49 protein-coding genes and 7 pseudogenes (1 of these 56 cut by a window edge) are annotated in these 56,962 nt (G+C 70.2%); 25 read left to right on the forward strand and 31 right to left on the reverse strand.

All coding sequences use genetic code 11. From position 1 onward, the window contains the following. The 5 genes from ACFY2B_RS05115 to ACFY2B_RS05135 form a co-directional block, all read left to right on the forward strand. Positions 1 to 4,004, forward strand: partial view of a discoidin domain-containing protein gene (locus ACFY2B_RS05115; RefSeq protein ID WP_390761759.1) — the 3' portion only. Its footprint begins 91 nt before the window's first position; 4,004 of the gene's 4,095 nt are visible here — the last part of the coding sequence; the start codon falls outside the window, past its left edge; it ends in the stop codon at positions 4,002 to 4,004. A gap of 423 nt (positions 4,005 to 4,427) precedes the next feature. Next, the gene (locus tag ACFY2B_RS05120; RefSeq protein ID WP_390761760.1) at positions 4,428 to 4,973 is read left to right on the forward strand and encodes an amidase family protein; all 546 of its coding nucleotides are present in this window, start codon (positions 4,428 to 4,430) and stop codon (positions 4,971 to 4,973) included. Positions 4,974 to 5,159: 186 nt separating this feature from the next. Then, on the forward strand, positions 5,160 to 5,591 hold the full coding sequence (locus ACFY2B_RS05125; RefSeq protein ID WP_390761761.1) for an Ohr family peroxiredoxin: 432 nt from the start codon (positions 5,160 to 5,162) through the stop codon (positions 5,589 to 5,591). A 208-nt stretch (positions 5,592 to 5,799) separates the two neighbouring features. Beyond that, entirely contained in the window at positions 5,800 to 6,444 is a 645-nt protein-coding gene (locus tag ACFY2B_RS05130) for a TetR/AcrR family transcriptional regulator (RefSeq protein WP_390761762.1), read from the forward strand. Positions 6,445 to 6,836: 392 nt separating this feature from the next. Continuing rightward, complete coding sequence (locus ACFY2B_RS05135; protein ID WP_390761982.1) at positions 6,837 to 8,333, forward strand: S8 family serine peptidase; 1,497 nt, start codon at positions 6,837 to 6,839, stop codon at positions 8,331 to 8,333. A 306-nt stretch (positions 8,334 to 8,639) separates the two neighbouring features. Here the strand turns inward: ACFY2B_RS05135 and ACFY2B_RS05140 are convergent, their stop codons facing one another. The 3 genes from ACFY2B_RS05140 to ACFY2B_RS05150 all read right to left on the reverse strand — a co-directional run bounded on the left by ACFY2B_RS05140 (position 8,640) and on the right by ACFY2B_RS05150 (position 11,632). Beyond that, positions 8,640 to 10,082, reverse strand: coding sequence for a dihydrolipoyl dehydrogenase family protein (locus tag ACFY2B_RS05140; RefSeq protein ID WP_390761763.1), 1,443 nt, complete (start codon positions 10,080 to 10,082; stop codon positions 8,640 to 8,642). Positions 10,083 to 10,283: 201 nt separating this feature from the next. After that, the gene (locus tag ACFY2B_RS05145; protein WP_390761764.1) at positions 10,284 to 10,730 is read right to left on the reverse strand and encodes a VOC family protein; all 447 of its coding nucleotides are present in this window, start codon (positions 10,728 to 10,730) and stop codon (positions 10,284 to 10,286) included. Between the two features lie 50 nt (positions 10,731 to 10,780). Continuing rightward, a complete protein-coding gene (locus ACFY2B_RS05150) occupies positions 10,781 to 11,632 on the reverse strand; it encodes an alpha/beta fold hydrolase (RefSeq protein WP_390761765.1) in 852 nt (283 codons plus the stop codon). 605 nt (positions 11,633 to 12,237) lie between these two features. On the opposite strand from ACFY2B_RS05150, the gene ACFY2B_RS05155 reads away from it, so the two are divergent. Beyond that, on the forward strand, positions 12,238 to 13,206 hold the full coding sequence (locus tag ACFY2B_RS05155; protein ID WP_390761766.1) for an SGNH/GDSL hydrolase family protein: 969 nt from the start codon (positions 12,238 to 12,240) through the stop codon (positions 13,204 to 13,206). Between the two features lie 389 nt (positions 13,207 to 13,595). Here the strand turns inward: ACFY2B_RS05155 and ACFY2B_RS05160 are convergent, their stop codons facing one another. From ACFY2B_RS05160 to ACFY2B_RS05170, 3 genes are all read right to left on the reverse strand, one after another. Next, positions 13,596 to 14,561, reverse strand: coding sequence for an RNA polymerase sigma factor (locus ACFY2B_RS05160; RefSeq protein ID WP_390761767.1), 966 nt, complete (start codon positions 14,559 to 14,561; stop codon positions 13,596 to 13,598). Positions 14,562 to 14,736: 175 nt separating this feature from the next. Then, complete coding sequence (locus ACFY2B_RS05165; RefSeq protein ID WP_390761768.1) at positions 14,737 to 15,615, reverse strand: Bax inhibitor-1/YccA family protein; 879 nt, start codon at positions 15,613 to 15,615, stop codon at positions 14,737 to 14,739. 229 nt (positions 15,616 to 15,844) lie between these two features. Then, positions 15,845 to 16,714, reverse strand: a complete 870-nt coding sequence (locus ACFY2B_RS05170) for an alpha/beta hydrolase (protein ID WP_390761769.1) — start codon at positions 16,712 to 16,714, stop codon at positions 15,845 to 15,847. Positions 16,715 to 17,249: 535 nt separating this feature from the next. Here ACFY2B_RS05170 and ACFY2B_RS05175 point away from each other — a divergent pair. Further along, positions 17,250 to 18,311, forward strand: a complete 1,062-nt coding sequence (locus ACFY2B_RS05175; RefSeq protein ID WP_390761770.1) for an alpha/beta fold hydrolase — start codon at positions 17,250 to 17,252, stop codon at positions 18,309 to 18,311. Between the two features lie 186 nt (positions 18,312 to 18,497). Here ACFY2B_RS05175 and ACFY2B_RS05180 read toward each other — a convergent pair whose 3' ends face one another. Beyond that, positions 18,498 to 19,196 (reverse strand): SDR family NAD(P)-dependent oxidoreductase, encoded by a 699-nt coding sequence (locus ACFY2B_RS05180; protein WP_390761771.1) that lies wholly within the window; start codon positions 19,194 to 19,196, stop codon positions 18,498 to 18,500. Between the two features lie 105 nt (positions 19,197 to 19,301). Here ACFY2B_RS05180 and ACFY2B_RS05185 point away from each other — a divergent pair, with 105 nt between their 5' ends. From ACFY2B_RS05185 to ACFY2B_RS05210, 6 genes are all read left to right on the forward strand, one after another. Beyond that, positions 19,302 to 20,180: a helix-turn-helix transcriptional regulator gene (locus ACFY2B_RS05185; protein WP_390761772.1), complete on the forward strand. Its 879-nt coding sequence runs from the start codon at positions 19,302 to 19,304 to the stop codon at positions 20,178 to 20,180. Positions 20,181 to 20,402: 222 nt separating this feature from the next. Further along, on the forward strand, positions 20,403 to 20,618 hold the full coding sequence (locus ACFY2B_RS05190) for a hypothetical protein (protein WP_390761773.1): 216 nt from the start codon (positions 20,403 to 20,405) through the stop codon (positions 20,616 to 20,618). A 22-nt stretch (positions 20,619 to 20,640) separates the two neighbouring features. Beyond that, positions 20,641 to 21,207 carry a creatininase family protein gene (locus ACFY2B_RS05195; protein ID WP_390761774.1) on the forward strand — a complete coding sequence of 189 codons (567 nt, stop codon included), beginning with the start codon at positions 20,641 to 20,643 and terminating at the stop codon, positions 21,205 to 21,207. Between the two features lie 202 nt (positions 21,208 to 21,409). Further along, complete coding sequence (locus ACFY2B_RS05200; RefSeq protein WP_390761775.1) at positions 21,410 to 22,006, forward strand: TetR/AcrR family transcriptional regulator; 597 nt, start codon at positions 21,410 to 21,412, stop codon at positions 22,004 to 22,006. 579 nt (positions 22,007 to 22,585) lie between these two features. Next, the gene (locus ACFY2B_RS05205) at positions 22,586 to 23,815 is read left to right on the forward strand and encodes an epoxide hydrolase family protein (RefSeq protein ID WP_390761776.1); all 1,230 of its coding nucleotides are present in this window, start codon (positions 22,586 to 22,588) and stop codon (positions 23,813 to 23,815) included. Between the two features lie 120 nt (positions 23,816 to 23,935). Continuing rightward, positions 23,936 to 24,322, forward strand: a complete 387-nt coding sequence (locus tag ACFY2B_RS05210; RefSeq protein ID WP_390761777.1) for a nuclear transport factor 2 family protein — start codon at positions 23,936 to 23,938, stop codon at positions 24,320 to 24,322. A 294-nt stretch (positions 24,323 to 24,616) separates the two neighbouring features. Here ACFY2B_RS05210 and ACFY2B_RS05215 read toward each other — a convergent pair whose 3' ends face one another. After that, positions 24,617 to 25,120 (reverse strand): TetR-like C-terminal domain-containing protein, encoded by a 504-nt coding sequence (locus ACFY2B_RS05215; protein ID WP_390761778.1) that lies wholly within the window; start codon positions 25,118 to 25,120, stop codon positions 24,617 to 24,619. A gap of 13 nt (positions 25,121 to 25,133) precedes the next feature. Continuing rightward, a pseudogene (ilvC, locus tag ACFY2B_RS05220) lies at positions 25,134 to 25,676 on the reverse strand (ketol-acid reductoisomerase); the annotation flags it as partial. A gap of 536 nt (positions 25,677 to 26,212) precedes the next feature. Here ilvC and ACFY2B_RS05225 point away from each other — a divergent pair. Together ACFY2B_RS05225 and ACFY2B_RS05230 are read left to right on the forward strand one after the other, a co-directional pair. Next, entirely contained in the window at positions 26,213 to 27,235 is a 1,023-nt protein-coding gene (locus ACFY2B_RS05225) for a 2-hydroxyacid dehydrogenase (protein WP_390761779.1), read from the forward strand. Beyond that, positions 27,219 to 28,193 carry a hypothetical protein gene (locus ACFY2B_RS05230; RefSeq protein WP_390761780.1) on the forward strand — a complete coding sequence of 325 codons (975 nt, stop codon included), beginning with the start codon at positions 27,219 to 27,221 and terminating at the stop codon, positions 28,191 to 28,193. Before ACFY2B_RS05225 ends, ACFY2B_RS05230 begins: the two co-directional genes overlap by 17 nt. A gap of 78 nt (positions 28,194 to 28,271) precedes the next feature. Here the strand turns inward: ACFY2B_RS05230 and ACFY2B_RS05235 are convergent, their stop codons facing one another. After that, positions 28,272 to 28,820, reverse strand: a complete 549-nt coding sequence (locus ACFY2B_RS05235) for a CGNR zinc finger domain-containing protein (RefSeq protein ID WP_390761781.1) — start codon at positions 28,818 to 28,820, stop codon at positions 28,272 to 28,274. 181 nt (positions 28,821 to 29,001) lie between these two features. Here ACFY2B_RS05235 and ACFY2B_RS05240 point away from each other — a divergent pair, with 181 nt between their 5' ends. After that, entirely contained in the window at positions 29,002 to 29,427 is a 426-nt protein-coding gene (locus ACFY2B_RS05240; protein WP_390761782.1) for a hypothetical protein, read from the forward strand. 177 nt (positions 29,428 to 29,604) lie between these two features. Here ACFY2B_RS05240 and ACFY2B_RS05245 read toward each other — a convergent pair whose 3' ends face one another. From ACFY2B_RS05245 to ACFY2B_RS05275, 7 genes and pseudogenes are all read right to left on the reverse strand, one after another. Then, a complete protein-coding gene (locus tag ACFY2B_RS05245) occupies positions 29,605 to 30,258 on the reverse strand; it encodes a hypothetical protein (protein WP_390761783.1) in 654 nt (217 codons plus the stop codon). A 105-nt stretch (positions 30,259 to 30,363) separates the two neighbouring features. Next, a pseudogene (locus tag ACFY2B_RS05250) lies at positions 30,364 to 30,899 on the reverse strand (SigE family RNA polymerase sigma factor). Between the two features lie 306 nt (positions 30,900 to 31,205). After that, complete coding sequence (locus ACFY2B_RS05255) at positions 31,206 to 31,763, reverse strand: hypothetical protein (RefSeq protein WP_390761784.1); 558 nt, start codon at positions 31,761 to 31,763, stop codon at positions 31,206 to 31,208. A gap of 123 nt (positions 31,764 to 31,886) precedes the next feature. After that, on the reverse strand, positions 31,887 to 32,360 hold the full coding sequence (locus ACFY2B_RS05260; protein WP_390761785.1) for an SsgA family sporulation/cell division regulator: 474 nt from the start codon (positions 32,358 to 32,360) through the stop codon (positions 31,887 to 31,889). Positions 32,361 to 32,655: 295 nt separating this feature from the next. Then, positions 32,656 to 32,781 (reverse strand): hypothetical protein, encoded by a 126-nt coding sequence (locus ACFY2B_RS05265; protein WP_390761786.1) that lies wholly within the window; start codon positions 32,779 to 32,781, stop codon positions 32,656 to 32,658. Next, positions 32,778 to 33,695: a hypothetical protein gene (locus ACFY2B_RS05270; RefSeq protein ID WP_390761787.1), complete on the reverse strand. Its 918-nt coding sequence runs from the start codon at positions 33,693 to 33,695 to the stop codon at positions 32,778 to 32,780. The genes ACFY2B_RS05265 and ACFY2B_RS05270 overlap by 4 nt, the downstream gene beginning before the upstream one ends. A 440-nt stretch (positions 33,696 to 34,135) precedes the next feature. Further along, positions 34,136 to 34,432, reverse strand: coding sequence for a hypothetical protein (locus tag ACFY2B_RS05275; protein ID WP_390761788.1), 297 nt, complete (start codon positions 34,430 to 34,432; stop codon positions 34,136 to 34,138). Positions 34,433 to 34,663: 231 nt separating this feature from the next. Between ACFY2B_RS05275 and ACFY2B_RS05280 the strand changes: the two genes are divergently transcribed. Continuing rightward, the gene (locus ACFY2B_RS05280; RefSeq protein WP_390761789.1) at positions 34,664 to 35,026 is read left to right on the forward strand and encodes a hypothetical protein; all 363 of its coding nucleotides are present in this window, start codon (positions 34,664 to 34,666) and stop codon (positions 35,024 to 35,026) included. A 71-nt stretch (positions 35,027 to 35,097) separates the two neighbouring features. Here ACFY2B_RS05280 and ACFY2B_RS05285 read toward each other — a convergent pair. Then, a pseudogene (locus ACFY2B_RS05285) lies at positions 35,098 to 35,930 on the reverse strand (alpha/beta fold hydrolase); the annotation flags it as partial. A gap of 70 nt (positions 35,931 to 36,000) precedes the next feature. On the opposite strand from ACFY2B_RS05285, the gene ACFY2B_RS05290 reads away from it, so the two are divergent. Then, positions 36,001 to 36,693: a metal-dependent hydrolase gene (locus ACFY2B_RS05290; RefSeq protein ID WP_390761790.1), complete on the forward strand. Its 693-nt coding sequence runs from the start codon at positions 36,001 to 36,003 to the stop codon at positions 36,691 to 36,693. Next, entirely contained in the window at positions 36,690 to 37,262 is a 573-nt protein-coding gene (locus ACFY2B_RS05295; protein ID WP_390761791.1) for a helix-turn-helix domain-containing protein, read from the forward strand. Before ACFY2B_RS05290 ends, ACFY2B_RS05295 begins: the two co-directional genes overlap by 4 nt. A 313-nt stretch (positions 37,263 to 37,575) precedes the next feature. Here the strand turns inward: ACFY2B_RS05295 and ACFY2B_RS05300 are convergent, their stop codons facing one another. Further along, a complete protein-coding gene (locus ACFY2B_RS05300) occupies positions 37,576 to 37,896 on the reverse strand; it encodes a hypothetical protein (protein ID WP_390761792.1) in 321 nt (106 codons plus the stop codon). 208 nt (positions 37,897 to 38,104) lie between these two features. Between ACFY2B_RS05300 and ACFY2B_RS05305 the strand changes: the two genes are divergently transcribed. After that, positions 38,105 to 38,548: a GDSL-type esterase/lipase family protein gene (locus ACFY2B_RS05305; protein ID WP_390761983.1), complete on the forward strand. Its 444-nt coding sequence runs from the start codon at positions 38,105 to 38,107 to the stop codon at positions 38,546 to 38,548. Between the two features lie 114 nt (positions 38,549 to 38,662). Then, the gene (locus tag ACFY2B_RS05310; RefSeq protein WP_390761793.1) at positions 38,663 to 39,685 is read left to right on the forward strand and encodes a helix-turn-helix domain-containing protein; all 1,023 of its coding nucleotides are present in this window, start codon (positions 38,663 to 38,665) and stop codon (positions 39,683 to 39,685) included. Between the two features lie 27 nt (positions 39,686 to 39,712). Here ACFY2B_RS05310 and ACFY2B_RS05315 read toward each other — a convergent pair whose 3' ends face one another. The 8 genes and pseudogenes from ACFY2B_RS05315 to ACFY2B_RS05350 form a co-directional block, all read right to left on the reverse strand. Then, a complete protein-coding gene (locus tag ACFY2B_RS05315) occupies positions 39,713 to 40,345 on the reverse strand; it encodes a peptide deformylase (RefSeq protein ID WP_390761794.1) in 633 nt (210 codons plus the stop codon). An 828-nt stretch (positions 40,346 to 41,173) separates the two neighbouring features. After that, entirely contained in the window at positions 41,174 to 42,433 is a 1,260-nt protein-coding gene (locus ACFY2B_RS05320) for a ParB/RepB/Spo0J family partition protein (protein WP_390761795.1), read from the reverse strand. After that, complete coding sequence (locus ACFY2B_RS05325; RefSeq protein ID WP_390761796.1) at positions 42,430 to 43,695, reverse strand: ParA family protein; 1,266 nt, start codon at positions 43,693 to 43,695, stop codon at positions 42,430 to 42,432. Before ACFY2B_RS05325 ends, ACFY2B_RS05320 begins: the two co-directional genes overlap by 4 nt. A 703-nt stretch (positions 43,696 to 44,398) precedes the next feature. After that, positions 44,399 to 45,247 carry a hypothetical protein gene (locus tag ACFY2B_RS05330; protein ID WP_390761797.1) on the reverse strand — a complete coding sequence of 283 codons (849 nt, stop codon included), beginning with the start codon at positions 45,245 to 45,247 and terminating at the stop codon, positions 44,399 to 44,401. A 222-nt stretch (positions 45,248 to 45,469) separates the two neighbouring features. Continuing rightward, positions 45,470 to 46,941: pseudogene (locus tag ACFY2B_RS05335) on the reverse strand (IS3 family transposase). Between the two features lie 1,082 nt (positions 46,942 to 48,023). Then, complete coding sequence (locus ACFY2B_RS05340; protein ID WP_390761798.1) at positions 48,024 to 48,314, reverse strand: GNAT family N-acetyltransferase; 291 nt, start codon at positions 48,312 to 48,314, stop codon at positions 48,024 to 48,026. A gap of 84 nt (positions 48,315 to 48,398) precedes the next feature. Beyond that, positions 48,399 to 48,542: a hypothetical protein gene (locus tag ACFY2B_RS05345; protein WP_390761799.1), complete on the reverse strand. Its 144-nt coding sequence runs from the start codon at positions 48,540 to 48,542 to the stop codon at positions 48,399 to 48,401. A 25-nt stretch (positions 48,543 to 48,567) separates the two neighbouring features. Beyond that, positions 48,568 to 48,818: pseudogene (locus ACFY2B_RS05350) on the reverse strand (IS256 family transposase); the annotation flags it as partial. Here ACFY2B_RS05350 and ACFY2B_RS05355 point away from each other — a divergent pair. Then, a pseudogene (locus ACFY2B_RS05355) lies at positions 48,818 to 48,937 on the forward strand (IS256 family transposase); the annotation flags it as partial. The pseudogenes ACFY2B_RS05350 and ACFY2B_RS05355 sit on opposite strands and share 1 nt — an antisense overlap. Positions 48,938 to 49,338: 401 nt before the next feature. Here the strand turns inward: ACFY2B_RS05355 and ACFY2B_RS05360 are convergent. Beyond that, positions 49,339 to 49,605, reverse strand: a pseudogene (locus ACFY2B_RS05360) (hypothetical protein); the annotation flags it as partial. Positions 49,606 to 50,860: 1,255 nt separating this feature from the next. Between ACFY2B_RS05360 and ACFY2B_RS05365 the strand changes: the two are divergent. The 3 genes from ACFY2B_RS05365 to ACFY2B_RS05375 all read left to right on the forward strand — a co-directional run bounded on the left by ACFY2B_RS05365 (position 50,861) and on the right by ACFY2B_RS05375 (position 54,019). Further along, entirely contained in the window at positions 50,861 to 51,895 is a 1,035-nt protein-coding gene (locus ACFY2B_RS05365; protein ID WP_390761984.1) for a bifunctional DNA primase/polymerase, read from the forward strand. Continuing rightward, positions 51,892 to 53,451, forward strand: a complete 1,560-nt coding sequence (locus ACFY2B_RS05370) for a phage/plasmid primase, P4 family (protein ID WP_390761800.1) — start codon at positions 51,892 to 51,894, stop codon at positions 53,449 to 53,451. Before ACFY2B_RS05365 ends, ACFY2B_RS05370 begins: the two co-directional genes overlap by 4 nt. Positions 53,452 to 53,635: 184 nt before the next feature. Continuing rightward, positions 53,636 to 54,019 (forward strand): DUF6009 family protein, encoded by a 384-nt coding sequence (locus ACFY2B_RS05375; RefSeq protein WP_390761801.1) that lies wholly within the window; start codon positions 53,636 to 53,638, stop codon positions 54,017 to 54,019. Between the two features lie 504 nt (positions 54,020 to 54,523). Here the strand turns inward: ACFY2B_RS05375 and ACFY2B_RS05380 are convergent. The 3 genes from ACFY2B_RS05380 to ACFY2B_RS05390 form a co-directional block, all read right to left on the reverse strand. Then, complete coding sequence (locus ACFY2B_RS05380; RefSeq protein WP_390761985.1) at positions 54,524 to 55,465, reverse strand: alpha/beta fold hydrolase; 942 nt, start codon at positions 55,463 to 55,465, stop codon at positions 54,524 to 54,526. A gap of 435 nt (positions 55,466 to 55,900) precedes the next feature. Next, entirely contained in the window at positions 55,901 to 56,026 is a 126-nt protein-coding gene (locus ACFY2B_RS05385) for a hypothetical protein (protein ID WP_390761802.1), read from the reverse strand. A gap of 325 nt (positions 56,027 to 56,351) precedes the next feature. Further along, positions 56,352 to 56,855 carry a cupin domain-containing protein gene (locus ACFY2B_RS05390; RefSeq protein WP_390761803.1) on the reverse strand — a complete coding sequence of 168 codons (504 nt, stop codon included), beginning with the start codon at positions 56,853 to 56,855 and terminating at the stop codon, positions 56,352 to 56,354. Between the last annotated feature and the right edge of the window lie 107 nt (positions 56,856 to 56,962).

Genomic DNA, 56,962 nt, shown 5'->3' on the forward strand with positions numbered 1-56,962 from the left:
TGGTGTTCCCGGCGGCGGAGGCCGCCGCCGGGACCCGGCAGCCCGGAACCCCCGCACCCGCACCCGCACCGGGTGAGATCGCCGCCTTCCGCCCCGTGGAGGTCTCCTCGCAGGCGTACGCGCCCGCCGCGGCCGAGTTCGCGGTGGACGGGGTCCCGGCACAGGGGGTCCGCGGCACCGGCTGGCGGGCCGGGGACGGCGACCCGCAGTGGATATCGGTCGACCTCCAGTCGGACAGCCAGGTCAGCCGGGTCCGGCTGACGTTCGAGGCGGACGCGAGCGACCCGGTGTTCACGCCCCCGACGACCGGCAACCCGGCGCAGGGCACCACGGGCAAGGAGATCCTGTCGAGCTACGCGCGGGAGTTCGTCGTCGAGACGTCCCGGGACCGGAAGTCCTGGACGAGCGTGTACCGCACCACCGCCGGCACCGGCGGCGTCGTCGACATCCCGCTGGCCCGCCCGGTGACCGCCCGCTGGGTGCGGATGACGGCCCGCAAGCGCTCCAGCGCCAACCCGCTGGGCCTCAACGGCTTCGAGGTGTACGGCACGGTGGACGGACACCGGCCGGACGCCACCGGCTGGACGGACTGGGGCACCCGGCACACCACTCCCCCGAAGCTGGCCGTCGCCGCCGACGGCACGGTGCCGCTGGAGTCCGGCTGGGCGCTGACCATGGACGACTGGACCGACGCCACCGGCGGCGATCTGTCGAAGGCGGGCGTGGACACCAGCCGGTGGCTGCCCGCGACGGTCCCCGGCACCATCCTCGGCTCGCTCGTCGACCAGGGAAAGCTGCCCGACCCGGTCGCGGGCCTGAACAACCTGCACGTCCCCGAGGCGCTGTCCCGCCACTCCTGGTGGTACCGGCGGGACTTCGAGCTGCCGCGCGGCCTGCGCACCGGCGCCGGCCGGCATGTGTGGCTGGAGTTCGACGGGGTCAACCACCGGGCCGACATCTGGCTCGACGGCCGCGACGTGGGCAGCGTGACGTTCCCGTTCGCCCGCTTCGCCCACGACGTCACCGAGCACCTGGCCGGTGCGGCCGCGGACCGGCACGCCCTGGCCGTGCGGATCACGCCGATGCCGGTGCCCGGCAGCCCCGGCGACAAGGGTCCGGCGGGCGAGGCGTGGGTGGACGCGGGCGCCGACCAGATGAACCGCAACTCGCCCACGTATCTGGCCTCCTCGGGCTGGGACTGGATGCCGGCGGTCCGCGACCGCGGCGCGGGCATCTGGAACCATGTGCGGCTGCGGTCCACCGGGCACGTCGTGCTCGGCGACGCGCGGGTGGACACCGTGCTGCCGGGACTCCCCGACCTGTCGGTCGCCGAGCTGACGGTGACCGTCCCGGTCCGCAACGCCGACTCCGCCGACCACCGGACCGTCGTCTCCGCGTCGTTCGGCGACGTACGGGTCTCCCGGGCCGTCACCGTCCCCGCGGGTGAGACCGTCGAGGTGGTCTTCACCCCCGATGCCTACGGTGCGCTGCGCGTGCGCGATCCCGAGCTGTGGTGGCCCAACGGCCTGGGCGACGCCCGCCTGCACGAGCTGACCCTGGTCGCCGAGGCCGACGGCGCGGAGAGCGACCGGCGCACCACCCGCTTCGGCATCCGGCAGTTCGGCTACGAGTACGACATCCCGCTGCCCTTCACGGCCTCGGCCGACGCCTGCACCCAGTCCGTGGACGTGGGCGCGCAGCGGGCCCGTCACGTCCGGGTCAGGTGCCTGACCAGGGCGACCGGCTGGGGCAGTTCGCTGTGGACGCTGTCGGTCCGCGACAGCGCGCGGCCGGGCACCGACCTCGCCCTGCACGCGGCGGCCGAGGCGTCCAGCGCGGACGAGGACGGCCACGGCGCGGGCAACGTCACCGACGGCGACCCGGCCACCCGCTGGTCCTCGGCCTTCGAGGACGACCAGTGGATCCGGGTGGACCTCGGCTCCGAGCAGTCCTTCGACCGCGTCGACCTGGTGTGGGAGCAGGCGTACGCGCGGACCTTCGTGGTGCAGGTGTCCTCGGACGGGTCCACGTGGACGGACGTGAAGTCCGTGGACAACTCCGCGGTGCCGCTGCCGTTCAACAGCGGTGACGCGAGCCTGCGGGTGTCGGACTTCGACGCCGTGACCGCCCGCTTCGTACGGATCGAGTGCGGGGTGCGCAACACCAGCTGGGGCAACTCGCTGTGGTCCCTCGCCGTCATCGACAGCACCGAGGCGGGCACCGACCTCGCCCTGCACCGGGCGGCCACCGCCTCCAGCGAGGCGGACGGCCACCTGGCGGCGCACGCCACCGACGGCGACCCCGGCACCCGCTGGTCCTCCGCCTACGAGGACCACCAGTGGCTCCAGGTCGACCTCGGCGCCGCCCGGCGGTTCGACCGGGTGGCCGTCCTGTGGGAGCAGGCGTACCCGAAGACGTACACCGTCCGGGTCTCCGCCGACGGCGACACCTGGACCGACGTGACGACCGTGTCCAACACACCCGACCCGCTCAAGATCAGTGTCAACGGTGTCCGGGTGCTGGTGCGCGGCGGCAACTGGGGCTGGGACGAGTTGCTGCGCCGGATGCCCGCGGAGCGGATGGACACGGCGGTGCGCATGCACCGCGACATGAACTTCACGATGATCCGCAACTGGGTGGGCAGCTGCGACCGCGAGGAGTTCTTCGCGGCCTGCGACCGCTACGGCATCCTGGTGTGGAACGACTTCCCCAACGCCTGGGGCATGGACGTGCCGGACCACGACGCGTACAACGCGATCGCCCGGGACACCGTGCTGCGCTACCGCATCCATCCCTCGGTGGCGGTGTGGTGCGGCGCCAACGAGGGCAACCCGCCCGCGGCGATCGACCAGGGGATGCGGGAGGCCGTGCAGCGGCAGGCACCCGGCGTCCTCTACCAGAGCAACTCCGCGGGCGGCATCGCCACCGGCGGCGGGCCCTACGGCTGGGTGGAGCCGGAGCGGTACTTCGACCCGGCGACCTACGGCAGCAAGGACTTCGGCTTCCACACCGAGATCGGCATGCCGGTCGTCTCCACCGCGGAGAGCGTCCGCGGCATGACGGGTGACGAGCCGGAGTGGCCGATCCGCGGGGCCTGGTACTACCACGACTGGAGCGAGCACGGGAACCAGGCACCGCAGAACTACAAGGCGGCGATCGAGACCCGCCTCGGTGCCGCCCAGGACCTCGACGACTTCGCGCGCAAGGCGCAGTTCGTCAACTACGAGAACGCCCGTGCCATGTTCGAGGCGTGGAACGCCCACCTGTGGGAGGACGCCAGCGGTCTCATGCTGTGGATGTCCCACCCCGCCTGGCACAGCACGGTGTGGCAGACCTACGACTACGACTTCGACGTCAACGGCATGTACTACGGGGCGCGCTCCGGCTGCGAACCCCTGCACGTCCAGGCCGATCCGGTGAACTGGCAGGTCATCGCGGTCAATCACACGCGTACGGAGGTGACGGGCGCGCAGGTCACGGCCGAGGTGTACGACCTCTCGGGCCGCCGGGCGGCACCGTCGAGGAGCGCCCGGGTGGACGTCAGGTCCGCGGCCACCGCGGCGGCGTTCACCGCGGCGTTCACCGACGACCTGCCCGACCTGCACCTGCTGCGGCTGACGCTGCGGGACGGCCGGGGCGGGCTGCTGTCCCGCAACACCTACTGGCGCCACCGCACGCCGGAGGCGATGCGGGCGCTCGGTTCCGCCGGGCGGGCCGCGCTGTCGGTGTCCGCCGGCCGTGTCACCCGCACGGACGACGGCCGGCAGCTGACCGCGACCGTCCGCAACCGCGGGTCCGTGGTCGCCGCCATGGTGCGCCTCTCGCTGCTGGACGAGCACGGCGGCCGGGTCCTGCCGACGCTGTACGAGGACAACTACCTGTGGCTGCTGCCCGGCGAGAGCCGCACGGTCACCGTGTCCTGGCCCGACCGTGCCCTGCCCTCGGGGCGGCCCCTGCTGCGGGCGGAGGGGTACAACACGCGGGCGGTCACGGCGCGGGCCTGAGCCGGGCGGGCCGCGTACCGGAGCGGTCGCCTCGGGACAGAGGTGAACCCCGGCCGGTACGCGGCCCGTTGTGTGAGTGACAGCACCCTGCGGCGGACCCCCGTCGCTCCGGGTGCCGTCGTCCGAACGGTGCCCGGAAGCGGGCCGCGCCGCCCGCCGGAGCCGCAGGTCACCGTCAGGGCCGCACCGGCGCGGCCCGCGCCTCCTGCCGGCCGCCGCACACGTACCTGGCAGGCTTGCGTCGTGCCGTGCCGTGCCACGTCGCGTCGCCGGCCGCGCGGCCCGGCGGCCGGGCGGCCGGACGCGGGCCCGTCCGTGGGATGTGCGTCGCGGCCGTACCGCTCCCGACGACGAAGGAGACGCAGCCGTGGCACCAGGGGAGCGCGCGGCCGACCGGACGACCGGACGACCGCACAGGAAACGGTGCGCGCGGCGCTCGCTCGCGCCGCCGACGCCGGGGGCCTGAACGCGTTCATCACCCTCGACGGGGAACGGGCGCTCGAAGAGGCCGCCCGGCACGACGAATCGTCCGCCCGGCGGGACCGGACGGACGGCGGCGCCGGGCGCTGGTGCCTCGTCGTCAAGGACAACATCCACGTCGCGGGGCTGCCCAACACGGCGGGCACCCCGGCCCTCAAGGATTTCGCGCCGCACCTGGACGCGCCCGTGGTGCGGTCCCTGCGCGGCGCGGGCGCGATCGTGCTGGGGAAGACGCACATGCACGAGTTGGCGCTGGGAGCCACCTCCGGCAACCGGGCGTTCGGTGCCGTGGGCAATGCCACCGATCCGGGGCTGTTCGCCGGTGGCAGCAGCGGCAGCACCGCGGCGGCGGTGGCCGCCGGGATCGCCGGCGCCGGGCTCGGCACCGACACCTGCTGGCCGTGGCCGCCCGCGTCGACGCCCTGCTGCGTGCGGAGACCGATCGCGTCCCGGTCTGAGCCCCGCGCGCACCGGCGCGCGGGTACCTGACGGCCCGGACGGGAGCACGCCGGAAGGCGTCCCCGGCCGGGCCTTCTGTCTGCTCACACATATGCACCCTCTCCTGCCACTAACCATCTTGACAGGTGATGACACACATGGCCATACTCATCACCAGCCAAACCGGTGACGACGGATGTGGGCACCGGACACTCAGCACACGAGGAGACAACAGCCATGGCAGTCAGCTACACCGGTGTCGTCACGGTGACCGGCGAAGGACGCAACGGAGGCCGCGTCGAGTCCGGCGACGGGCAGTTGCAGACCACGCTCGCCATTCCCAAGGAGTTCGGCGGGGCGGGCGGCGCCACCAACCCGGAGCAACTCTTCGCCGCCGGCTGGGGCGCCTGCTTCCTCGGCGCCGTCCGCCGCGCCGCCGCCCAGCGCAGGATCACCCTCAAGAGCACCGCCATCACGGTCGAAGCGACCCTCACCCACGGCGACGACGGCGAGTTCGGCCTCAGCGCCGTCCTCAACCTCGAACTCGGCGGCGTCGACCAGCCCACTGCCGCCGCACTCGGCCACGCCGCCCACCAGCTCTGCCCCTACTCCAAGGCCACCCGCGGCAACATCCCCGTCACCATCAACGCCACCGCCGTCGCCGCCTGATCCTTGTCTCCCGGCTCACGCCCGGGCCACCGAGCGCCGCTGAGGAGGCTCCCAGGGGCCCGGGCGCACGGCCGGGGGACGCGGCATCCCCCAACCGGAGTATTACGGCGTAATAGCCGCGCTGCCCGGAACCCCCACGGAGACCGGCGCGGCCGCGGCGAACGAGCGGCATATATTGAGGGGCCAGTCGTCGCACGAAGAGGAAAGCATGCGCCCGCTCCCCGGTGGCCAGCGAAGACCGTACCGAGCCGGCCGACGCGCCGAGACGGCGGCGGAGACCAGGGCGGCGATCCTCGACGCCGCCCTGCGGCTGTTCGTGGAACACGGCTACGGGAAGGTCACCATCGGTGACATCGCGCAGGAGTCCGGGGTGGCCGTGCCCACGGTGTACGCGAGCACCGGCGGCAAGTCGACGATCCTGACGACCCTCATCGAGCGGGGTGTCGACGACCCGGTCGTCGAACGCACCCTCGCGGCGCTGCGCGCGACGACGGATCCCCGGGAGGCGATCAGCACCGTGGCACACGGGGTGCGACTCGACAACGAGAAGCACCTCGACATCGCCCTGGTGATCATCACGGCCGCCGAGGTGGACCGGGCGGCGGCGGAGACCCTCGCCCACATCGTCCGGGCCTACCGGCAGGCGCTCGGGGTCCTCGCCGAGCGGCTGGCGGAACTGGGGGCGTTGCGGCCGGACGTGGATCTCCCGCGCGCGACCGACATGCTCTGGTTCCTCCTCGGTTTCAGCTCCTGGCGGCTGTTCGTGGCGGAGCGCGGCTGGTCCTGGGACGCCACCGAGACCTGGCTGACGGAACAGGTGTCGGCGGCCCTGCTCGCCACACCCGCGACCTGACATCCCGCCGACCGGCCTCCGCCAACCGGCCTTCGCTGACCGGCACCCCGCGACCTGACATCTCGCTGCCCGGCACCCCGCGAGCTGACACCCACTGCCCGACACCCGCTGACGGGCACACGCTGACCGGCACCCGCGAACTGACCGCTGTCCGGCACCTGTTGTCCACCGTGGCGGCTCCTCGCGGCCGGTGGCCGGTGTGCGTCATGGCGCACCCCCGCCATCCCCGCATGTCACCGCGGTGGCCGGACCAGGGCACACAATGCTCGGCAAACCTGTGACCCAGCTGTTGATGGAGGTTTGCCTTGTCGCGTCCGCCATTTCGCAGACGTGTGCTGTCGGTCGTGTGCGCCACTGTCGCCCTGGCCGCCGTGTCACCCACCCCGGCCTCCATGGCCTCGTCCCCACCCGACCCCACGCTCGCGTCGGCCACCGTCCCGCCGACCGCCGCCCCGATCCCGACCGTCACCTTGGTGACCGGGGACAAGGTCGTCACCACCCGGGGCGCCGACGGCACACCGGGACGACTTGTCCAGGGGCCGGACGGCCGGTACACCGGCTTCGAGACACACCGGTCCGGCAAGGACACCTACGTCTACCCGGACAGCGCCCTGCCGTATGTGGCGGCCGGACTCCTGGACCGCGAACTCTTCAACGTCACCCGGCTGCTGGCGGACGGTTACGACGACGCGCACACCGACCGGCTGCCGCTGATCGTCACCTACACCGACGCGGCGGCCCGGGTCCGGAACCTGCCCGCGCCCCGGGGAGCGCGCAAGGTGCGGGCGCTGGACAGCATCCAGGGTGCCGCGCTGGGCGCGGACCGCTCGGACGCGTTCTGGACGTCGATCACGGCGACGTCCGGCGGTGCCGGCACGGCAGGCCGGGCGGCCGGTGAACGGCCCCGCCTCACCGGTGGCATAGCCAAGGTCTGGCTGGACGGCAAGGTGCAGGCGGACCTCGCCGAGAGCACCGCGCAGATCGGCGCGCCGCAGGTGTGGGCGTCGGGGAACACCGGCGAGGGCGTGGACGTCGCGGTCCTCGACACCGGCGTGGACGCGGACCACCCCGACCTCGCCGGACGCATCGCCACCGTCGAGGACTTCGTCCCCGGCGAGTCCGCCGTGGACGGCAACGGGCACGGCACCCACGTGGCCTCCACCATCGCCGGCACGGGTGCCGCCTCCGACGGCAAGGAGAAGGGCGTCGCCCCGGGAGCCCGGCTGCACATCGGCAAGGTGCTCTCCGACGACGGCGCCGGCCAGGACTCCTGGATCCTCGCCGGTATGGAGTGGGCGGCCCGCGACCAGCACGCGAAGATCATCAGCATGAGCCTGGGCGGCCAGCCCACGGACGGGACCGACCCGTTGAGCACCGCGGTGAACAACCTCAGCGAACAGACCGGTGCGCTGTTCACCATCGCCGCCGGCAACGCGGGTCCCGACGCCTACTCGGTGGGCGCGCCGGGCGTGGCGGACGAGGCGCTGACCGTCGGTGCCGTGGACGGATCCGACGCCCTCGCCGACTTCTCCAGCCGTGGTCCCCGGGCCGGTGACGGCGCCGTCAAGCCCGACCTCACCGCGCCGGGCGTGGCCATCCTGGCGGCCCGTTCGCACTACACCCAGGGCTCGGGCCCGTACCAGACGCTGAGCGGTACCTCGATGGCCGCCCCGCACGTCGCGGGCGCCGCCGCGCTGCTGGCCGCCGCACACCCCGGCTGGACGGCAAGGCAGTTGAAGAACGCCCTGGTCAGCACGGCCAAGGCGACCCCGGGTCGCAGCCCGTTCGAGGGCGGCACGGGGCGGGTCGACAGCGCCACGGCGACGGCCGCCACGGTGTTCGCCACCGGCAGCGTCGCCCGGCGGCGGTGTTCCACTGGGTCTGGGTGAGTGTGCCCCGCTCCAGTTCCTCGGTCCGCCGGACCATCTCCGGGTCCAGGTACAGGGCGTCGAGCAAGGTGCCCTCGGGCAGCCCCGCACGTTTCTCGAAGGCGAGCGCGGCCGGGAACAGGGGGGTGGTGAGCACACCGCCGAAATCGAGGACGAGGCCCTTGTGGTAGGTCATGGACAGACTCTAGATGGCCGTTTCCGGGTGGGGTGTGCTGGGATGACCGGCCGCACACCCGCGGATTGAGCGCTCTCGCCCGGCAGGTGGCAGCGGGATGGTGCCGGTGACAGAGCGCGAGGGCGGTGGGCTCACCCCCGGTAGGTCTCCAGCAGCCGCAGCCACACCTCGCTGATGGTGGGGAACGGTGGGACGGCGTGCCAGAGCCGGTCGATGGGGGCCTCGGTGGTGATGGCGATGGTCGCCGAGTGCAGGAGTTCGGCGACGCCGGGTCCGGCGAAGGTGGCGCCGACCACGCATCGCCGGTCGGGGTCGATGAGGACGCGGGCCGTGCCGCGGTAGCCGGGGTCGTACTGGACGGCACCGGCCACCTGGCCGATCTCGTAGTCGACGACGTCGACGTGGCGGCCGGTCCGCGCGGCCTCGGCGGTGGTGAGGCCGACCGCGGCGATCTCGGGGTCGGTGAAGACGACCTGCGGGACGGCCGCGGTGTCGGCGGTACTGGTGTGCGCGCTCCAGCGCCGGGTGTCGAGAGGGGTGCCGTGTGCGCGGGCGGCGATGACGGCGCCCGCGATGCGGGCCTGGTACTTGCCCTGGTGGGTGAAGAGTGCGCGGTTGTTCACGTCGCCGACCGCGTAGAGCCAGTCGCCCGGTACGGCGGTGACGGTCAGGGTGTCGTCCGCGGTGAGCCAGTCGCCGGGTGTGAGGCCGACGGTCTCCAGGCCGATGTCGTCGGTGCGCGGAGCGCGGCCGGTCGCGTAGAGCAGGGCGTCGGCCGTGAACCGGGAGCCGTCGGACAGGGTGACGTCGATGTCGCCGTCCGGTCCGCCGCGCCGCAGCGCGGCGCAGACGGTGGTGTCGAAGCGCAGGTCGACACCGGCCGCACGCAGCCGCTCGGCGACCAGTTCACCCGCGAAGGGCTCCATGCGGGGCAGCAGTGCGCCGCCGCGGACGACGAGGGTGACCTGGGTCCCCAGAGCCTGCCAGGCGGTGGCCATCTCGGTGCCGACCACGCCCGCGCCCACGATGACGAGCCGCCCGGGCGGCTCCTTCGCACTGGTGGCCTCCCGGCTGGTCCAGGGGCGCAGGCCGGCGAGTCCGGGCAGGTCCGGCAGTGCCGCGCGGCTGCCGGTGCACACGGCCACGGCGTGCCGGGCCTGGAGCAGGACGGTGTCGCCGCCGGGTGTGCGCACGGCGACCCGGCGGGGTCCGGCCAGCCGGCCGTGTCCGCGCAGCAGGTCGATGCCGGCCGACTTCAGCCACTGCGCCTGGCCCTCGTCGTCCCAGTCCGCCGACATCCGGTCGCGGTGCGCCAGCACGGCCGCGGTGTCCAGCGGCCCGGCCACCGCCGGGTTCAGGCCGGGGACCCGGCTCGCTTCGGCGCGCAGCAGCGCGGGACGCAGCAGCGCCTTGCTGGGCTCGCAGGCCCAGTACGAGCATTCGCCGCCGACGAGTTCGCTCTCCACGATGACGGTGCTCAGGCCCGCGGCGACGGCACGGTCGGCGACGTTCTCGCCGACCGGCCCCGCGCCGATCACGACGACGTCGTAGGTACGGCTGTCTTCGGTCGTCACGGTTTCTCCATGGGGGTGAGACGAAGGATGTGGGTGAGACGAGGGAGATGTGGGTGAGGTGCGGGTGAATCGGGGTGCGGGTGGGGATAGAGATGGGGATGGGGTTCAGCGTTCGGCCGGCCGGCCGGAGGCTCGGGAGCGAGGGACGCCGGGGCGGCCGCTGTGACGGCCGGCCGCCCCCAGGTGTCCGCGCGGACTCCGTCAGCGGCCGGGCAGTCGCTCGGTGATCTCCTGGAGGAACCACTCGTTGCCGTCCGGGTCGGCGAACGAGGCGAAGGAGCCGTAGCTGGCGCGTTCCGGCTGTGGCCCGGGGACCCGGTATGCCTGGCCGGCGTGGTGGAAGGCGCCGGTGGCGTCGTGGAACGGACCGCTGACGTCGACGCCGCGGCCGGTGAGTTCCGCGTGTGCCTGCTCGATGTCGGACACGATCAGGTGCAGTCCCTGGACCGAACCCGCCGGGGCGGTCGTCAGGCCCTCGCCGAAGATGACCGAGCACGGCGAGCCGGGCGGGGTCACCTGCACGATCCGGTAACCGTCGTCGATCGGGAAGTCCGCGTCGAGGCGGAAGCCGAGCTTGTCGACGTAGAAGTCCTTGGCCTTGTCGACGTCGGAGACGGGGATGACGACGACTTCGAGTTTGAGTTCCATGGCGGTGTGCTCGCTTTCCGCGGCTCGTGGGTGGGTGGATCCGGGGTTCGTCACCGGGTGGCGCGCGCGGCTTCCTCGATGACGCGAGTGACGACGCCGGGCCGGGAGACGGCGACGGAGTGGGAGGCGGCGACCTCGGTGGTGTGGGCGTGGGCCCGCTGGGCCATGAAGCGCTGCGTGGACGCCGGGATGTTCAGGTCCTTGGTGGTGACGATGTCCCAGCTGGGGATGGTCTTCCAGGCGGCGACGGTCGCCTTCTCCTCCAGTGCGGCCTGGGCGATGGGTCGCTGGGTGGCGGCGGCGAGGGCGGCCTCGTCGCGGGGGACGTCCGCGGCGAACTGGTGGCGGAACTTGTCCTGCTGGATGTAGAGGTCGGTGCCCTTGGTGCCGTCGGGGTTGGTCACCTGGACCGGGTCGAGGGCGTCGGGGAGCGTGGAGCCCGGGTACTTGTTGGTCAGCTCCAGCGCGGACTCACCGGGCGCGGGCAGGAAAGCCGCCACATAGACGAGACCCTTGACCTCCGGGTCGTTCGCGGCGGCCTCGCTGATCACGGAGCCGCCGTAGGAGTGCCCGACGAGGATCTTGGGGCCCTTGACGTGGTCGAGGACACTGCGCAGGGCGGTGGCGTCGGTGTGCGGGCCGCGCAGCGGGTTCGCGGCGGCGACGACGGGATAGCCGTCGGCCTGGAGGCGGGCGATCACACCGTTCCAGCTGGAGGCGTCCGCGAACGCGCCGTGCTCCAGCACGATGGTGGGCTCCGGCCGGAACGTGCCGGCCTGCTGGTCGGCATCGGCGTTCGCGGTGCCGACCAGGGTGAAGGACCCGATCGCGACGCCGGCCACGACGGCCGCCCCGGCACCGGTGAGTATCCGCCGCTTGCCTGCGCGCTTGATGTTGAACACGAGAAACCCTCTCCAGAAGTACAGCGAAACGATGTGGACCGGCTGTCGCCGAGGCCGCGCTGGGTACGCGGGACACCTGCGACAAGAAGGGCCGTAACCCCTTTGGCTGGTTATTAATCTGTCAGACATTGAATCACCAGTCAAGCAGGTGACGAGAGCGACGATGATTTCCCCTGGTGGGGGCCATCGGCGGCCCGCTCACGGGGACCACTACGGCGTCACTCTCGCCCGCGCCGCCGCCACCCGGCATCAGTCACATGACGGTCAGCCGGGACATCCCAGCCCCGCCCGCGGCACACACACGTGTAAGCCATTCGACGCATCCGTACTCCCCCCCAGGCACACACGTGCCGATACGCGGACGGCAACCAATTCGTTACCGGAGTCGTCGATCTCCCGCGCCACGGGATACGTCCCTTAAGTGGGGGCCGCAACTGCGCCCGCCCGCCCGATGGTTGGCCGCATCGCCGGCAACCGGGCGACGCGCGGCGCCGAGGCCCGTCCCCCACCGGGTTCCGGACACCGGAAACCGTGCCGGGCCGGCAACCGTGCCGACCCGCGCCCCGGCTCCCTCCGGGACAACCCCGACCTCGAAAGGAACCACTTTGACAAGACGCCTTCCCACCTCCGGTGCGGCCCGCGCTCTGGCGGTGGGTGCCGCCCTGATCAGCGGCGTCGCCACCCTGGCCACGGCCCATCCGGCCGTGGCGAGCACGACCGCACATCACTCGCACCACGCGGACTACGTCGCGCTCGGCGACTCCTACGCCTCCGCACCCCTCGTCCCCGACCAGGTCGACGCCGACTGCCTGCGCTCCAGCCGCAACTACCCGTCGCTGGTGGCCCGGTCGTCGGGGGCGACGCTGACGGACGTCACCTGCTCGGGGGCGACCACCACGGAGATGACCGCCGCCCAGGGCACGGCGCCGGCCCAGTTCGACGCGCTCGACCGGCACACCGACCTGGTCACCGTCACCATCGGCGGGAACGACATCGGTTTCAGCACCGTGCTCGGCACCTGCGCGAAGCTGTCGGCCACCGACCCGGCCGGCGCACCCTGCCGGGACCACCTCACCGGTGCGGGCACCGACCAGGTGACGGCGTCGATCGCCGCCACCGCGCCGAAGGTCGCGAAGGTGCTCCGCGGCATCCACCAGCGCGCCCCGTACGCCAAGGTCGTCGTGGTCGGCTACCCGGACCTGTTCCCCGAGGACGGCGTCGGGTGCACCAGCGCCTCGGTGCCACTGGCCGCGGGCGACTTCTCCTACCTTCGGGACAAGGAGAAGGAGCTGAACGGGATGCTCCCACGCCAGGCGCGGCTCGGCCGGGCGCAGTTCGTGAACACCTACGACCCGACGATCGGGCACGACATCTGCCGGCCCGTCGGCGAGCGGTGGATCGAGACCTTCGCCCCGCAGACCCCGGCGGCGCCGCTGCACCCCAACGCGGACGGCGAAAGCGCGATGGCGACGGTCGTCGAGCGGACGCTAGTGCCTCGGCAGGCAACGTTTGCCCGTCAAGGAGCGGCGTTCGGTGCGTGCTCTCGGTGTGCCGGCCGGAAGTCCTCGTACTAGACGTACTTGGGCTTTCGGCCGGTGCGGCGAGAGTGCGTGCCGGGCGTCGCGACGGGGCGAACGTTGCCTGTCGGGGCACTAGCACGCCACCGCTGACGCGCCGGCGCTCAGGCGAACGACAGTGACACGTACGGCAGTCACGCCATACGGAGTGACGCATTCGGAGCCATATGTACGGAGTCATATGTGCGGAGTCACTGTGCGGAGTCACATGTACGGCATGACACGCACGACCTGACACGCACGACCTGACACGCACGACCTGACACGCACGACGTGACACGCACGAGGGTGACGTCCCGCCGGGGCTGATCCGACGGCGGAGCCCGGCCGGAGACGATCCGGCCGGGCTTTCCCATCGGGGCGCCGGCCCGGGACCGATGGGTGGTTCAGGCCGCGACATCTTCGCGCACCGGGTCGGGGCGCGGGGTGTGGTACAGGGACACCCGGTCGATCCGGCCGCCGTCCAACGTCATGATCCAGGCGACGCCGGGCGGGCAGTGGTCCGGCGCGTCCGGCGGGTTGATGAGGTCCATCTCCCAGACGATCAGTGACCGTCCGGCGACCACGTGCGCGGGACGCTGGCGGACCCCGGCGGACAGGTCGAGATCCATGCCCGCGAGGAGCAGTCCGGTTCCGCCGAGCCGCTGCCGGCCGCTCAGCAGGGACAGGTCGGGCGAGTAGCGGTCCGCGACCACCTTGCCGAACTCGCCGCGCTCCGCCGCGGCCAGGGTCTCGTGCGCCTCCAGCCAACTGGCGGCGGTCCGCCGCCGCGTGTCCTCGTGTCCCCCGGCCGCGGTGGCCTCCAGGGTCCGGACCAGCGCCGTCCGCGCCTGGCTGAGCCGACTGCGGACCGTACCGACCGGGACGGCGCACGCCTGGGCGATCTGCTGGTAGGAGCTGACGCCCGTGGTGAAGTAACGGAGTACGACGGGCAACCGCAGCGCCGGGGACAGTTCCTCGACGGCCGTCCAGATCCAGTCCCGCAGGGCGTGCCGGTCCAGCACCTGCTCGGGCGTGGTCAGCAGCGGCGGCAGGGGCACCTCCTCCACCGGCTCGGTCCGCCGCGCGCTGCGCAACACCTTCCGGCACCGGTTGCGCACCACCATCCGCAGCCACGGTCCCACGGCGGCCGGGTCACGGACCTCGCCCACGCCCCGCAGCGCCGCAAGCGCGGCGTCCTGCATCACGTCGTCCACATCGGGGCCTGGTCCCAACAGGCTCAGCGCGACCGCTCGCATGCCGGGGCGGTGACGCTCCAGCAGCAGTCCCAGCGCGCTCACGTCGCCGTTCTGTGCCGCCAGTGTCAGTGCCGCGTCCTCGGCGCGTCCGGCGTCCATCGGCACCGTGCTCATGCCCTGCCCTTTCTCCGCCCGTTCCCTCCCGCGCCCACTCACCCGGAAGGTGGTACAGCGGTACAGCGGTACATACGTATCAGGGAGCGATGTCGTCCTGTCCTCGCCCCGGCGCATCAGCCGACGCCGCCGGGGCCCGCCGCCCGGCCTCGTGACGGGACCGGGCGTGCCGGTCTCAGTTGTCGCTCTGGAGGATCGACAGCACCCGGAGTGCTTCGAGGTAGATCCACACCAGGGTGGTGGTGAGACCGAAGGCCGCGAGCCAGGACTCCTGGCGCGGGGCGCCGTAGGCGATGCCGTCCTCCACCTGCTTGAAGTCCAGGGCCAGGAAGGCCGCGCCGAGCACGATGCCGATGATACCGAACAGGACGCCGGTGGCCCCGCTGTCGAAGCCCAGGCCGTGGCCGGCGCCGAAGGCGGAGAAGATCAGGTCGACCACCATGAGCAGCAGGAAGCCGGTCGCCGCGGCCAGCACGAACCCGTAGAACCGGCGGGTCACACGTATCCAGCGCCGCTTGTAGGCGATGAGCACACCCGCGGAGACGGCCATGGTGCCCAGGACTGCCTGGACGACGACACCCGGTGCGATCCAGGTCGAGGTGGCGTTGGAGACGACTCCGAGGAAGACACCCTCGAAGGCCGCGTATCCGAGGATCAGCGCCGGGGAGGGGCGGCGCTTGAACGCCTGGATCATGGAGAGGACGAAGGCGACCAGGGCGGCGGCGACGCCGATGCCGTAGGACCGGCCGATCCCGGTGCTGTCCACGGGCAGCAGGACCCAGGACAGGACGGCGGTGAGCACGACCGTGCCGAGCGTGGCTCCGGTTCGGACCACGACGTCGTCGATGGTCATCGTGGTGCGGTCGGCCCGGGTGTCCTTGACGAGGTACGAGTTCGCCGGCTGGGCGTAGGGGTTGACCGGAGCCGGTTCGGACAGGTCCGGGCCGGTGGCGAAGCCGGCGCCCACCGGCTGGAGCCGCCGGTCGGCGGGACGGGGCGAGCCGTCGTCGCGGTTGAAGCCCAGCCGGGAGAAGACCGGATTGCTGCTGCGCATGGCGTTCCCTCCGGGGCCGTGGTTCTTCGCGGCCCGCGTCGTATGTCGTGTGGGTGCGCGGACGGTGTGGCCACCGGTTCGGCAGCACCCCGTTCGCGTAACCACTTTGACAGGTGACGGAGGGCGCCGCAAGGCATGTCACCTGTTTGACGGGTAACGAATTGGCGGCGACGGCCGTACGGCCGACCGGCCGGTCAGGGAGCCGGGTCCGGCCCGGCCGGTGCGGCGGCTACGACCGGTCCCCGTGGATGCCGTGTCCGGCGAGCCAGGCGAGGACGTGGTCGGCGACCGCGCGCCAGCCCTTGTCGATGGTCAGCGAGTGCGCCCGGTCAGGGAACTGCTTCAGGTCGCTCGGTGCCGTCGAGTCGCCGTACAGCTTGTACACGGCACGTGTGACGTCGTCGGGCACCATGCGGTCCTCCTGTCCGGAGACGAGCAGCAGCGGACCGCGTTCGGCGTTGCCCGTGTCCACGACCCGCCGTGGGTGCGGCGCCCCGTCCACCTCTCCCAGGTCGGACAGCAGCCGACGCGACGAGGGGATGACGTAGTGCCTGAACAGCTCGGTCGACTCCTCCTCCGGCACGGCGTTGGCGAAGGTGTCGTGGAACTGTTCGGCACTCAGCATCACCGGGCCCGCCTCGCCCGTCCGGTCGCCGGACGCAGGGGAACCCGGTACAGGGGAACCCGGTACAGGGGAACCGGACGCAGACGAGCGCCCGCGCTGCTCGGTGACCGCCGTCGTCAGCGGGGCACCGACCAGGGTGCCCGCGATCGGCGCGGGGGCGATGGCGACCGCGGCCCGGCCCAGCCCGGCACCGAGGAGGTGCTGCGCGACGAGCCCACCGACGGAGTGCCCGATGATCACGGGCGGGGTGACGCAGGAGCGGACGATCCGCGCGTAGTGGTCCGTGAGGGCGTCGAGCCCGAGCGGCCGCAGCGTCTCCGGCAGCCGGCGTGCTTCGCCGACGGTAGCGGGTTCGCCCGGCCAGCCCGGCGCGATGACGTCGAAACCGTGACTGGTGAACCGGTCGGCCCACGACTGCCAGGACAGTGCGTGCAGCCAGGGCCCGTGAATGAGGATGACGGGAGTTCGGGTCACGGCACGGTCCCTCCGTGGGGGTAGTTGGCCACCGGGTACGAGAGTGGGGGTGATGGATCAAGAATCGTGCACCCGCACCTCCGCGCGGAACAGTCGAATGACTTAATGTCACAGGCCCCGTACGGTGCGGCCGACCCGGACCCGCCGTCCCGGGAGGCCCGGATCCGGCGTCCTGGGAGGCCCGGCTCCGCCCCGTTGGACCGTCGCACCGCGCGGGGCTCGCGGCGCCGGTGGACCTGTCCCGGCCGTCCCGGACCAGGCCGGGCACGTATGACCGTCAACTGACTGATGTGCGGGCACGGGGTGTGGTCAAGAGTGAGGACATCGGCGGGACTCCGTACTGCGGAAGCGGCCCAGCCGACCCGGCAGTGAAGACGGAGCCACACCCACCACACCGTCACCTCCTTGACTGGTGACGAGCGGGCATGTCAGAGTCGTCGCGGACGCCGGCCGTGAAGACGACCCAGGCACATGTCCCGTCCTGAGCCCCTGCGCCGCGCAGGGGAACACACCGGAGACGCACGGAAGGTTTCACATGATCAACAGGCGTACCTTCAACAAGGCGATGGGCCTGGGCACGGGAGCGGCCGCTGTCTCACTGGCCGGCCTGCAGGGCGTTTCGAACGCCTCCACCACCGCGCCGAACCACTCCGGCAAGGTTCCCGTCGTACCGTCCGTCACCCCGGGCACGCACACCTCCTTCCCCGCGCTGAAGCAGGTCAAGGCCGGTCTGCTGAACGTCGGCTACGCCGAACTGGGCCCCGCCCACGGTCCCGCGGTCATCTGCCTGCACGGCTGGCCCTACGACATCCACAGCTACGTCGACGTCGCTCCCCTGCTGGCGGACCAGGGCTACCGCGTGATCGTCCCCTACCTCCGCGGGCACGGCACGACGCGTTTCCTGTCCCCCCGCACGTTCCGCAACGCCCAGCAGTCGGTGGTCGCCCTGGACATCATCGCGCTGATGGACGCCCTCAAGATCGAGAAGGCCGTGATCGCCGGCTTCGACTGGGGGTCCCGCACCGGCGACATCCTCGCGGCCCTGTGGCCCGAGCGGGTCAGGGCCCTGGTCTCGGTGAGCGGCTACCTCATCACCAACCGCAAGGCCCAGCTGGAGCCGATCGCGCCGGTCGCCGAGCACACCTGGTGGTACCAGTACTACTTCGCCACCGAGCGCGGCAAGAAGGCCATGGAGAACCCGGACCTCCGCCATGACCTGACCAAGCTCGTGTGGCAGCTCGTCTCGCCCACCTGGCACTTCGACGACGCCACCTTCGAGCGCACCGAGGCCGCCTTCGAGAACCCCGACTACGCCGCGATCGTCATCCACAACTACCGCTGGCGGCTGGACCTGGCCGAGGGCGAACGCCGCTACGACCGTTACGAGGACAAGCTGGCCCTGGGACCGTCGATCGCGGTGCCCACCATCACCATCGACCCCGAGTTCGATCCGTTCACGGCGCCCGGCAACGGTTCCTCGTACCGCGGCAAGTTCACCGGGAAGTACGAGCACCGTACGGTGGCCGTCGGGCACAACCTGCCCCAGGAGGCGCCGACGGCGTTCGCCCAGGCCGTCGTCGACGTGGCCCACTTCTGACGGAGCCGGGGGCCGGCCCCTCACGGCCGACCCCCGCCCCGCCTCACCCCACGTCGCCTCGCGTCGCAGCCCACACCGCATCGCATTGAGCCTCCGCCAACTTGAAGACGCAGGTCAAAGGGCTGGCGTGACGGTCGCCCCAGGTTCTCACGCTGGTCGGAGGCGGCAGTCCCCGGACCGCCGGTGTCAGGACCAGGCGATCTCGCCATGGCGGTCGACGAAGCGTCCGGTGCCGGCACCGGGCCCCTCGGTGGCGAGGGCGACGATCGCGTCCGTGCCCTCGGTGACGGTCTGGGCGCCGCTGTAACCGTTTATGTCGGTCGCGGTGTAGCCGGGGTCGGCGGCGTTGACGCGAATGCCCTTGAGCCCCTTGGCGTACTGCGTGGTCAACATCGTCAGCGCCGCCTTCGAGGCGGCGTACAGCGGCACGGCGACGAGCGACTCGGACCGGCCGGGGTCGTGGGTGAAGGCGAGGGAGCCCATGCCGCTGCTGACGTTGATGATCACGGGGTCGTCCGAGCGGCGCAGCAGCGGCAGGAACGCGGTGGTGGTGCGGACGACGCCGATGACGTTGACGTCGAGGACGGCGCGGGCGTCCGCGGCGGTGAGGTCACCGGGATCACCGAAGGGTCCCTGTACCCCCGCGTTGTTGATCAGGACGTCGATCCTGCCCTCGTGCTCGGCGACGTCCGCGGCGGCGGCGGCCACGGACGCGTCGTCGGTCACGTCGATGGGGACGAAGCGTGCGCCCAGCGCGGCGGCTGCCTCCTCACCCCGCTCTCGGTCGCGGGCTCCCAGGAGAACGGTGTGACCGCACGCGATGAGGCGGCGGGCGGTCTCGCGGCCGATGCCCTTGTTGGCTCCGGTGATGAAAGTGATCGTCATGCCTTCGATGGTTGCCTTGACGAGGGAGCCGGACCAGGGACGCTTCGACGGTGGGAAGACCAGTACCACCCTCGCGCCCCCGCATGTGATCGGGGATGCAGGAGGATGGAGGGCATGACGACGACACCCCCCGGGGCCGGACTGGGCGCGGCGATCCGCACGTGGCGGAACCGGCTGCCCCCGTCGGCCGCCGGGCTGCCGGTCGTCCGCAAGCGCCGGGCTGTCGGGCTGCGGCGCGAGGAACTGGCCGACCTGGCCGGAGTGTCGGTCGACTACGTCGTGCGCCTGGAGCAGGGGCGGGCCACGACACCCTCGGCGTCGGTGGTGGCGTCCCTGGCACGCGCCCTCCAGCTGTCCACCGCCGAGCGGGACCACCTCTACCGGCTGGCCCGGATCGTGCCGCCGGCGGACGGCACGATCTGCGACCATCTCCCGTCCGGTATGCAACGAGTGCTCGTCCGCCTCGGAGACGTACCGGTGGCCGTGTTCGCGGCGGACTGGCAACTGGTGTGGTGGAACCACGGGTGGGCCGCCCTGCTGGGCGACCCCTTGGCCTCGCCGCCGCGGATGCGCAACTTCGCCCGCGACAGGTTCCCGGTGAGCGCCGATCACACCCCCCTCGTGCTGTGGCCGGTCACCGATACGGACCCCGACACCACCGACGCCGCCCTCGTCTCCGACCTGCGCCGCGCCACCGGCCGCTTCCCCCGGGACAGTCGCCTGGCCGCGCTGGTCCGCGATCTGAACGCAGGCAACGAGAGGTTCGCCGAGCTGTGGGCGACGGGAGAGGTGACCGCGAACCGCGAGGTCCGCAAGACGGTCGACCACCCGTCGGTGGGCCCGGTCACGGTGGACTGCGATGTCCTGACCGACGGCGACACCGAGCTCAAGATCGTCATCATGACCGCCGCGCCGGGCAGCGAGGACGAGACCAAACTCCAGCTCACCACCGTCGTCGGCCCACCGGCCGGCACGCGCAACTGATCCGCCCCGCGCGTCGGCCGACCGGCGGCTCACGGTCCCCTGTCCATCGCTTCGCGTCATGGGGAACCTTTCAAGCGGCCAACTCCACGGAGGGGCCGGCAGTGGGGCACGGCGCGACGAGACGCCCTTGGCCAATCGCCGGGCCCGTCGAACACGGCCTGAACCTCGCCAGCTCGCCGATTCTCGCCCGCTGCAACTGGGCGCCCTTCTACGATCCGGTGGATGGATCCCGAACTACTGGAACGGATCACCGCGCGGCGCGCGGAACTGGACGAACTCGAAGAACAGCTGGCCAAGCAGCTGGCGGAGGTACGGGCCGAGCGGAACGAACTTGCCGTCGCCGAACGCGTCCTTGAACGGGTGAGCGAACAGCTTGCCGACGAACGGGCCTCGGTCACGCCGGCGCCCGGCAGGTGGGCGAACGAGCGGCGATGCTGATCCCGCACCGCACGCCCCCGTGGTGGTCACCCCCTCCGTGTGGTCCGGCCTGTCCGAACACCACATGGCCTTCGGCGGCACCTTCACCCTCTCGCTGGCCACGCTGCACGCACTGCTGCGGGACATCTGCCGCTCCGTCTGGCGTGCCGGGTTCACCCGCATCCTCATCGTGAACGGACACGGCGGGAACATGACCGCGCTGCACGCCCTCACCACCGAACTGACCGCCGAACGGCCGGCACGGATCGCCTTCACCAACTACTTCACCGTGGCGAGGGACGTGGTCCGCGACTGTCTGGAGGTGCAGGACGGCCTGATGCACGCGTGCGAGGGTGAGACGTCCATGATGCTGGCCGCCCGGCCGGAACTGGTACACGCCGAGCACCTCGCCGAAGCCCACGGTCCCGACATCGCCCTGCCCGCCGAGTCGACCGAGCCGGTGTACCTGGCCGTGCCGTTCGAACGCATCACGGTCTCCGGAGTGGCGGGCCACGCCGACGCGGCGACCGCCGCGAAGGGGGAGAAGATGCTCTCCGGCCTCGCGAAGGCGCTGGCCGACGCCATCGCCCGGGACCCGTGGCAGTCCTGATCCGCTCCGGCGGCGGTGCGGTCGGTTCCGACGCAGGGTGCCCGACGCACGCGTCGCACACGGGACACGAAGACGTGGTGCGACATCAGGCATCCCGACGCACTCCCCCATGCTCAACACCCTCGTCCACACTCAACACCCTCGTCCCGTTTTGCCCCGCTTTGCTGGACCAGTGAGTCCAAACGAGTGCGATGATGGGAGCATGAACAAAGGGATGACAGCGAAGGGCAGAGCGACACGGCAGCGCATCATCGTCGCCGCAGCGCTTCTGACCAGGGAGAAGGGCGCCGCCGAGACCACGCTCGACGACGTGCGGGCAGCCACGGCGACCAGCAAGAGCCAGCTGTTCCACTACTTCCCCGAGGGCAGGTCGGACATCCTCGCGGCCGTGGCCGAGTACGAGGCCGGGCAGGTGCTGGAGGCACAGCAGCCGTTCCTCAGCGACCTTTCGACGTGGGAGTCCTGGCAGGGGTGGCAGCAGGCCGTGCTCGACCACTACACGGAGCTGGGACAGAAGTGCCCCCTCGGCAGCCTCACCGCCGAACTGGGCAAGTCGTCCCCCCAGGCCCGCGCGATCGTCTCCACCCTCTACGACGACTGGGAGGCGGCCCTGCTGCGCGGGGTGGAAGCGCTGACGTCGGACGGGGAGGCGGCGGCGCGGCACCGTGCGCGGAGCATCCTGGCGGCGGTCCAGGGCGGCGTCGTGATGCTCCAGGCGACCGGGCGCACCGACTACCTGGAAGCCGCGGTGACCACGGCGACCAGCCCGCTTCAGCTCACCGGTGCGGGTGCCGCGTAGCCACCCACCAAGAATGGACTTGACAGTCCTTTTTTGACGAGCCAAGATTGGACCATGTCATCCAATCTTGGCTCGATGCGTGCCGTCCTCGCACGAGCACGTGCACACGAGCCAGGTCGGAGCGGGCCGGGTGCTCACCGGGTTCCCGCTCGCGCGTGCGGACCTGACACCCGTGCCGGGCCGGGTCGGCGACCAGGTCGGCCGGCGCCGCGTCCTCGTCGCGGTCCTCGCCCCGCTCGCCCTCGGAAGTGCGTCGGCCAGCAGGAGCCGGAACAGGAGTAGAACCCGCGGGACGAGCCCGCCGCCGCGGACCAGGACACCCGGTTCGCCGCTCCGGTCCCCCGTCCCCGAACGGCCCACGGACCCCGGCGCCCCCGCACACGTATCCACCGTCCGTCACATGACCACGACACCTGTCACAAGGCCGACGGCGAGTGGCGCGTCCTTGACCGCGGACTCACCCGGCTGCGGGCCCGAAATCATCCCCTGCCCCGGCCACGCCTGCTCCAGCCCCGTCCGCCCCTCCACCCTCCACCTCCCGCACCACTCGCCTCTCCCCACCCGAGAAAGACTCCCGCGATGTCCGCCAAGCCCTTCCCCCTGACCCCCACCCCCGTCCATGTCCCCGATGACGTGCTGCTCGACCTCAAGGAGCGCCTGCGGCGCACCCGTTACGCCGTCGACGCGGGCAACCGGGACTGGTACTACGGTGTGGACGGCGAATACCTGAAGGAACTGATCGACTACTGGATCGACGCGTACGACTGGCGCGCGGCGGAAGCCGGACTCAACCGGTACGAGCAGTACCGGGTCGAGGTCGACGGCGTACCCATCCACTTCATGCGCAGGGCCGGTGTCGGCCCCGACCCGAAGCCGATGCTCGTCTCCGGCGGCTGGCCCTGGACCGTCGCGATGGCCACCAGGATCATCGACAAGCTCGCCGATCCGGGTGCCCACGGCGGGAACCCGGCCGAGGCGTTCGACGTGATCGTGCCGTCGCCGCCCGGCTTCGGCTGGTCCACGCCGCTGCCCGACGACCCGGACATGAACTTCTGGAAGACCGCCGACCTGTACCACAAGCTGATGACCGAGGTGCTCGGCCACGAGAAGTACGCCGCCACCGGCTCCGACATGGGTTCCCTGGTCACCGCCCAACTCGGCCACAAGTACCACGACTCGCTGTACGCCATCCACCTCGGCTCGCCGATCCCGCTGAACATGTTCAACGGCGACCGTGCCTGGGACCTCACCGGTGGCAGGACGATCCCCGAGGGCACACCCGACGACATCCGCACCGGGATCCTCTCCTTCCAGAAGCGCTTCGTCGCCCATGTCGCCGTGCACGTCCTCGACTCCAGCACCCTCGGCCACGCGCTCAGCGACTCCCCGGCCGGCCTGCTGGCCTGGATCCTCGAACGGTGGACCAACTGGAGCGACAACGACGGCGACGTCGAGAACGTCTTCAGCAAGGACGACCTCCTCACCAACGCGATGATCTACTGGGTCACCAACTCGATCAGTACCTCGATGCGGTTGTACGCCAACGCCAACCGCCACCCCTGGACCCCGTCCCACGACCTCACCCCGCCGGTCCAGGCGCCCACCGGCATCACCCTGGTCGGCTACGAGAACCCGCCCGGCGTGACCACCGAGAACCGGGTCCAGGACTTCCTGGACAGTCCCCGGGCGCCCTGGTTCAACCACGTCAACGTCACCGCACACCCGCGCGGCGGCCACTTCGTGTACTGGGAGGTGCCCGACGCCTGGGTCGACGACGTGCGCCGCACCTTCCGCGGCCGGACCGACTGACGGCCCGCCCGCGCCTCGGCGCCACACCTCAGCAGTCCACGACCCCTCGGCGGAACGGTCGGCACCGCCCCTCCGCCCGCCCGCACAGCACTCACACGTCATCGGAAAGAACCGAGAACCATGACCGACAACCCGACCGCCGTCGACAACGGCACGGTGATCAAGGAGTTCCTGGCACTGTTCGCCCAGCGGGACGCCGGCAAGCTCGCTCCCTACTTCGACGAGGACATCGTCTTCGAGAACTACGGCGATCCCGCGATCAAGGGCCGTGACCGCCTCGTCAGCATGTGGGCCGGTGTCTTCTCCACCATGGCGAAGGCCGACTTCACGACCCTCCATCAGGCGGTCGACGGGGACATCGTCATCGCCGAACAGATCCACGGCCTCGCCCTGCCCGGCCGCCCGCTCGCCCCGGTCAGGAACATGGCGGTCTACCGGCTGCGGGACGGCCGGATCGTCGAGTGGCGCGACTACACCAACTCCGAGTACGCCCGCACACTCCTGTGACGCCACGGCCCGCAGCGCCGCCACGTCCCCGCGGCCCCGAACGGAGCCCGCGGGGACGGCCGCGTGACGGACATTCCCCCCACTCCCCCGGCCTGTCCGGGCACCCGGCCCTACGGATCCGGCAGCAGGACAGGGACCGAAGGGACCACAGGGACCCGATTCCGGAACAACGGCCGCCTGCTCGGGCAGGCAGGCCGGTCTGCGCCGTCCGGCTGACGGGCGTACGGCACTGGGGCGCAAGGTCGCCCCGGGCCTCCGCCGTCGCCACCGCCCGCGGGGAGGCGCTGCGTGGCGTCAGAAGCCAGTGCCGCGTCCTCGTACCAGGGGCAGGAAGACCTCGTCCACGATCTCCGTCAGTACCTCCTCCGGGACCTCGGGCAGCCCGCGCAGGGCGTACTCGCCGCGCAACAACATCATCGGAACCGACGCCACGCGCGGATGCTGTGCGGAGGCCGCGGCTTCGCCCCGGGCCACGGCCCGCTCCAGGAGGGTCAGCCACGCCGCGTCCGTGCTGCTTCCCCCGGCCTGTTCGCGGAGCAGCGTGAGCAGGCCGGGGTCGTCGGCCGCCGCGGCGAGCAGGTCGCGCAGCACGGCCCCCTGCGGCGACGACCACGTGGTGTTCGCGGCGCGCAGCAGCGCCAGCGCGTCGCCGCGCAGCGTCCCGGTGTCCGGGACCTGCAACTCGGCGTCGGCCAGGCAGCGGTAGGCCGCGACGCCGAGCGCCGGGCGGGTCGGCCAGCGCCGGTAGATCGCGTTCTTGTTGGTACCCGCGCGCTGCGCGACCCGGTCCATCGTCATGCCCGCGTAGCCGACGGATCACACCCGCCCGCGTACCCCCGATGCCCTTCGCGTACGAGAGCGCGAGGTCCAGCCCGCTGCCCGTCGCGTCCTGCTCCACCGCCACCAGACACGGAACACCGCGGCCCTCCTCGTACTGCCGGCGCACCAGGTGACCCGGGCCCTTCGGCGCGACCATGCACACGTCCACACCGGTCGGCGGCTCGACGAAACCGAAACGGATGTTGAAGCCGTGGCCGAAGAACAACGCGTCACCGTCCTTCAGATACGGCGCGATGGACTCCTCGTACACCTTGCCCTGAACCGGGTCCGGCACCAGGATCATGATCACGTCCGCCTCGGCGGCGGCCTCGGCGACGGTCACCACGCGCAGGCCCTGCTCCTCGGCCTTCGCCCTGGACCTGGAGCCCTCGTGCAGGCCGACCCGGACGTCGACACCCGAGTCGCGCAGCGACAGGGCGTGCGCGTGGCCCTGGCTGCCGTAGCCGATGACCGCGACCTTGCGGCCCTGGATGACGGACAGGTCGGCGTCGGCGTCGTAGAACAGCGTGGGCATGGTTGTCTTCCTCTTCAGATCGTGCGGCGGTGGGATGTGCCCCGGGGCGGCAGCCAGGTGTCTCCGGCGCGCGGCGGGGGGCGGGTTTCGGCGGCCCGGGGTTCCAGGCCGCGGTTCGAGTGTGCCGGGGTTTCTCCGGACGAGCCGTCCGGTTCCGAGACATGTGTGTGTACGGAACCCGTCGCAAGAACCGTACTGCATCGTCCGGGCCCGCCGTCCGGCCGACCGGCGGCCGAAGCAGACCTCGCCCACAGCGGCCACGGCCCCGGCGAGTTGGCGGCGTCGACCCGTCCGCCACCGTCCCGCCGCGCGCCGTGACGGCCCTCACATGAACTTCGTACCGGCCCGCGACGTGAAGAGAGTGAGCACATGCGAACAGGTGTCGGTCGATGACGTCCGTACCCACCTCCCCCCACCGCACGGACCCGCACCCTGCGGGGAGAAACCCACCGCTAGCCATCCCGCCCGGCCGGTGTCGGCCTGCCGGCCGGCCGTCGTGCCACGTTGCGGGGACAGTTCAGAAAAGCTGATACACCATGAACGACCGCAGGACCGTCTGGCTTCCTTACCGCCCGGAGCGCATCGCCGGCCTCCCTGACGGGCTCGTCCACCGCTACTGGGACGGCTCGGACGCGTTGCCAGGCGATCCCGCCGACGTGGGTTTCCTGGTGGGGCTCCCGGCTCCCGGCGCAGAGCGGCCGTTGGCCCGCGTGCTGCCCCTCACCCGGAATCTCGACGTACTCCAACTGCTCAGTTCGGGACACGAGCACATCCTGCCGCTGGTGGACCGCATGCCACCCGGCCTGCGGGTGTCCACGGGGCGGGGGGTGCACGGCGGAGCCACCGCGGAGTTGGCGGTCACCCTGCTGCTCGCGCTGTCCCGCGGCATCGACGGTTTCGTACGCCGCCAGCCCGAGGGAGTCTGGGCACCTGCCGTCCGGCACACGTTGCTCGGCAAACGCGTCCTGGTCGTCGGCTACGGCGCCGTCGGCACGGCCGTCGCCGACCGGCTCCGCCCGTTCGGCTGTCAGCTCGTGCCGGTCGCCCGGACCGCGCGCTCCGCCGCCGGGCGGCACGTGTACTCCGCGGACGATCTGCCCGCGCTGCTGCCGACGGCGGACGCGGTGGTCCTCTGCGCGCCGCTGACCGACAGGACGCACCACATGCTGGGCTCCGCCGAGCTGGCGCTGCTGCCGGACGGCGCAATCCTGGTGAACGTCGGCCGGGGCGAACTCGTGGACACCGAGGCGCTGACCCGCGAGGTGCGCGGTGGCCGGCTGCGGGCCGGTCTCGACGTCACGGACCCGGAGCCGCTGCCGGCCGGCCATCCGCTGTGGCGGGTGCCCGACGCGCTGATCACTCCGCATGTCGCGGCGTTCACCGACGCGTTCGCCCCGATGACCGAGGAGTTCCTCGTCCGGCAGTTGCACCGCTACGCCCGGGGCGAGGCGGTGGAGAACGTCGTGCTCACCGTGCGGGGACAGCAGCGGGGGCGGGGCGCCGGTGCCGGGCACACGACGGACGACAAGGAACACGAGGGCCATGACAGAGCCGCGTAGGCGGACGACGACACTCACCCGCGAGGACCGTCCGCGTCCGGCACCCGGGCCCGGCACCGACCCGGGCCGGGTGTTCGAGGCGTACGAGCGTGACGGCCACGCCGATCCCGGCGAGGCGTGGGCCTCGTTCACGGCCGCCTGGAACTGGGCCTCCCCGCTGCCCCACGCCGTGCCACGGCACGGTCCCGACGGCCCTCCGGTCGCCCGGCCGGTCCCCGGCGGGTACGCGCTCTCCGGGCGGTGGCACCTGCCGGCTGACACCGCGGCCGGGCCGTGGCTGGCGCTGCCGCTCACCGCTCCCCGGGACACGGCCCGCGAGGCCCGCGAGAATGCGACCGAGAGCCGTCCGGACCGGCCCGACGTCTTCGTGGTCGCGTCGAGGGTGCTGCCCCGGCAGGCCACCGGCGGCCTGCGCGCCGTCCGATCCGCGGCCGGTCCGGACACCGAGTTCCGGCTCGACGGCGTCCACGTACCGACCGGTTTCACCACCCACTCCTCCGGCACGGCGCTGCCGGCGCGGGACGGCGGGTTCCTGTGGACCGCGGTCACGGGCATGGCGCTGGGCGCCGCGAGCCGGCTGACGGACGAGCTGGCCGTGCTGGGTCCGAGCCCGGTGGCCGGGCCCGCCGTCTCCCCCGCCGCCGCTGCCGCCGAGTTGTCGGGACTGCTGAGCGGGGAGCGGCTGGGGTTCACGGCCGAGTTGTACAACCGTCCCGGACTGGGGCGGCTCATCTCGCTCGCGGCCCGCGAGCCCCTGGCGGACCGGGTCAGGCGTGCGGCCCGTCTGGTGCACCACGTGGTGACGGCGAGCTACGAGAGGGCGATCCCCTTTCCCACGGACGGCGGGCACAATCCGCTGGCCGCCCTCGTCACGGACAGCGCCGCGATCCTCCACCACCTGCGGTTCACGGTGGATGTCCGGCCGGCGGAAGACACCGGCTCCCGTACCGGGAGGTGACACGTGAGGACCGCCGCGTACCAGGGTGAACCCGCCGCCGGTCGATCTCCGGCCGGCTTCCGGTCGGTCTCCGGCTGATCAGACCTTCGCGGTGTGCTGGCGTGCCCGGTAGGCGGCGGCCTTGACCCGGTTGCCGCAGGTCCGCATGGCGCACCACTCCCGCCGGTGGCCGCGCGAGCGGTCGAGGTAGACCTGGGTGCACTCCGGGCGGGCGCACTCGCGCAGCAGCGCCTCCTCGTCACCGCCGAGGATCTCGACCGCCTCCCGGGCGAGGGCCGCGAGCCCCTGCGAGACCGAGCCGGTACGAGTCAGCCCGTCGGGACCGAGCCGCAGCGTCACGGGCAGGCCCGACGCCTGCAAGTTCAGCTCGGCGACCGCCTCGGCAGGCAGCGGTCGGCCGTCCAGCCGGGCCGCGACCAGGGAGTAGATCGACTCGCGCAGCTCCACGGCGATGGCGAGGTCGGCCTCGCCTGCGCCGGGAGCCAGATCGAGCATCCCGGCTTCCACGAACCAGTCGTCGAGCAGTTCGGGGGAGGCGAGCTTCTCCAGCGGCGCGGCGTTGCGCCGCGCTCGCAGGGTGCCGACGAAATCGAGAGGGAGTGTCCCACAGGGAAATGCATGATTCACGTAACCATACTGACCAGTGACCCGCGAAGATGCAATATCCCGGGCCCGATCCGCGGCCGGCAAATCACCTGATTGACAGGTTACAGCGATGCGTGCCAAAGTCGTCACCAGTCAAACCGGTTACTTCGGTGGTCGACCGCGACCGCGGTCACGGCCACTCCTGATATGAGGGGGCTCTCCCATGGCAGTCGTCCGTTTCCACCTTGTCTCTTCCCTCCGTCCCGAGCAGGCCCTCGCCGTGCTGACCGACTTCGGTCCCGGCCGCGCCGAAAGCTGGCCCAGCATCGACGCCGGCCACTTCACCGTCCATGAGCTGGGCGAGAACTGGGCCGAAGTGACCGAAGGGACCAGCGCCGCGTGGGAGCGGGCGCGCTACCAGTGGGACGCCGCCGAGGTGACCGTCACCACGCTCGACTCGAAGCTGTTCGGGGCGGGCGGCGGCTGGACCTTCCGGCTGACGCCCGAGGGCGAGGGCACGCGCGTCGACGTGGAACTCACCCGTGAGCCCGGCACGTTCAAGGGGAAGGTACTGGCCTCCCTGCTCCCCCTCTTCGCCCCGGCGTCCCTGCGCAAGTCCTTCGCCGGCCCGCTGAAGGCCGCCGCGTGACCGGTGGCCATGCGACCAGTCGCCACGTGACCGCTCCCCATGTGACCAGTCCCCATCTGACCAGCCGTCATGCGATCAGTCCTCATGTGACCAGTCGCGATGCGACCAGTCGCCATGCGACCGGTCCCCAGGTGCGGGCCGCCGCGTGACCGGCCGCGGCGGCCCGGCGCCCGGGAGTCACTTCCGGGCCGGCCCGAAGGTCCTGGTCAGGATGTCCCTGACGGTGGCGGCCGTCCGCTTCGTGGGCTGTTTCAGGCACGCCATGACGCGTACGTCGTAGACCCGCCCCCGGGGATCGGGACGGGCACGTACCCAGCCGGAGATCTCCTGGTCCGCTCCCAGCGCCGCACAGCCCTCGGCCGGGCTGTGCGCGGCGCCCACCCGGAGCGGAGCCTCGGGGGCTGTCCACCGGGCCGCCCCGTCACCGTAGCGGAACGCCATGAGCACCCCTCCGGCCTCCAGCGTCCGCAGCGGCCTGCAGTGTGTCAGCAGGTCGTCCTGGGCCGTGACGCACTGCGCGGGGGTGGGCCCGGGCAGGAACTGGGTGGCGGCGAAACCCACGGACGTGCCGTGGGCGTCCGTCGCCGACAGCGTGCGCCAGCCGTCGGGCAAGGCGATCCTGAGCGGCCGGGACCGGTCCATGAGCGTGGCGACGGGCGACGGAGACGCCGCGGGCACCGTGTGGGTCCAGTCGGACCCCGAGGACGCCGGTCCGCCGGTCCCGGCGGTGAACGCCAGGGCGGCGACGGCCAGCGCCGCCAGCCCGCCCGCCCGCCCGCCCGCCCGCCCGCCGCCATGATCCTGCGTCGTCTGGGCAGCCGTACCCGCCACCGCACCCGGACCATGCGGTCGTCCGGGGCGGGCAGCCGCGGCACTCCCTCGTCCAAGACCAGACGCAGCCCCGCTTCCGTGCCGTCCCACCGCCCTCCAGCCGTGTCAGGCATGTGTCTCGCTCCCTTCCCTCCATCCGGGTACGGCCGCCAACCACAGCCGTAACGTGTTCAGTGCCCTGGCGGCCTGGCTCTTGACGGTCCCCGGCCGGCAGCCCAGCACCTGAGCGGTCTCCTCCACGCTCAGCCGCTCGAAGTACCGCAGTACCACGACGGCCCGCTGCCGCGGCGGCAGCCGCCTGACCACCAGCGACAGCGAGTGCTCCAGGTCGACCGAGGCGAACGGGTCCCCGGGGGCCCTCTCGTCGGGCACCTCACCGTGCGGTATCTCGCCCCGCCAGCGCCGCTGCCACCACGACGCATATGTGTTGACCAGCGCCTTGCAGATGTACGCCTCGGGGTTCTCCTCCGACAGCCTGCGCCACTTCGGCCACACCCTGGCCAGCACGGTCTGCAGCAGGGCAGGTCCTCCGCCAGATGCGCGTCCCCCGTCAGCATCCAGGCGACCCGGAGCAGCCTCGCCCCGCGCGCCGCCACGAACTCCTCGAAGTCCGGGCCCGCGTCCCTCGCCGTCGCCATCATGCTCCTAGTCGGTGGCCGTCCGTTCAGGGGGACAACCGGTCGTGTCCCCGGCCGGGTTGCACGCAGTGACATGGATCACGCGTCTTGGCGGGTGTGCGGCCGGCCAGGTGTGTCGACCGCTCTCCGGAGCGGCGGGACACACCTGGCCCGCGGCAACTCCGATCGACAGGACGAATCGAAACTTCGGAGCGCCGCGGTCGGCCCCGCTGTCCGGGCCCGTGGGCCCTGCCGGCGCGTCCGGCGCGCGGAGGAAGCCGCGGCCCAGGAAACGGGTACTCCTCGAAGGCGCCCTCGGTCTTCCCGCCCTCACGCTCTGGGGAACAGATCCGGATTCCCGGTCCCTTCGGTCCCTTCGATCCCTGTCGCGGGCCGACCGGCCCGGCACTCCAGGGCGGCCGTCGCCAGACGCAGGGCGGCGTGCAGCTCCCGCACCCCGGCCACGGTGGGCCGCACCGTGTCGGACCAGTCGCCGCCCAGCCCCGGCCACACCGCGAGCAGAACGGGGCCGCCGACGAGCCCCAGCCGGGCGGTGACCTCCACCAGGTTCTTGCGGGCGCCGGTCCACGACAGGGCGATCTCGCCCGGCGGTATGCGCGCGGGCGCGGTCACCGGCAGCCACACGACTTGGAGCCTGCCACCGGGAACGCGGTCCGCCGACGTCACCAGCGCTCCCCTGACGTCGCCGGGCATGGGTGACCTGGTCAGTGTCCGCAGGTCGACCGGGCTGCCGTAGGGGTCACGGCCCCGGACCAGGGTCAGGGCGGGCCGGCCGGCCCGGTCACCCGTGGACGGGTGCCGCGGAACACCGGCCGGAGTCACCCGAGGGCCGCGCGACCGCCCCGGCCACCTGCCGAACGTCGTCATGGGATCACCTTCGTGTGGTGGGGCACGACGCGGACCGGCGGCGTGCGGCCTGACACGCACTCCGCCGCCGGGGCCCGCCCCGCACATCGGTCAGCTGACGGCGGCCCGTTCGGGCGCCGGTGCTCAGTCGTCGGACGACGGTTCGCGGTCGTCCAGGACTTCGGTGAGGAAGGCGTCCCAGTCCAGGGCGTCCGTCTCCGCCTCGACCGCCACGAGCCCGTACGTGGCGTCGAGCCACTCCTCCAGCGCCGGGGCGGGCAGCTCGAAGACGGCACTCACGCCCTTCGACTCCAGCAGCAGCCAGACCGCCCTCCCCTCGTCGCACGGAGCGGGCCACATCTGCACATCGCCTTCGCCGCTCTCCGCCACGAGACCGTGGTGCAGCAGCTCACGGCTGATGCGCCAGGTCACGCTCGACCCGTGCCAGGGGGTGAAGGTGACGGACACGATCATGGGAGTGGCCGGATCGAACCGGAAATCCGCCCGGGCGGGCTGCCGCGGGACACCGTCCAGCACCCGGTGGATGGCCAAAGAGAGCGCGGGCAGCTCCTCGTGCGCCGTCTGGCATGTCCGAAGGCCGGACTGTTCGCCGTTCATGACGGGGATTCCCTTCCGTGGTGCGGGGCCGTTGCGCTGACTCTGCTCCACGACGGCGTGCCCCGGCATCAGTCACCTGACGGTGCGCGTGAAGATGCAGCCGTCACCGGGCGTGCCGGGGAGGGACCGACGTCCGGCGCTCACGCACTGCGTCACCGCGGCGAGAGCCCGCGACCGCGCGGTCACCCGTACGTCATTCGACTGCCCGGTGCCCGGTGCCGCCCAGTCAACGGCCCATCGGCCACCGACCACCGGCCTCTGTCCGGCGCCCCCGCGCCACGCCCGGGGAGGGGGTTCACCCGCTGTGGGAGGCCAGCGCGGCGCCGATCAGCCGGAGCGTGTTCCGGTAGTGGGTTCGCTCCGCGAGTCGGCGCAGTTCGTCCAGGGCGGTCCGGTCGCCGAGACGCGCGAGGGCGGTCACCGCGGCGTTGGCCACCTTCGCGTTGCGTGGTCCGTGGCCAGGCACCACGTCCAGACAGGTGTCGACGAGCGAGCCCAGGGCGTGTCCTCGTCGGGCGGCAGGAAGGAAAGCAGCCAGATCAGCCCGCGCAGGGCGTTGGCGTTGAAGGGGTCGAACTGTTCGTTGACCGCCACCCACACGTCGGTCGTCTTTTCGACGAGCGGACGGCTCCGGCCCCGACCGGCCAGCGAGAGCCAGGACAGAACCCGTTCCCGGACGGCGGCCTCGCCGACACCGGTGATCAGCTCACAGCCCGTCCGTCGCCACTTCGCCGTCGGCTTCGCGGCCCGCGCGGTCGCCGCATGGGACAGGAGTGCGTACCAGGCCGGACCGGACACGAGGACGTCGGCCAGCGCGGCGTCAGCCCACTGCTCCCCCGAGTTGAGCACGGGATCCGTCAATCGGGCGGCCAGCGCGGCCCATCCGGGATCCCCGATCAGCTGGGCGGTACGGCGCACCGTGGCGACCACCGCCGGGGACAGCGTCCGGCCGGCGGCAAGCTCGCAGCGGGCCAGGTGGAGCAGGGCATGGTGCTGGACGCACCAGCGGTCCTCCATCGTGGCCACGGCCTCGAGGCGCTCGGCCACCATGGTGTCGGCGGGCAGGCCCTCGCCGAGGACGACGCCGAGGTGGAGCAGTCCCAGCCGGAGCGCCGAACCGACGGGTACCTTCTCGTACACGGCTGGGAACGTCGCCAGCAGACGGGCACGCACCTCGGTCGGCTGCCGCCCGAGGTACTGCACCATCTCGCCCCACACCATGAGGAGATCACCGGAACTGGCGCGGAACGCGTCCACCGCCAGGTGGAGCACGGTTTCCGGCACGTCGCTCCACAGGGCGGCGTCGGTTCTTTCCCGGTAACTCAGCCCGGCCATCGTCGTCGTTCCTTGTCCTCTGCGCCTCTGCGCCTCTGGGTCTTCTGTGCCTTCTGCGGCTGCTGTGCCTGCTGCGTCTTCTGCCGCCATCGACGCCGCGGGATCCGACGCCACGGAGGGCCCTCGCAGGCATGGTTCCCGGCACCGGTTCGCCAGGGGGGCTCGGCACCACGGTTGCCGAGCCCCCCGATCCGCTCGCTCGCCCCCACAGTCGAGCGAGCGGGGCCCAATCGGGCGGGCCTCCCTTCGGGGGGGGGTGACGGAAAGCCCGCCCGTCCCGCGGCCTCATCACGGAGGGGCGGGAGTCACACACTTGATACACGCGATCGACGGTCGGCAGGTTCACAGAAGATCACATGTTTCCTCACCGGTCTTCCTTTGCAGCCGGGGCGGCAGGTGTGCCGGTCGACGACGCCGCCGGTGCGCCGCCCGGCCCGCTGTCAGCAGAAGTACGCGCTGCCCGGCCCGTAACCCGACATCGCCGCCTCGGCCGTCCAGGCCCACACCTGCATGGCATCAGGCCCCCCACCGCTGTCGGCCGTGCCGCCGCTTCCGGAGGGCACCGGGCCGGAGCGGGCGGCACCGTGGCGAGGGGCCACCGTGGCCGGCCGGGCGGCGGGCGCGGTGGTGCGATCCACGGTGCGGTGATCCACGGCGATGTGTTTCGTGAGGAGGTGTCTCGTGAGGAGGTGTTTCGCGGCGATGCTCTTCACGGTGGTGTGCGTCGTGGAGGCCATGTCCCTGCCCGTCTGTCCCGCCGGCCACACCCGCGTGGGCGGGACCGGTGCTGCCGTGGTCGTAAGAAGCGGGTCCCGTGCTGGGGGAAGAAGCACGGGACCCGCGATCGTGGATCGGAGGTGTCTCACCGAGCGGTCGCCCGGCCGAAGACATACACCCCTTGCATCACCCGTTGAGGTGGTGATGAAATCATGACAGGAGGTTTCGTCACCTGTCAATAGGGTTACTCGATGAAGGTTGCTCCTGTTCGGGGTGCGGCCGAGATAGGGATCAAAGGGGGCAGCAAGTCGATCACTGGGGCCAGATCCGCCAGGCGCACCGTGAGGGCCAGGAGGACCAGTGGGCCGGTCTGGGTCTCGTCCCGACGCCATCGTGTTCTGGGACACTCGCTGTCCGACGTTGCCGTCGCCCGGCTCCCTGCCGAGGTCCACGAGATCAGGAACGAGGACATTGCCCGGCCCACCCCGCTCAAGGACCGGTACATCAACATCCCGGGCCGCTCTCTGTTCAACATCGAAGACAGCGCCCGGAGTCAGGGGCTGCGGCCCTTCCGAGACACCGACGCCGTCGAAGACGCCGGGGACGAAGATTGACGGCCCGGCGCGCCTGGCTTCGTGTGGCAGCGACGAGAGCCGTCCTTCAGACCCGCCGGATGCGGGGTCTGTCAGTCGATGGAGGCCATGAAGCTCAGCATCCGGCGGTTGACCTCGTCCGCGTGGTCGATCTGGGGTCCGTGACCGGTGTCGGAAATGATGTCGGCTCGGGCACTCGGTATCAGGCGTGGGACGCGCTCGACTTGCCTGTGCGGGTGCACAAGGAGGCTTCGTTTGCCGAGCACCAGGTAGAGCGGGGTGCGGATGGTGGCCAGTTCGCCCGCGGACAGTGGCAGCGGGGCGGGACGGCGTATGCGGTAAGCGCGAACGCCCAGCCTGATCAGGTGCGCAGCTCCGGCACGATGAGGGTCGGCTGTTCCAGCCATGCTGCCAATCGTGGGCGTAGCACCTTGGGCGCGAAGGTCGCGAACAGGCTGGCGAAGATCCATACGAAGAAGCGCAAACCCACCTTCTCCAGGCCGCCGGGGTCGAGGAGCGTGACCGAGGCGAGGCGGTCGGGGCTGCGGTGCGCTTGGTTCAGAGCAAGCCACCCGCCGTATGAGGAGCCGACCAGGTGCACGCGTTCGAGCCCCAGCCGGGCAAGCGTCTCGTCCAGTCACTGTGCGGCGCGTTCGGGTTGATGGACAGGTTCACGCTGGAGGCTTCGGCCGGGATCGCCCGGAGTGTCGATCGCATAGGCCGGGCGGGCGGCGCTGAGGGCAGGCGTGTTCGGGTACCACATGGCAGAGCAAGAGCCCGCTCCGTGCACCAGGACGACGGGAGTGCGTGAGTGGGCGGCCGGGTCCGTGGGGCCGTACCTGTAGACGTGCGTGGTGCCGAAGGAAGTCTCCACGTCCGTTTCCGCGCGAGCGGGGGCTCGCAGCGCATAGACCGCATCGCAGGCTCGACTCGAAGCGCCCGCGCGTTCGTTATAGTGAACGCATAGTTCGCTCATCTTTCCTAGTGAGGGTGTCATGCAGGTTCCCGCCTACCACGCAGATACGTACGAGGCACAGGCCCGTACCCGGGTGGCCGCCCTAGGTGAACGCGACGGCGCACCGTGGGTGGTGGTCGAGCACTGTCGGTTTCATCCGCAGGGCGGGGGGCAGCCCGCCGACCGCGGGTGGGTGGACGGCCACGAGATCACTCCCGTACGCGACCACGACTCCGGGCTGGTCGTGGCCGTGGCCTGCGGCGACGACGCGCTGCCGGAATTCTCGGTCGGACAGCCGGTCGAGGTCCGCATCGACCTGCCGCTGCGCACCGCGCATGCCGCACTGCACACAGCCGGCCACCTGATCGAGGCGGCCGGACGGGCCCAGGGCTGGGTCCTGGCCGCGAACAACCACTTCCCCGGCCAGGCCCGGATCGAGTTCACCGCGCCGCAGCCCGACGCCCGCCTGGACACTCCGGAGGGCCGCGAGGAGGCCACCGAGGCGCTCCGCGTCGAGGTTGCCAGGGCCATCGCGCAGGATGGACCGGTGACCTGGGAGAACGACGCCGAGGGGCGCCGCATCGTGCACCTGGCCCAGCTGCACTCGGCGCCGTGCGGGGGGACACACGTGCGCAGTCTCGGCGACCTCGCCGACGTCGTGCTGACGACGCTGAAGGTCAAGAAGGGCCGGATCCGCGTCTCCTACAGCGCCGCTCACCGGGAGAGGTCATGACGCCGCCGGGGGAGCGCCGACCCGCCAGCAGCACCGCGATCGCGGTCGGAGCCCAGATCCGCCAGCGCCGGGAGCAGCGCGGCATGAGCAGTGCCGAGCTGGCCCGCCGGGCGGGCCTGAGCAAGGCGACCCTCTCGCAGTTGGAGGCCGGGCGGGGCAACCCGACCATCGAGACCCTCGACGCGCTCGCGATCGCCCTGCGCATCCCGCTGACCGACCTGCTCGCCCGGGACATCGACCCGGGACCGGTGTTCGTGCCCGGCACCGACCTGGCCGACGGAGAAGTGGGACGCGAACTGCTGCGCCGCATCAGCAGCGGCAACAGCCTGGAGATCTGGCGGCTGCGCATGCCTCCAGGAACATATCTGGACGGCGTGCCGCACGCCACCGGCACCATCGAGCACCTGCTTGTCTCCTCCGGCCACCTCACCGCCGGGCCCACCGACTCCCCCACCGACCTGGACCCCGGCGACCTGCTCGCCTTCGCCGGAGACGCCCCGCACATCTACCGCACCGGCCCCGAGGCGGCCGACGTCACGGTCGTCATCGCCTCCCCCATCATCAGCTGAACGCCCCCCTGAACATACACATCACCGCCCCCACCGCCCCCCGGCACCCCGCAGATATTCACCAGCGACAACACCGCCGGCGCCTCGCCCGCGATCGTCCAGGCCGTCACGGCCGCGGCCACCGGCCAGGACCTGCCCTACGGCGCCGACCGCCATGGGGACTGCGGCGGGTGCGAGGGTCAGCCGGTCGGCGGGGTGGGTGACGGCGGCGACGGCCCCGCTGGTGTGCTCGGGGTCCAAGGTTTGGATGACGCCTTCTTCGCCTTGGCCGACGCGGATTACGCAGGGCCATGACGGAAGTCGCTTCAACCGGTCACAGACCGGCGATGTCCCCGGTCCTGTTCAGCACGGAGTCGAGCGCGTCCACCACGGCGTTGTGCTGCTTCGCGCGCGCCGCCCGGTCCGCCGGGACCAGCCGCGCGGCGGCCTGCACGGCATAGGCGTCCGGGTCCCCGAAGGCAGTCCGCGGGTGCTCTCCCGTAGCCGCGCAGTGCCCCGTGACATCCTTGACCGCCTGGAGCACGACTGCCCGGTCCACGCCCGGCTGCATGGCCAGCCGTACCTGGAAACGCGCCATCCACTTTTCGCGGTCCTTCTCCGTCGCCGCGTCCGTCTTCTGGTCCTTCTTCGTCACGTGCTCTCCCGGGTGATCGGCAGCTGTCCGTCATGGAGTCAGACGCCGTGGCATCGAAGTGGGTTGCAGCGGCGAGAATCACCTCTCGCTGGATTCCGTCCTACCGCCCGGGTGATCGCTGAGGGCCGGCGGACCGACGGTCCTGTGCGGTGGCCGGACGGTCGGCTCTGGCCGGCCTGGGGCCACCACCACGGCTTGTCCGCCCCTCATCGGGGTCAACGACATGGGCTGGCACACGCTGGACCCGAAGGGGTACGTGATCCCCGTGGAGGAGTTCGAAGCGGGTTATGACCGCCTGCTCGCTCCCCTCGCGGCGGCGGGCACGGAGTTGATCCTCATCGAACCGTTCCTCCTCCCGGTCCGCGGCGTCGTCGAGGCCGGGGCCGGATACGCACTCATCGGAGAGAAGGAACGCAAGCAATGGCGCACCGACCTGGACCCGAAGATCCAGGCTGTGCGCAAGCTCGCCCGCGAGTACGGTGCGCAACTGCTCGCCGCCGACGACATGTTCGCCGAACTCGCTGCGACCACCGGACCGGAGTACTGGGCAGCGGACGGCGTACACCCGACACCGGCCGGTCACGCCGCACTCGCGGCGGCCTGGCTGCGCCTGGTCGCCCGTGGTTGCCCTGCCGGGGAGGAGCAGTGCTGAACTACCGGCATTGGACCCGATATTGCGCAAAACAGGAGGTAAGGGCGAGCGGTTCCACAGCCCGCTCGCTACAGCCGCACCCGACGCTGTGTACAGTCTCGGACTGTCCACGCCATGCGGACGGGGAGGTCCTGCGAAGTGCTGGAAGCTGTGGGAGTCTCACAGGAACAGGCAGCCGTCTATCACATGCTCGTGACGGCGGGCGGCGCAACCGCCGAGGACGTCGCCCTGCGTACCGGCATGGATGTCCTGGACGGCACCGGTGTGCTCGAAACGCTGGTGCGCCAGGGGTTGGCCAGTCACACGGACGGCACCCCCAGGGTTTTCCGGGCCGTGCCTCCGGACGTGGCCCTGCTCCCCCGCATCAAGAACAGCGCCCAGGCGCTGGACGCCGCCCGGGCGGAGGCGGACCGCCTGCTTGAGGCGCACCGCGAGACCATGCGCCGCCACGACGCTGGGCAGTTGTTCGAGGTCATCACGGGAGCCGAGGCCCTGCGCCAACGCCTGAAGCGGATCCAGGCGACCGCTCGCGAGGAGATGCTCTGGTTCTGCAAGGCGCAGTACGTGGCGATGCCTTCGGGCAGCAACACCGACGAGTTCGAGGCACTCGCCCGCGGTGTGCGCTACCGCGTGCTGTACGAGAAGGCGTTCTTCGACGACGAAGGGACCGTTGACAACGTTGTTGCGGGTGTACGTGCCGGGGAGAACGCCCGTGCCGTTCCCGAACTCCCGCTCCGCCTCGCGATAGCCGACCGATCGGTCGCCATCTTCCCCCTGGTTCCGGGCGGTCCCAACGGCAGTCCCGAGCAGCCGACCACCGCCCTGGTCCGGGACGGCAACCTGCTGAGCGCCCTGAGCGCGCTGTTCGAGAGTTACTGGGAGAACGCGGTCCCCCTCAGTGTCTCGGACGTGGGCGGCCTGACCAGGCACGACACCGCGACCCACCCGTCGCTCTCGCCGGCCGACAGCAGGCTCCTCTCGTTGCTCATCGCGGGAGTTCCCGACAAGGCGATCGCCTCGCAGATGGGCCTCAGCCGTAGAACGGTTCAACGGCGGGTGCAGAGCCTGATGGAACAGGCCGGTGCCGGCTCCCGGGTACAGCTTGCCTGGCAGGCGGCCAGGCGCGGCTGGCTGTGAACCGAACCGCCCCTGATCGGACCGTCGTTACGGCAGCGGGAAGCCCAACTGCTCGGCGGTAGCCGCCAGTCCGGCGGGGCCCCACCGCTCCTTCACCTCCTCGATGGTGGACAGGGAGCGCAGTTCGGCACGGTCGAGGTAGAGCACCCCGTCGAGGTGGTCGCTCTCGTGCTGCACGATCCGTGCGCCGAGCCCGGCGTATTCCTCCACCAGGCGCTTGCCCCGCTCGTCCTCCCGACGCAGTTCTATACGGTCCGGACGAGCGACCACCGCTTGCCAGCCCGGCACGCTCAGGCACCCCTCGAAGCTCGCCGCTCGCTGTCGGCCGGCCGCGCGGTACGAGGGGTTGATCAGCACGGTGAAGGGCACCGGTTGCTGTCCGCGCTCGATCAGCCAGGCGGACAACTGCTCGGGGGTGGCAAGGACCGCGAGGCGCAAGGGAATGCCGATCTGGGGCGCGGCCAGTCCGACCGCCGAGGGGGTGTCCTCCATCGTCGTGCGCATACGGACGATCAGGCGTTGCAGGGTGTCGTCGTCGAGCTGTCCCTCGTAGGGCTCTGTCTTCTGCCGGAGCACGGGATCACCGGCGTTGACGATGCTCAAGGGGCCCTTTTCGTCGAGGAGTTGGGCCACCTTTTCAGATAGCTCGGTGCGTTCCATGCCTGGCCTTTCAGGATGCCGCGAGGGGTTCCGTATGCGCCGCTGTTCACTCAAGCGGACTCGGTGCCTGGAGAGTTCACAGCGGTCGCTGACAAGTGAGAATGAACTCAGGTCGACGGCGTAGCGACCGCCGCATCAGGCGTACGGCCGGCTGACTCACCCCCGACTATGGGAAGAGTACCTGTACCCCTCGGAGTGGGGTGTCCTGTCCACACGTATGCATACGTTTTCTGATCGCTCGGCCACAGTGGCTCACTGGGGCGCGGAAGTGATGTGTACATGCGTGCTGACGATCAGCACGGTGGCTGGAGGCTCCCTGAGCAATGCACGGCTAACCTCCGAAGCACAGCCACGACAGAGCACGCGAACCATCATGAAGCCGTGCACCTCCTACCACCCTGGGCCGGGAAATCGACGCTATCGACGCTCAGGACGTCGCCACAGCGACCGACAGCACGAGAATGCACTCCGACCGGAACGAACACGCTTCCGGGAGAATCGTTCTGAGCGAAGAATCGAACTGTTCGATCTAGGTGAACTTACGCACCCAGAAGTCCGGTTGTGCGTAATTTCTCCGCTCCTTGACCACAGCGACCACAGCACCCTCGCGACGGCGGCCAACGACGAGCCGCAGCAGCACACGGACGAAGACCACCCCTCGACAAACTCTGCGGACTCCGCCACCCCCCTATTACGCCGTAATAGTGAACGGCGAAGGTCAACCAAGCAGCAACCCCTGTGGTCACCACGGGACTTGACCGTGGTCACCACAGGGGTTGCTACTCACTCGTCCGCCCTGGGTTCAGGGCGGACGGGCGCAGGCACGGCCTACGACCCAGCGCGCTCCTGGCGGTGCTTGTTGAGAATCTCCAGCATCCGGTCGAACTCGATGTCGCTCATCTTGTGAATGAGGTGCATCGCGATGAAGGCGCCGTCCTCGTAGGGAAGCCGTCGACTGGGCGACACGTTCGCATCGGCCAACTCAGATTCCGGGACGGCCACACCACTGTCGGACCGGGGCACCGGAACGGTCTCGGCCGGCTCCCCACTCCCCTTCCGGCCGACAGAACCCGCCGGTTGGGGGCCTTCGGCCTTCGCCACGGGAGCGGGAGGTGACGGAGCCGGAGGTGAGGAAGCGGGACGAACTGAGGAAGCCGGAGTGGGCTGGCTCTCCGGCTCATCCGTACGAGCGGAAGGAACGCTCGCCGGTGCCTCTGGCGTCTCGGGCACCACGGGCTGCGCGGTCTCTTCCGGCTGCTCGACGGGTTCCGGCTCCACCGCCGTTCGCGGCTCGGTGGTGGGTTCCGGCTCCTCCACTGCCAACGGCACTGGCGCGGGCACCGGCACCGGCACCGGGGCAGCAGCTGCCTGCTTCTCCGCATCCTTGCGGGCGCGCTCTGCCTTGAGTTGCTCAAGCGCCGATTCCTGCTGGTCCTGTGGCTCTTTGGCCACAGCCCGCAGAAACTCAACGGGCTCCTCGCCGACGACCGCCTGTAGTTCCGGCGTCAGGTTCAGCAAGGCCAGGCGTTGTGATACCCAGCCTTGCGACTTCCTCAGCCGCTTGGCGAGCTTGACCTGCGAGCCGTGGATGGCGAGCAACCGCTGCAAGGCACGCGCTTCGTCCAACGGATCCAGGTCGTTGCGGTGGATGTTGGCGACGAGCGCGGATTCGAGGATGGCGTGGCCGTCGCTGCCCTGCTCGTCGTCGACCATGACGCTGAGATGCGTGAGACCGGCTTCTCTGGCCGCAGCCAGACGACTGCTACCGTCGACAACGACGTGGGTCGTATTGGGCTCCAGGTCCCCTTCCCTCTCGGGATTGGCCTTGATGTAGGCATCACGGTTCATGACGGTGATGGCCTGCTTCTGACCGTGTTCCTGGAGACTGCCCGCCAGTTCACTGAGGTCACCCAGAGCCCTGCGGGGATTGTCGGGATTGGGGCTGATGCGAGAGACGGGAAGTCGACCCGGAGGGGCGACGCCGTCCGTGGGTACGCCCGTTGCGGCGCCGATGGCCGCGCGTCGGGCACTGACAGGCCGGGCGCTGCCTCCGAAGCGCCCGGCTCCAAGCTGATCGGCCTTGCTCACGAGATCTCCCGAGCCAGCGCGCGCATGCCGACAGCCTGCTGCGAGGCGGGAGCGTAACTCAGCAGGGGCTGCTTCATCCGCACAGCTTCTTTCTGTTCCTTCAGGTCGCTGATGAGCCCGACCACGCGCGGATCCTTTATGTCGATCCATCCTTGCAAGGAGGATGTGGCGATGTAGCCGCGCCGGCCGTCGTAGAGGTTGACGACGATGCCCAGATAACCGACATCGAGGCCGAGGTCATTGCGCAGATCTTCGATCTGGTTGGTCAGCAGGTCGTAGGCATCCGCCGAACTGTCCTCGGCCTGGACGACGATGAGCGCTCCCGACTGGCCGGGCTGCTCACCCTCGCGGCGGCGACCGTAGTACGCGGCGGCGTCCATGCTGAGTCCGAGGCTGGGTGGACAGTCGACCAGGATGACGTCGTAGTCACCTTCCAGCGGCAGCAGCGCCCGTTCCAGAGCGGCCTCGCGAGCGCGCACGGCGGAGAGCCGTACGTCGAGGAGAAAGGCGTCATGGCAGGCGGGCAGCAGGTGCAGTCGCCCGCCGAAGTGGTCGTCGTCGATGGAGACGATCAGGTCCTTGAGGTCACCCCTGGGGTCACCCGCCATGTGGTTGGTGAGGCTGTCCCCTTCCATGGGCAGGGGTGCGGCACCCAGTTGATTGGTGAGGTGGCATTGCGGGTCGAAGTCGACGAGCAGGACGCGCAAGCCGAGCCCTGGAAGTTTTTCGACGCCGAGGGGGTCGTTGTCGGATCCTGCTGCGCCGTCTTCGGTCTCACCGGCACGGAGAGCGGTGGCCAGGGCCTTGGCCACCCGCACGGGATACAGCTGGTTGGGGTCCTCCGACAGCGCCTCCCCCATGCCCGCGGTGATGGCAGTCTTGCCGACGCCGCCCTTCTGGTTGCACACGACGATCCGCCGAGTGACGGCGGGCCGCTCCACGTCCGGTGCCGGATTGGTGTCCAGCCAGAGCTGAACGGACTGTGCCAGCCCTTGGATGAGGGAGACCTTGCGGTCCTCCGCGATGCTTCGGAACTCCTCCCACTGTCCCGGAGGAAGGAAAGTGGAGAAGGACTCGGCTCCGGCCGTGTCGACCGTGGCGATGCGTGAGGCGAGGCCGCACCACAGGGAGACCCCCTGCTCCACCGAGGTCTGGATCTCGATGCCGAGTTGAGCGGATCTGATCTTGAGGTTCTGCCGGAGCCATCCCGGCAGTTTGGAGACGACCTTTGCCCGGTCGTTCGAGGTGGCTGGCATACTCATGGCGCTACCTTACTAACGTCCTAGATCATCTGCCGCACCGACACGTTAGTTAGTACGACTTGGTGATGCGTCAGCGCCCCCAGCCCTATTACGGCGTAATAGAGACCCTGGGTTCACAGCTCGGTCTCCCCCGCGGCCCAGCGCGAGCACACAGCTGACCGCCTGACTATCTCACGCGAAGGTCGCCGGACGGCGCTTGGCTGACCGCGGGTCGGGTCATCGAGACCCTCGACCTATTACGGCGTAATAGGTCAGGCCCCTGGATGCGGCTACGGCACCCGTGCTCAAAGCCAGCAGGGGCCGGGCAACGGTCGGCTGAAAGCCGTCTCACGAGACCCCTCGCGCCTGAACCGCAGTCCCACCCTCATACCCCACTCCATCGAGCTGGCCCGGCACGGTCCGGCCAACAGGCAGCCGCCACGAACACAACGTAGTCCGCTATCCGAAGTCCGCAAGCCGAAGTCCGCAAGCCAACGGCCGTCAGCCGTCAGCCGTGACTGTGAGCTGTGCACCATGAACGGTGACCGCGAGCTGTGAACCGCGGCCCGGATCGCCTGCGGCGAGGGTCGAGCCACTCCGCCTCTCCCCCGCCGATTTCTATTACGGCGTAATAGGTCGGCGCACGAAGACGGGACAGTGCGGTCGGCCCGGCGCCTCGCCCGGTACCTCGGTACCTCGCCCCGTACCCAGCTCCTACTCACTCCTACGTCGTCGTTGTCCGAGCCAACCCGTTGTCTGCCTTGGCTCCGTTCACGAACTCCGTGGCGGCAGCCAGGGCCAGCCGAGCCTCGTCAGTAAGCGCCGGGTTCCTCGCCGTCTGTCTCGCAAGCTTGCCGAAGGCACGCACAGCTGCCTCCACATAGCGATGAAGGCTGACCATCTGCAACGGAGTCTGACAATGGGGGAGTACGGCTTCGATCTCCTCAAGCCAGTAGTCCGCATCGTCGTCCGGCTGCAGATCGTCACGCTGGTCCATGAGGGCAACGGCGATGGGGACCAATAGCTCATGCCGCTTCTGCGCCGCTTCCTGGTTCCGGCGTTCCGCGGCTTGCTCCAGAATCAGTCGGCGCTCTGCTTGCAGCACCGCCTCGGGTGTCCGGCGGACGGGACGGGCTTGGGGGGTCTCATCGGTGAGGTCGATGGCCTTCAAGCGCTTCGCCTTGTTGTAGGCCGCGTTGGGGGCTGCGACGGCCAGTGCGGGAGCCAGCTGCGCCCACTGGACTCCGGCCTCCCGTGCATCGCTCACCGCACGAGCCTGATGGGCATCGGCCTGCTCGCGCAGGTACTCCCACAGCTGTACTCGCTTCAGAGCCGCAGCGCCTTGAGCCTGGAGAGACAGCCTCCGTAGGACGTGCGCGTGCTTCTCGGCGTACAGCAGCGCACCGAACAGTTCGTCGTCGGCCGGCATGCGTTCCACATCTGGGTCCTCGGCATCTTCGTGCATCTGACGGAGTTCTCCGACGACAGCCCCCGCATCGAGTGTGCCGATGCGCATGGGGGTCCTGACCAGCGGTTTCGTCGGTCGGTTCGTCACTCGCGCGCGCTTCGCCATCCTCAGATTGTGCCCCCTCGAAGAGGGATTCACATTCTGTGAATCAGCCGCATTGGGACGGGGCAGATCACTGAACACCTCGGCAGTACGGAGAAAAACCGCTGGTCACGGGGGAGTTGTGGGAAAACCAAGGGGAGAGCGGAGGATCAGACGGACGGCACGTCGAGTGCACCGGCAATGCCGTCCGGAACCTGTCAAAGCGATCAAGGCAGGTAGATCGTTCTAACGCTGTGCCGGGATCAGTGGGCCGTCTGGTGCCGGCTTGTTGATCCAGGCCGCTGCGGGGACCTTCGGGGGCTCCGGTGGCTTGCGGACGAAGCGTTCGGGGTGCTTCGCGTAGACCGCCTGGAGGAGGTCGGCACGCATCTCGCGGAGCTGTTCGGCGAGGCCGAAGTGCACGTCGTAGGGCGTGTGCAGGCCGATCCCGGAGTGCCGGTGTTCCTCGTTGTACCAGGTGAAGAACTGGGTGCACCACGCCCGGGCGTCCTCGAGGGAGCCGAAACGCTCGGGAAAGTCGTGCCGGTATTTCAGGGTCTTGTACTGGCTCTCGCTGTACGGGGTGTCGTTCGACGTCTTCGGCCGCGAATGCGACTTGGTGACGCCGAGACCGGCCATCATCTGGGCGACGTTCTGCGCGACCATCGGGGACCCGCGGTCCGAGTGGATCGTCAACCGGCCTGGCACGATGCCGTACTTGGCGATCGTCTCGGACAGGAACCGCTCGGCGAGGTCCTTGTTCTCCCGGCCGGCGATCATCCAGCCGACCGTGTAGCGGCTGAAGATGTCGATGATCGTGCAGAGGCAGTAGTAGACGCCTTTGACCGGGCCCTTCAGCTTCGTGATGTCCCAGCTCCAGACCCGGTTCGGGCCCTCGGCGACCAGCTCGGGAACAGTCCGGGGCGGATGAACGGCCTGCCGGCGGCGTTCACGGACCTCGCCACGGCGTCGCAGGACCCGGTACATCGTCGACTCCGAGCACAGGTAGACGCCTCGGTCGAGGAGGATCGCGTAGATCTCGGCGGGCGCCATGTCGGCGAACTCCGGGGAATGGAGCACATCGAGGACCCGTATCTCCTCCTCCGGGGTGAGCGCGCGGGGGTGCCGGCGCCGTTTTTGCCGCGGCCCGGCCGGGGCGGGGCTCTGGCGGTGGTGGCGGTAGTAGGTGGCCCGGCTCACGCCGAGCGCGGCACATGCCTGGACCCGTCCGACCAGCCCGGTGAGCTCTTCGAGGGCCTGGTCGCGGGCGGTAGTGAACGTCACGGCCGCGGACCGGGCCCCGGTCACTGGTCCTTCTCGCCGTTCTTGGTCGGGGCGCTGTCCGTGGCGAACTGGTCGAGCAGCGCGGAGAGTTTTCCCTGGACCTCGATGACCGTGCGGGCCTTGGCGAGGTCGGCCTCCAGACGGTCCCTCTCCGCCTTCAGCTTCGCGATCTCCCTGTCCCGCGGGTCCGCCTTCGGCCGTCCGGCCGGCGCGGCGAGCGCGTCCAGGGCGCCCTTGTCCCGCTGCTGCCGCCACGTTGTGATCAACGACGAGTACAGCCCCTCCCGCCGCAGCAGGGCACCCTTGCCCTTCTTGTCCAACGACTCGTACTCCGCGAGGATCCTCGTCTTGTACTCCGCGGTATACCGGCGCGGACCGGTCGAACGGGCTTCCACCTGCGGATCAGGGGTCCCGTGGTCATTCGTGCTGGCCACCCGGGCACTACTCCTTCTCCGCCCTCGACTCAATGAATCATCCAGTATGCCTGACTCGACCTACTTTGACAGAGAGGGGTCGCCTGGGTCAGAAACGACCCTCGACCTATTACGCCGTAATAGCTGCGGAGGTCCAAGGACAGCTTTCTCATCCCTGTGCTCTCTCACCGTCCGGCCGCTGCCTCCAGACGCTCGGAGTAGTCCGCCGCGAAGATTCCGGGAAGGGCCTTGTCCAACGCTCCTGCGAGCCGGTGGATGGGAGCCCACACCGCTTCATCGTCCACAAGACTGCTGAGGTCCGTCAAAGCGTCGATACACAGCGGCGCAAGGACAGGACTTTCGGTCTGTCTCAACGAGTCGAGTCCGAGTGTCTCGATCAATCCAGTCCACTCCGATCAGCAGCGCCTGAACGACCAACGTCGCCGAGACGGGACACTCGCCCGACCGCTGAGGCTGGATCATCTCCAGCACAGCTCGCTCAATCGGCTTGGTGATCGGCAGGGGAGCAGTACGTGACGCGGCCACTGCACACCCGCCTGTTCCGACACAGCAGCCCGAAAGCCTGTGCCAGGACACTTCCGGGTCGCCTCCTGGATACCGGGCGGAGACGGAGTACTCCCAGCGGTAGTAGCAGGACCAGTGCTCACTGCACGCCGTTCTGTGTGGGCGAAGAACAACAGGTTCCGCACAGGGAACTCCCGATCCACGGCGAGCCAGGGTGAACAAGGGGTCCGGAGTCCGGTCAGGGGCTGCATCGCCCCAGGGAAAGTCACTGGCGATCCGGTTCCAGGTCGGCCCTTACGCGGGAAGCAGGATGCTCGCTGCCCCCGCACCTATTACGCCGTAATAGGTGCGCGGTCTGTTTTGCTGACCGCTGTTACCCGGTCGAGCCCAGTGGTTCCTCCTGCTCGGCATCCGTCTCGGTGTCCGTGGACCTCGTCCCTCGACGCTACGACGGTCTCTTCTCCGACGCGGGAGGGCCCAGCCAGCTCTTAAGGCTTGTCCCGCAGACGGCAATGAGGGTGAGCAATGGTCAAAACTTGTGGATCGATGGTTCTCGGCGCGGTGTGGCGCGGAGGCGTTCAGCAGTCGGTGACGCGGGCGGCTGCGAGAGGACGCCATGACGGGCCGAGGCCGCGGTAGAGGCGGACGGCGGCGGTGTTCCAGTTGTCGACCATCAACGCGGCCACATCGTGGTCGACGACAAGGTCGTCCAGGACGAGACTGCACACGGCCGTGCCCATACCGCACCCACGCGCTTGTTCAGCGGTGGCGACACCGGCAAGGAATCCGACACTCGGCGCGCTCCAGGCGTCGGCGGCACATGCCAGCAGCGTTCCGGATTCATTGCGGGCGCCGGCCCAGCGACGCACGCCCAGCCGATCGGGTCGGGCGTAGGAATTCGGGAATGCCTCGTCCAGCAGCCTGACGAGGTCGGAACGATCCGATGCGGTGAGCTACGCGGCCCTGTCGCGGCGGCTGGTAGAGGCTTCTGTCTGCATCCATCCGAAGGCATCGCCCGCGGCCCACAGCAGCAGCGCATCACCGTTCGCTGCGCTGCGGACGTCATGGATGGAATGCAGCTCACGCAGATCCGCCATGGGCGCAGGGTAATCGGCGCAAAGCTCACGCTGCTCTCGTCTCCTCGCGTTCGATGAGGTGGCCGCGTTCGAAGCGGGCTCCGGTGCGGACGAAGGCGACGAGGTCGGGGCGTTCACCGCTCGGTACCGTTGCTGGGCAGACTCAACGAGTTGGAAGACCATGGCCAGGGCGGCAGTGCGGGAGCCAGCGCCTCGGGTGACCTTGGTCCGCAGGCCGACGGTTGAGAACGTGGGTTCGATCGGATTCGTGGTCCGCAGTTGGATCCAGTGCTCGGAACACCGAGGACCGCGACCACGCCGAAGCGGCGATCACAACGTTCCCCCAGCTCTACGGCGCAAAGTTCCCCAAGGCCATCAAGAAGATCAGCGATGACCAGGACCAACTGCTCGCGTTCTGATGGCCTTCTCCGCCCGCGGCCGCGGTGGTCACCTTCCTCGGCTGGTGTAGCCGCGGATCACGAGACCTCGGCCACGCTCGTGATGTTGGTCGGCCAACTCGGCTATGTAGGCGTTGACTTCGGCTTCCATCGACGGTCGGCATCCGCCGCGCCCCCTCCCGGACTGTCTCATCCAGCAACGAGCTGCCGCTTGGCGTGGTGCCGTCCTCGCTGACTACCGCAAGCACTAACGTGCCTTTCCCGACCGGGGCTACGAACACCGGCCCTACTCGATGACCTATCGATCGATCCATCGGGACGGTATGCCTCATTCCGTCAGGAGTGATCCACAGGTATTGAGCGTTGCTGGCTGAGGTTCCGGGCGCCGCCCTGAAGGGTGGTCGGTGAGCCGCGTCTGCTCAGGCAACCCCGGCGGGCCTGGCGGGGAGCTCTGCGAAGTCTGCGAGGGCGGTGAAGTTCTCATTCCGCATCCCGATCCGCAGATTGACCTGGTGGAGAAGCCCGGGGGCCGCATGTTCAGTAACCACGTAGGCATGATCGGTGTCACCCTGCTCGTCGTCCACCCAGGCGAAAGGCCGGCCGTCGGCATACGCGACCAGCGGCTCGGACTTCCAGTACTCCCCATCGGGACGTTCGCGAAGCAGGGCGTCGCCGAAGTCGACGAATCGATCGCCTGCGCACGGAGGCATCTTTCGCGGCCCATTGTTGCGTCGCCCCCGGACCCTCCTCCAGCGGCAGAAGCAACCGCCACCGTCTGGCAGGGACTGGACTGCGCAAGGCGACTGGAGCATCTCTGCTTTTCAGGACAGCTACCCACTCACACCCGCTGAGCTATTACGGCGTAATAGCTCAGCCAGGCGCTGGAACTCCACGACCACGGCTGGGGGAGGGGAGTGGTGACGCACTCTCTGCCCCGGTAAGGGACCGGGGACCAGGGACCGGCTGCCTGCCGGGGGGAACGCTGGGGCAGCCAAGCGGGCATCTTGAGCCCCACCACCAACTGCCACAGTCCGAAGATCCAAAAGGATGTTTCTACGGCTGCTGCCGTTGACCAGTGGCCTGGGCCTACCTTCCCTCCGGACAGCGGCGTGGGCCCCAGGGCGCACAGCACAGTCCCTTGCACTGAACACGAGGGCAGGGACTGAAAAGTTCAGACGGCAGGACCGGCTACGCGGGAGGGACCAAGGGACCGAGACAGTGTCCTTCGCCGCGGTAGGGATGGGCACAGGGCGGGAAGAGACCCAGGGACCAAACGACGGGGACTGAAGGGTCTGTGAGTCCTTCGGTCCCTGGCCTTCAGTCCCTGACGTTTTCGCAGGTCAGAGACGTTCTGCCAGTCCAACGAGGGACTGGAGGGACTGAAAACCGCAATTATGACGTAGACATGGATTATGTGTGTTCATATGCACGCGCGCATACAACACACATCAAGTACAGCTCATAATGGGCGAGTTGAGTCCCTACAGTCCCTTCTCGGCTAGGGAAAACCGTCTGACCTGCGGGAATGTCCAGTGACCGAAGAGGGACTCCAGCTCTCTCCAGGCCCTGTCGTTTGGTCCCTGGGGCACTTCGGTCTCTTTCCGTCTGTGAAGACGGGCGTCTCGGGCCTTGCCCACTTCCGAGTCTTGAGTCCCTTCAGCCCCTAGGGTGTGAGTGCCCCCCAGGTCTCGCAGGTACCCAGGGACCAAAGGGACCGAGGGAACTGATAGAAACAGCACTCGGTCCAGTTACCGCCCCTTCAGGGACAATGGGTCCTACACTCTTTCGGGAACTAGAGTCCCTTCGGTCCCTGACTGCTCGCCGCCAGCCAGGCGCCCGTGCAGGGAACCAGCAATGAGAAGTGACGAGGACGATCCCGTGCCGCGCGAAGGTGACAACCGCGAGAGTGCTGCCCGAGTCGAGCTCGCACCACCCCACGCGATCGCCCGGTGGTGTGCCGGCCAGGGCTGGCCCGTGCACCCGCTGGCTCCAGGACGCAAGACCCCCGCCGGGAACTGCCCCCGTTGCAGGACCGAGCGGCACGAACCCGCCAAGTGCCCCTGCCTCCCCGCAGGACTGCCTTGTCACGGCTTCCACGCGGCAACCACCGACCCGGAGCTGATCGACCGCTGGTGGAACGTCAGCCCCGCGCCAGGAGTCGGTGTGGCGTGTGGCCCCGCCGGACTTGTCGTCATCGACATCGATGCGCACGCGGCCCCGGTGGCCGACCGGTCCCGACTGCTGCCCGGTATCCCGATCCCCGAGCAAGTGAGCCTGGACGGACTGGCGTCGGGTTTCGACACATTGGCGTTGCTGGCGGCATACCGGCGCGCGCCGGACCCCGCGCAGGACACCGGCACGCTTCGGGTGCGGACCCCGTCGGGCGGCCTGCACGTCTGGTACAGCAATCCCGATCCCGCGCCCCGCTTCCGGTGTTCGACCGGATCGGGACGCAACGCGGCGCTCGCCTGGCAGGTCGATGTGCGTGCCGACGGCGGTTACATCGTCGCGCCGGGTACGCGGACCCCGAAGGGGGTCTACCGGGCTGAAGGAGCCGCCCGCAAACCCGCTGTGCTGCCGGACTGGCTTCGGGGCGAACTTGTGCGCACGGGACACGTCATCGAGCCCAGGAAGGCCCTCTCGGCCGCGGGTGGACAGGGCGGCGCCCCGGCCCGATCCGGCGGCCGGAGGAAGGTCGGTACGGCCCACCAGATAGTCGACCCGCTGATCGCGCAAGTGGCCGGATGCGCCGCGGCTCCGGAAGGGACCGGTTTCACGGAGAAGCTCAACCGGGCCGCGTACACGGCGGGCGGTCTTGTCGGAGCCGGACACCTCGACCACACGGCCATCCGTGACCGGTTGGTCCGTGTCGCCTGCCATGCCCGTCCATGGCAGCGGACCAGAAATGAAATGATCGTCGATGATGCGCTTGCCGCGGGGGCCGCTCGCCCTCTCCACCTCAAAGGAACTCCATGAGCAGCAGCGCCGAAGGCTCTCAGCGTTTCGACCCGCAGGCTGTGGCTCAGCAGATGCTCGATCTCCAGCTGGCGGAGGAGGCCGCGCTGACGCGTCTGCCTGCTCAGACGATCTCCGACCCGCTCCCGGAGTTCCCCGCGGCGGCCCCCCGACCGGTCGGGGGTGGACTGCCGCCGCTGCCTCCGTCGTTGTCGGACCGGGGCAACGCGAGGCTGTTCGCCCAGCTCCACCGCGATCAGTTCCGCCATGTCGAGGGACTGGGCTGGTTCGCCTGGGACGGCCACCGCTGGAAGCGCAGCGGGGGAGAGAAGGCAGCTCTCTGGGCCGCGGGGGAGATGGCCGAGGAGATGCCCGAGAGTGACCCGCGCGGAGTGTTCAGTGAGCGTGAGATCAGCCAGCACAAGCGCCGCACGCTGTCCACGACGGGGATGAAAGCGCTCCTGACCCAGGCGAAGGCGTCACCTGATCTGTCGGTGGACCCCGACAGCCTCGACGGGGATCCGTACGCCCTGTGCACCCCCGCGGGGGTGGTCGATCTGCACACCGGGAGTCTGCGCAAGGCCGATCCCACACGCGATTTCCATTCCCGGGCCACCAGCGTCGCTCCCGAGGGCATGGAAACCCCGCGCTGGCACCGCTTCCTCGCCGACACCTTCGGGGACGACGACGAGGGTCAGGAGATGATCGACTTCCTGCACCTGTTGCTCGGGTACTCCATCACCGGTGACGTCGGCGCCCAGGTGCTGCCGTTTCTCCACGGTGAGGGTAAGAACGGCAAGTCGGTGCTGCTCGACATCATGATCCAGATCCTGGGCGACTACGCGGACGCCGCTCCGCCGGGCTTCCTGATGGACCGGGGTGCCTTCTCGGAGCACTCCACGGAACTGACGGAACTGCACGGCCGCCGCCTGGTGGTGTGCAGCGAGCTGAAGCCGAACGACAAGTTCGACGAGGCCCGGGTCCGGCTGCTGACCGGCGGTGACAAGATCAAGGCCAGGCGGATGAGGCAGGACTACTTCTCGTTCACCCCCACCCACCACCTGTGGCTGCTCGGCAACCACCGTCCCGAGGTCTCCACGGGCGGCTTCGCCTTCTGGCGCCGCATCCGGCTGCTGCCCTTCACCCGGACGGTGCCGGCGGCCCGCAGGATCGACAACCTCGCCTTCGAACTCGTCCGGGACGAGGGCCCGGGAATCCTGCGGTGGCTGATCGAGGGGGCACAGCGGTATCTGGCCACCAGGGACCCGCTGGAGGGCCCCGACCGGGTCCGCATGGCCACGACCGCCTACGCCACCACGGAGGACCACATCGGGCGGTTCCTGGCCGAATGCTGTACGCGGGACGGCGACACCGGCCGGGACCTGCGGGTGGAACAGGGTCTGCTGTACACGGAGTACAGCTCGTGGTGCAACGCGGGTGAAGGGATCAGGCCCGCGACGCCGCGGGCCTTCGCCAACCGGGTCCGCCAGGAGGTCGGAGTGGCTTCGCCCGCCGACATGATCAAGTCCAACGGCCGGAAGTACTACCCCGGCATCGCCCTGCTGGAGCACTCATGACGGCTGTCGTGAATGAGCCGTCGAGAGCACGCGACCTACACGCTTGTCGTCGCGCGCTCTACCATGGATGCCAGGCCCCAGATACGGCCACCACAGGGCGGTACACGGGTCGGAGCGATACGGACAGAGGCCCGGCCACGTCTCCCTGGCCGGGGAGCACGCCGACGAAGGAGGGGCTGCGGCCATGAGCTCGCTGTTGACCGAGAGCGACCTCATTCACGAGGAAGAGGTCGTGTGGCTGGAGAACCCCGAGGGGCTGGACTACGTCCGTCAGGCGCTGGACAAGACCCGGCGGCGCAACACCAAGCCGCCGTACGCCCGGGACGGGCGCATGGTGGGGTACGCGCTCCTGGACGACGCCGCCACCCCTGACCCGGACAGCGGCCTGTACAAGCGGCGGGTCTTCTTCCTGCTGCCCCACGACCGGGACAGCCTGCCCAACGGCCTGTACCGCGAGGGGGCACCGGGTGAGGCGGTCGACCCGCGCACCATCGCCCCGAAGAAGCCCGGAGCCAAGACTCCGAGATCGCAGAGCGGTTCCGTGGCCATAGCGACGTCCGCGCCGTGACGGCAGGCACGGCGGGGGAGTGCGGGGCGGCCCGGCCGGCCTGACTCCCGGGGGACCGTCCGTGCCACGCAGAAGCCCTCACAACGGGCGCGCAGGACGGGGCCGGGCACTTTGTCCACAGGCTCCCGTTCATCGCCGGTGCGGGGCTGTGGCGGCCTACGAGGGTGTCGGGGCCGCCCGCTGTCGGCGACGGCCTCCGTTCGAGCGGCCTGAACAGGTACTCCCGCTGGGCGGCGGTCCAAGCGTGCGCACCGGCACACCGCGATGTACTCAGGGCCGATGTGATGCGGGCGGACATCATGGTGCACAATTCGAAAGTCAGCCGATAAGGGTCGAACCGTAGGTGTGATCGGTCTGCGTCGCGTCTGCTTGTCCCGGTATCCGCTTCGAGCGGGCAGGACGGGCACCAGGGGCGAGGGCCGCACTCCGTAGAGTGCGGCCCTCACGCGGACCGGCTCGCCGTGTCGCCCGTACGCGCGTCGACCGGCCGTCGCCGAGGGGGAGTTACTTGACGTCGCGTTCCGAGCCGGTGGGCCGCAGCACGAAGTCGCGGACCGCGTCGGTGAATTGCTCCGGTTCCTCGATGTGACCCATGTGGCCGCTGTTCTCCAGGACGGTCAACTGGGAGCCGGGGATGAGTTCGTGGAGTTCCCGGGACCAGCGCGGTCCGCAGATCACGTCGTGTCGGCCGACGATCACCAGGGTCGGTACCGCCAGTCCCTTGAGCGCGGCCCGGTCGTCGACGAGATCGGGCGACAACTCCTCGTCCAGACCGGAGATGTAGGTGGCCCGGACCGCGTCCCGGACCGGGGCGAACCGGTCCTCGTTGCCCCAGTAGTCCGCGAAGTACGACGGCAGCACGCCACGGGCGACGGCCACGGTCGACTCGTCGTCGTGCATGCGGGACATCGCGCCGAACGCGGCGAGCACACGGGCGAGTTGCGGATGCCCGGCGTGCTTCGCCGCGAACTCCTGCACCCTGCGGGCGGCTTCCTCACCGTGCTCGGGACCGGTGACCGGCGCCCCCTCGTACAGGATGACGCCCGCCAGCCGCTCCGAGCGGTACAGGGCGTGGTAGGCCGCGACGAACGCACCGTGGGAGTGGCCCAGCAGATGCACCTCGGGCACGCCGAGCCGGTTGACCAACACCTCCAGGAAGCGGCTGTAGCGGTCCCGGGTGTAGCCGTGCGGATGGGTGGGAAGCCGACTGGAGTCGCCGGTGCCGATGGGCTCCACGTAGACCATGGTCAGGTGCGCTTCCAGGAGCGGCATGCGCATGTAGTCCCAGAAGATGCCGGGTCCGCCGGAGTGGACCACACAGACCGGACCCCTGCCGTACACGTGGTAACGCTGGGTGATGCCTCCGATCTCGAAGGAGTGGGTGCCGGGGGAGAGCGGGCCGTCCTCGGCCTGTGCGGCGGCAGCGGGGTTCGTACGGGGGCTCATGGCGATCTCCGAGTGGTCGAGAGTGTCACTGACACCGACACGGACCAGGGAGAGCACCGAAGTTCGGTCCATCGGGAGTGATTCAGGTCACACCAGGGTGGCCCCAGGGGCACGGCCTTCGCCAGGGCGTGGTGGGCGTCGGTGAACCGCGGGGCGCCGATCTGCCGCATGGTGTCGTTGAGCAGGTCCGCACCGGCCGCTGCCGAACAGTTTCACCGTGGCCTTGAGCCCGCCCGTGTGGATCGCCTGGGCGGCGGCGATGGCGGCGGCCGTGCCGCCCGCGCCCAGCGCGTTGTGGGCGTCGCCGTGTCCGGCACCGTAAGGGGGGCCGTAGGCGTCGTAGTTGTAGACCAGCGGGTCGTGGACGGTGGCGCCCTTCTTCTGGGAGAGACCCGGCAGGGCGTCGTACTCGGCGGTGAAGCCGCTGACGGGTCCCTAGGCGCCGTAGGTGGCGGCGAAGGCCGTCGGGAAGCCCGCGGCGCCCCACTTCACGGTGAAGCCGTTCGCCTGGAGGAGGGTGGCGGTGGCGAGGGAGGACTTCCACTCGCGCAGGGACAGCACTTCGGGATGTAGCCAAGGTGCCGAGGTAGATACGTCTCCTGAGGGATCAGGGATACGTGTGTCTGACCCCGGTCGCCCGCGGAGGTGGACGGAACGGGTGGACAGCCTCCTCGCGTCCACCGGTCGGGGCCGGCCCGGCGGTCACTTCGCGGTGCGCTTGCGGGCGAGTCCGGCGGACCGCCGCACCGATCCGCGGTACACCGGCCGTGGCCGGGCAGTAGGACGAGGACGGGCCAAAACCACATGTGTGCTGCGCACCTGGCGCGGTGCACAGCACACATGATCACTCACCGGCTGATCGCCGGACCGCTGGACACCGCGGGTCTCACGCCCACTCGGGCGCCTCCAGGCTGGCCGGCGTGGCACCGGGCGGTCCGAGGATGATGTCCCCGAACTCCTCGGTGACGGCCTGGAACAGCCCCATGTCCCACTCCGTGTCGGCCGTGGCCAGGTGCGCGGGCGTGCCGGTGCGGCGGATCAGCTCGGCGAACCGGGCGGGGGAGGTGATGGCCAGGGTGCGGGCGCCGTCCGCGCCGGCCTTGATCGTGTGCGGGGTGTTCATCGGCACCCGGTAGAAGTCACCCGAGCGCAGGGTGTACGTGTCGGGACCGGCCCACACCGTCAGGGTCCCCTCCACCACCCAGATGCGCTCCTCGTAGCCGGTGTGCACGTGCAGGGGTGTGCCCGCGTGGGCCGGAAGTGTGACGTCGGAGATGTCGTGGCGGCCGTCCGTCTCCTCCGCGGATGTGAGGATGGAAAGGCGGAGGTGCTGGCCCAGAACGAATTGGCGGTCCTGGGGGACAGGCGGCGGCGAAGGGAAGTTGCTCATGGCGTGTGGCTCCCTGGCTCACATGGACACCGAGACCCGGTGCATGGACGACGTGCAAACAGGAATGCGTGAGGACACCGAGTGGGTCTTCATTTCGATAGAGGGAG

The organism is Streptomyces sp. NPDC001270, assembly GCF_042896695.1.
Taxonomy (GTDB): Bacteria; Actinomycetota; Actinomycetes; order Streptomycetales; family Streptomycetaceae; genus Streptomyces.

Bases quoted from the DNA above. Each gene is read 5' to 3' on its own strand.
- ACFY2B_RS05125 (WP_390761761.1), top strand. From the start codon at position 5,160: ATGGCAGTCAGCTACACCGGTGTCGTCACGGTGACCGGCGAAGGACGC.
- ACFY2B_RS05130 (WP_390761762.1), top strand. From the start codon at position 5,800: ATGCGCCCGCTCCCCGGTGGCCAGCGAAGACCGTACCGAGCCGGCCGA.
- ACFY2B_RS05135 (WP_390761982.1), top strand. From the start codon at position 6,837: ATGGCCTCGTCCCCACCCGACCCCACGCTCGCGTCGGCCACCGTCCCG.
- ACFY2B_RS05145 (WP_390761764.1), bottom strand. From the start codon at position 10,730: ATGGAACTCAAACTCGAAGTCGTCGTCATCCCCGTCTCCGACGTCGAC.
- ACFY2B_RS05160 (WP_390761767.1), bottom strand. From the start codon at position 14,561: ATGAGCACGGTGCCGATGGACGCCGGACGCGCCGAGGACGCGGCACTG.
- ACFY2B_RS05165 (WP_390761768.1), bottom strand. From the start codon at position 15,615: ATGCGCAGCAGCAATCCGGTCTTCTCCCGGCTGGGCTTCAACCGCGAC.
- ACFY2B_RS05175 (WP_390761770.1), top strand. From the start codon at position 17,250: ATGATCAACAGGCGTACCTTCAACAAGGCGATGGGCCTGGGCACGGGA.
- ACFY2B_RS05180 (WP_390761771.1), bottom strand. From the start codon at position 19,196: ATGACGATCACTTTCATCACCGGAGCCAACAAGGGCATCGGCCGCGAG.
- ACFY2B_RS05185 (WP_390761772.1), top strand. From the start codon at position 19,302: ATGGAGGGCATGACGACGACACCCCCCGGGGCCGGACTGGGCGCGGCG.
- ACFY2B_RS05190 (WP_390761773.1), top strand. From the start codon at position 20,403: ATGGATCCCGAACTACTGGAACGGATCACCGCGCGGCGCGCGGAACTG.
- ACFY2B_RS05200 (WP_390761775.1), top strand. From the start codon at position 21,410: ATGAACAAAGGGATGACAGCGAAGGGCAGAGCGACACGGCAGCGCATC.
- ACFY2B_RS05205 (WP_390761776.1), top strand. From the start codon at position 22,586: ATGTCCGCCAAGCCCTTCCCCCTGACCCCCACCCCCGTCCATGTCCCC.
- ACFY2B_RS05210 (WP_390761777.1), top strand. From the start codon at position 23,936: ATGACCGACAACCCGACCGCCGTCGACAACGGCACGGTGATCAAGGAG.
- ACFY2B_RS05215 (WP_390761778.1), bottom strand. From the start codon at position 25,120: ATGACGATGGACCGGGTCGCGCAGCGCGCGGGTACCAACAAGAACGCG.
- ACFY2B_RS05225 (WP_390761779.1), top strand. From the start codon at position 26,213: ATGAACGACCGCAGGACCGTCTGGCTTCCTTACCGCCCGGAGCGCATC.
- ACFY2B_RS05230 (WP_390761780.1), top strand. From the start codon at position 27,219: ATGACAGAGCCGCGTAGGCGGACGACGACACTCACCCGCGAGGACCGT.
- ACFY2B_RS05240 (WP_390761782.1), top strand. From the start codon at position 29,002: ATGGCAGTCGTCCGTTTCCACCTTGTCTCTTCCCTCCGTCCCGAGCAG.
- ACFY2B_RS05255 (WP_390761784.1), bottom strand. From the start codon at position 31,763: ATGACGACGTTCGGCAGGTGGCCGGGGCGGTCGCGCGGCCCTCGGGTG.
- ACFY2B_RS05260 (WP_390761785.1), bottom strand. From the start codon at position 32,360: ATGAACGGCGAACAGTCCGGCCTTCGGACATGCCAGACGGCGCACGAG.
- ACFY2B_RS05270 (WP_390761787.1), bottom strand. From the start codon at position 33,695: ATGGCCGGGCTGAGTTACCGGGAAAGAACCGACGCCGCCCTGTGGAGC.
- ACFY2B_RS05275 (WP_390761788.1), bottom strand. From the start codon at position 34,432: ATGGCCTCCACGACGCACACCACCGTGAAGAGCATCGCCGCGAAACAC.
- ACFY2B_RS05280 (WP_390761789.1), top strand. From the start codon at position 34,664: ATGAAGGTTGCTCCTGTTCGGGGTGCGGCCGAGATAGGGATCAAAGGG.
- ACFY2B_RS05290 (WP_390761790.1), top strand. From the start codon at position 36,001: ATGCAGGTTCCCGCCTACCACGCAGATACGTACGAGGCACAGGCCCGT.
- ACFY2B_RS05295 (WP_390761791.1), top strand. From the start codon at position 36,690: ATGACGCCGCCGGGGGAGCGCCGACCCGCCAGCAGCACCGCGATCGCG.
- ACFY2B_RS05310 (WP_390761793.1), top strand. From the start codon at position 38,663: ATGCGGACGGGGAGGTCCTGCGAAGTGCTGGAAGCTGTGGGAGTCTCA.
- ACFY2B_RS05315 (WP_390761794.1), bottom strand. From the start codon at position 40,345: ATGGAACGCACCGAGCTATCTGAAAAGGTGGCCCAACTCCTCGACGAA.
- ACFY2B_RS05325 (WP_390761796.1), bottom strand. From the start codon at position 43,695: ATGAGTATGCCAGCCACCTCGAACGACCGGGCAAAGGTCGTCTCCAAA.
- ACFY2B_RS05330 (WP_390761797.1), bottom strand. From the start codon at position 45,247: ATGGCGAAGCGCGCGCGAGTGACGAACCGACCGACGAAACCGCTGGTC.
- ACFY2B_RS05345 (WP_390761799.1), bottom strand. From the start codon at position 48,542: ATGGCGGATCTGCGTGAGCTGCATTCCATCCATGACGTCCGCAGCGCA.
- ACFY2B_RS05370 (WP_390761800.1), top strand. From the start codon at position 51,892: ATGAGCAGCAGCGCCGAAGGCTCTCAGCGTTTCGACCCGCAGGCTGTG.
- ACFY2B_RS05375 (WP_390761801.1), top strand. From the start codon at position 53,636: ATGAGCTCGCTGTTGACCGAGAGCGACCTCATTCACGAGGAAGAGGTC.
- ACFY2B_RS05380 (WP_390761985.1), bottom strand. From the start codon at position 55,465: ATGAGCCCCCGTACGAACCCCGCTGCCGCCGCACAGGCCGAGGACGGC.
- ACFY2B_RS05390 (WP_390761803.1), bottom strand. From the start codon at position 56,855: ATGAGCAACTTCCCTTCGCCGCCGCCTGTCCCCCAGGACCGCCAATTC.